Below are 56,699 nucleotides of genomic sequence, written 5' to 3' on the forward strand. Positions count from 1 at the left end.
CCAGCAAGAACGCCTCCGAGTCGACCAAGGGTCTGCTCTGATCGTCGAATCGGCAGCCGGGATGACCGACTGCCAAACCCATGGAGACCACGCAGTGTGGTCTCCACCCCGCAAAAGAACCGCACCACCTCACCAGGAGTGAACCATGAGCACCGGAAAAGCTGACGGCGATACCCAGCGCCTGATCAAACTKCAGACCCAAGCCTCCGAGAACAGCCTCGCACTGGCCGAAAACGCCGTCGAGAACAACAAGCGGCAAGCCAAGGCCAACTGCATCCAGGCCGCTTCCGAAATGGAAGCCAAGGCCAGCAAGAACGCCTCCGAGTCGNCTCGCACTGGCCGAAAACGCCGTCGAGAACAACAAGCGGCAAGCCAAGGCCAACTGCATCCAGGCCGCTTCCGAAATGGAAGCCAAGGCCAGCAAGAACGCCTCCGAGTCGACCAAGGGYCTGCTCTGATGCGTTGCCGCCAGGGTCAGGCACGGGCTCACCCCCGTGCACGACCCCGGCGCCATCCCGCACACCGGACAACGATTTCCACAAGTTCATGGGCACCCTCATCTTGCGCTTCGGTGCTGTCGTTACCTTGGCTTGCGTGGCATTCGCCATGCAGATCAGTGCCGCCGAGCCCGTCAGTCATCCTCAAATGAGTGCCTTCGCACTTGCACCCGATTCAACCGCGCGTCCGCACCCGAACGCGAGCACATCCACGGAACCCACTCCATGAATCCGAAACTTGATCGCAAGGCGTTTGTCGCGTGCCTCATCGATTTGGTCCAGGCCGCCACTGAGCGGAACTTCTTCGACGACGCAATTTCAGTGCTGGGCGGTGCGCGAACCCTGCGACCGAAAGTGATGGAGCTCGACTGGTTCGAGGGCCGGATCGCGTTCAAGCGCAAGCAGTACCGCGAATGCATCCAGGTGCTCCGCAACATCGAGGGGAGCAAAACCCACGGGTACCTTGCCAAAGCCATGATCGCCGCGTGCCAGTACTACCTGGGTGACCAGGGTTGGGAGGCCGGCGCGAACGAAGTGCTGCGAGATGCCCCGCCCGACGCAATCGCCATCGTGAGAGTACTGCCCGGCATGGAAGGCACGGAAGACAAACCCGTCGAGGAAGCGACGCCCTACCTGTCATCGCTGCCTGAATTGTTTCAATCGGGCTTCATGCACTTCCGCGCGTGACCCCACATCTCGAGCCCGCACGCCGAAGCATCCGTTCAACCTCAGCACATCGAACGCCATGACCACCTCCGCCATCGCCCCCATCTCCGCCATCGACATCCTGGAACAGGCATCGGTCCGACCGGCACCGACGCAGGCCATGGCCGAGAAGTTCACCGACCTGATGCGCCGCAACACGGAACCATCTCCGATCGAGTCGGCGGAGAAATCGACCATGGTCGAAGTGCTCATGAAACAGGACGAGCAGATGCGCCGGGTTCAGCACGAATCGTATGACATGGCCCAGGCCAAGATGGATGGGATGTCCGACGACGATCTCGCCGCGTGGCGGGTCGACTTCACGCTTCGGCTCGCTTCAGCGCAGTTCCAGTTCAATGCCCTGGTGCAAGTCGCCCAGAGCACCAAGAACGGCCTGCAAACACTGATGCGCAACCAGTAAGCCGATCATGAGACACCTGCCTCTCCTCAAGTCGCACGCCCGCCTCCGATGGCTGGCGCCTCTGGCCCTCATGCTCCTGCTGAGCGCCTGCAAGACCGATCTCTACACCAAGCAGACCGAGTCCGACGCCAACGAGATGGTCTCCGCGCTGCTGGAGAGCGGCGTCCCGACACAGAAGGCGAGCCTGGACGCCGGCAAGACATGGAACGTGCAGGTCGACCAGGAGCACGTGGTGCGCTCGCTCGCCGTGCTGCGAGCGGCCGGGCTGCCGCGCGAGCGGCACGTCAACCTCGGCGAGATGTTCAAGAAGGACGGACTGATCTCCACGCCCACCGAAGAGCGCGTGCGGTTCATCTACGGCGTGGCGCAGCAACTGGAATCCACGTTGTCGCAGATCGACGGCGTGGTGACGGCGCGCGTTCACATCGTGCTGCCGAACAACGACCCGTTGGCGCCGATGGTCAAGCCGGCGAGCGCCTCGGTGTTCCTGAAGTACCGGCAGCAGGTCAACCTCGCGGGCCTGACGCCCAGCATCAAGAACATGGTCGCGCGCAGTGTCGAGGGCCTCTCGTACGAGAACGTGACGGTCACCCTGGTGCCCGGCATGGCACCGGCGGCGACCATGGAAGACACAGGCTCGAACGTGGGCCTGTGGGTGGCACTGGCAGCCGTTCTGCTGCTGGGGCTGGGGGCTGGAGGCGGATGGATTGCCTGGAAGCGCCCGCATTGGCTGCCGGAAGCGGTGCGGCGCAAGCTGCCCGGCGCCGCGTCGGCCGCATCCTCTGAGCCCGCCGTGCCGGCAGTGACCGGCGAGGGCCTGGGACAAGCGAGGAGCTCCGCGTGAACGAAGCCCGTCAACTCGCGGACCTGGCCTGGTCGATGCAGCGTCGCATGGAAACGCTCGCCGACAACGTCGACCCGAGCTGGCATAACACCCTGGGCCTGACGCCCTGGATGTCGGTTGCCGGCCTCGGCACCGGCAGCATTGTCCTGTCGCGTGCGCTCGCCCGCCGCTGCTTCGACCCGCTGCCGCCGCTGACGGCACTGTCGGAGGCTGCGGGGTCGCTCGCACTGCTGGACCGGCAACAACTGCTGTCCCGGTTGTGCGCGCTGGCCCTGCTCGGCCGGCCTGGCGTGCTGCGCTGCTGTGTCGAACGCCAGGCCCGCACGGCCCTGCAGCGCGAACTGGGTCCCGCCTATGCCGCACTGAATGCGCGAGGGAACGGTGCCTCGTCGGTACGTCCTGAAGTGGCGGCGTGGTCTCCCTTGGCCTGGGCGTGGGTCGGCTACCGGGAACTGGTGCGCGAACGCGCCTGGCCGCACCGCAGCCTCCGCCGGATGGCCCGTCTCGCCCTGCCCGCCTCGCACGAGGACGAACCGCCGCGGCGGCTGGTGCCGGCCGCGATCTCACCACCCGCGCAACGCCTCGACGCGCTGGATGCGCTGTACCAGGGAGCTTTGCCATGCTGACTTGGTTTGATCCCGACTGCACGGGCCTGAATGCCACGAACGGCATCGTGCGGGCCCACGAAGTTGCCACAGTGATGGCCACCGAAGAACTCCTGGCCCTGGCCCGCAAGGAACGCGATGCGATCCTGGCCGCCGCGGCCGAAGAAGCACTCATGATCGTCGACAAGGCACAACGCCGTGCCGAAAACATCGTGTCCGAGGCGCAACGGCAGGCCTCCCACCTGATGGAAGACGCATCGACCCAGTTTCGCGGTGAGCTCGAGCGCGGCCATGCCGAGGGCCAGCAACTGGCAGCCACCGAATGGCACCAACGCCACGCCGAGTTGCTCGCCGCGCAGACCGGAGGCCGGAATGCACCCGAGCGCAAGCTTGCCGAACTGGTGGCCCTCGCGGCCGAGCGCGTTGTCCACGCCGAACCGCGCGAAGCGCTCTTCCGGCGCTCCCTGGAAACGGTTCAGTCGCTGCTGCAGCGTACCGGCACGGTGACCTTGCGTGTCAACGATACCGACCTCGGCCCGGCCCGCTCCGCGGTGGCCAGTTGGCCATCGGCCTCGCAGCGGAACGGCCTCGTGGTCGAAGTCCAATCCGACACGGCCTTGTCTCCCGGCAGTTGCTTCTTCGAATCGGAGATCGGCACGCTCGACGCCAGCCTGGACATCCAGCTCGCCGGCCTTCGTGGTGCACTCGATCGTGCGGTGAGCCTGATCCTGGACGACCCCGAGTCGGACGAGAACTACGGCGAACCGTCCGAAGACTTCGCGGCCGACGATCATGAACACACCGGCCAGACACTCGAGGAATCCCATGGGTGAATCGCTCCGAATCACACGCCTGATGCAGCAGGAGCTGTCCTCCGCGCCGCTGGTCCGGCGCCGCGGCAAGGTCGTTGAAGTGGTCGGCACCCTGATGCGGGTGACCGGCCTAGACGCGAAGCTGGGTGAGCTGTGCCAGGTCCTGGACGATCAAGGCGGCTTGCTGCAGGCCGCCGAAGTGGTGGGTTTCGCGGGCGGACAGAGCATTCTTTCGCCGTTCGGCTCGATCCTCGGGGTGCGCGGCGGCTCTGCGGTCGTGGGCCTGGGCGAAGTGCTGTCGGTCCCGGTGGGGCCGGCACTGCTCGGCCGGGTGATCGACAGCCTGGGCCAGCCCATCGACGGCAAAGGGCCCATCCATTGCGCCGAGACACGGCCGGTGTTCGCCTTGCCGCCTACGCCGATGGAGCGGGAGATGATCGAACACCCCCTGTCCACCGGCGTCAAGGTCATCGACGGGCTCATCACGCTCGGCGAGGGCCAGCGCATGGGCATCTTCGCACCTGCCGGCGTCGGCAAGAGCACGTTGATGGGCATGCTGGCACGTGGCACCGCGTGCGACATCAGCGTCATCGCGCTGATCGGCGAACGTGGCCGCGAAGTGCGAGAGTTCGTGGAACTCATCCTCGGCGAACACGGCATGGCCCGGTCCGTCGTCGTCTGTGCCACCTCCGACCGTTCGTCGATCGAGCGCGCCAAGGCGGCCCACGTGGCCACTGCCGTGGCCGAGTACTACCGCGACCAGGGCCTCAAGGTGTTGCTGATGATGGACTCGCTGACCCGCTTCGCACGCGCGCAGCGGGAGATCGGCCTGGCCGCGGGCGAGCCTCCGGCGCGGCGCGGCTTTCCGCCGTCGGTGTTCGCCGAGATCCCGCGGCTGCTCGAGCGCGCCGGCATGGGTGCCCGCGGCTCCATCACGGCGCTGTACACCGTGCTGGCGGAAGACGAAAGCGGCGGGGACCCGATCGCGGAAGAAGTGCGAGGGATTCTCGACGGGCACATGATCCTGTCCCGCAAGATCGCGGCGCGCAACCAGTACCCGGCCATCGACGTGCTCGGCAGCCTGAGCCGCGTGATGTCGCAGATCGTTCCCAAGGCGCATCAACAGGCCAACGGCAAGCTCCGACAGCTGATGGCCAAGTACGACGAAATCGAACCGCTGGTCCAGATGGGTGAGTACAAGCCCGGCAACGACCCGCTGGCGGACGAGGCCATGGACAAGCTGGAGTCCATCCGCGGGTTCCTGAACCAGGCCACCTCCGACCTCTGGGACTACGACAACACGATCGACGCGCTGGCACAGCTCACGGATTGATCCAGGTGCGGTGCCCCCGAGACGCAAAGCGCAGCGCGCTTTGCCGGCCGGGTGCGGTGGAGCGGCTGGCCGTTTGCCTTGGTTCGCTCAGCGTGCGGTTTCGATGCGCACGGCGTTCAGGCCATCGGACAAGCTGAACTCGAAGCTGCCGCCGGCCGGCAGGTTCGCACCGGACAGCGTGGCTGTGCCGCCTTGCAGGTCTTGCGCCAGTGTCGTCCGCGTCTCGCCCACGTGGGTGACCGTCAAGTACTTGTACGAGGCTGCATCCCAGGTCAGGCGCAGCACGCCGCCCTGTTCGGTGACCTGCACCTGCGGCTTGACCGACGCAGCAACCTTCTCACGGGCTGCCGACACGCCGTTGGCAGGCTTCACTGCGTTCTGCAGCAGCGCCTTGCCATCCTTCAGCACCGAGATGCCGTAGATCGCCCCAGGATGCGGAATGGTGAAGCCGAAGTGCTGCTCTGCCTGTGCATGATCCAGCTGGCGCGGGGAGAACGGGTAGTCGACCGTGCCCTGGGCGCTGATGATGCGCAGCGTGTAGATCCCGCCTTCAGGAAGGCGGGGCTCGCCACGCAGCGACTTCAAGGGCGTCAGCTCGATCTTGTCGCCGTTGATCTTGCCGCTGACCAGCAACAGTTCCTGCGGACCGGTCGCTTCCGCCGAGGCTGAGGCCGCGATCACCATCTTGTCGGCCGGTGTCAGGTAGATCTGCATCCTGCGGTAGTTGTAGTCGGAGAACGAGTCACCACCGCAATAGCTCATCATGTCGTGCAGGTCCGTTCTTCGAGCATCGATGTACGCACCCGTCGAAGCGTCGTAGCCCCAGATGTAGCGACCGGCGGCACCCAACTGCCCATTGGCGTAGGGATACTGCGGGTCGGGATTCCCGGCATTGCCGCAGGGCGCATGAGGCAGGCTGAAGTTGTGGCCGAGTTCGTGCGCCAGCGTCTGGCGCACCACGCCCAGGTTGCTGGGCATGTCGAACCCCACCGAAGCCGGGCCTGGCATGTAGCCCAGGCCGGCCAGGCCGTAGCTGCGCTTGGGAATGAATCCGTAGTAGAAAGTTCGGCTCGATGCACCCTCGAGCATGTGCAGGTCGTAGAGTTCGGCCAGCACGTTGCTGAATATCTGGTTCCAGGCCGACTCGTCCGTGGGCATCGCAGTGGCAGTCTTGGAGACATACGTCGCACGGGTTTGCACTGTGACGCTGGCCGCCGGCATGCGGGCCTGGACGTAGCTGCCGGCACCGTTCGCGATCTGGCCCACGGTGCTGCCGATTTGCACCGGCATGACGAGCAGGGTAACCGCCGCGCCACCGCCCACGCGCGGGTTGATGGTCGACGTCTGGCCGTTGCTCAGCTTGGCGGTCAGGCGCAGGCCTTGCGTGACGAGCGCGGCGGGAATGACGGCGGTGTAGGCGTTCGTCGACGAAGGCGCATCCGGCACGGCCGTGGGCAGCGCGTTGGCCGGCACGCTCATCGCAATCGACTGCACGAGTTGGCCGGTGGATGTCTCGACCTGGAGCGTTGCGGTGGGTTGGGTCTCGTTCGTGTTGGTGGTGGTCGCGTTCACGCGCACCAGCGCCGATTTGCCCGACACCAGCACCAGCGCACTGTCAGTGCTCGGGAACACATGCGACTGCGCCACATCGATCCGTGCGATGCGCGCGGTAGAGGGCGAGCCCGGAGCAGGTGTCGACGTCGCGCCATCCTCCACCACATGGCAGGCCTTGACGGTACCCGGGGCCGGGTCGGCCCCGAAGAACGCACTTGAACAGGTCCCTTGATTGGTCACCGTGGCCAGGACGAACTTGCCGTTGGCGCCGTACATCACCGTCCTTGTTCCGGAGACGCTGAACGGGTTGTTCTCCGTCGCGACCTGCGTGCCGCTCACGTCGGCATAGCAGGCCTTGACGACACCCGGGACAGGGTCACTGCCGAAGAATGCACTCGAGCAGGTTCCCTGATTGGTCAGGGTGCCCAGCACGTACTTGCTGTTGGCGCCGTACAGCACCGTCTTGCTGCCGGAGTAGCTCAGCGACTGGCCCTCCGTAGCGATCCGAGGCCAGCCCAGATCCGCATGGCAGGCCTTGATGGCGCCCGGAGCAGGGTCGCCCCCGAAAAATGCATTCGAGCAGGCGCCCGGACTGGTCAACGTGGCCAGGTAGTACTTGCCGTCGGCGCCGTACATGACCGTCTTGCCTCCGGAGAAGTTGAGCGGAAGGTTCTCCGTCGCGATCTGCGGCCAGCCCAGATCCGCGTAGCAGGCCTTGGCGATCCCCGGGGCGGGGTCACTCCCGAAGAATGCGTTCGAACACGTGCCCTGGCTGGTCACGTTGGCAACGAGGTACTTGCCATCGGCGCCATACATCACCGACTTGGTTCCGGAGAAGCTGAACGACCTGTTTTCCATCGCGATCTGCGGCCCGTTCACAACCATCGCCGCAGCAACGGCTTGTGGCACGGCCGCAGCGGGCGGGGCGCCATCGGCCGTGGTGTTCCGTGTCGCGGAGTCGGCCTGCACGGGCGTTGCCTTGTCCGCGCCGCCGCAGGCGGCCAGGGCCACCAGGGCGCTCAGCACGGTCAACCGGCGCAGGTAGCGAGACAGCGTTGCAGCGCTGCACGTCAAGGTGACAACAAGAGCCTTCGATGCCAGTTCTTTCACGGTATCTTTCTCCAAGCCGAATGCGGCGTAGTCGTTGAAGTTGTCGATACTGCAAAGAGCGGTGGAGCACCAGAACAAGCTCGCTCACCTGATGGCAAGACCGCCTGATGTGAACGCGATAGGAGCGGGTCACGGCACTTGATCGTGGTGGGTGGATGCTAGTCGCCCGTTCCCGGCCGATCATGATCAATCGATGACCATGTGCAGTCACGTGTAGCCACGTGTAGTCATGTGTAAGGTCGGTAGACACCGCCGCGATGTGACGCGGCAAATACAGATGAGTCGAGCGAGGGCAAGGACTGCCCTTCAAGCCTGATTCATGCCAAGCGGCGGCCTCAACAGGGCGCGGGGCGGCTCAGAACAGGTTCACAACCGCCGACGCACGAGGCAACGGCTCGACCAACGATGGCGCGCTCGGCCCGGCAAACGCCAGCTCGAGGGCCTGACGTGCCCGCCCGGCCATGCAGCAACGCGCTGCCCAACAGACAACAGGATCACGCCCGCATGAAGAACCCATAGCCGAGATCGGCCGTGTGGGACGGCGAAATGGTTGACGTGGCGGTTGCTTCGGACTCGAACTGATCCAAGCCTGTGCCTGGGAGCTCGGCATCCCGGAGGCATTGCGCAAACCGCCGACCTTTCGCGCAGGCATCGTCGCGCAACAGGACTTCGTTCACCTTGATTTCCCAATCGGCGTCGCCCGCCAGGTACTGGCACGATGCGATCCAGGCCTTGGCCAGGCTCCAATGGGTCGGGCTCGACTCCAGGTCCCCCAACAGCTGGATGGCCTCCCGGTAGTCACCGCGCTTGGCCGCCAGCCTGCCTTCGAGCAAGGTGAGGTCGTGCATCTCGGGTTTCAGGGCCCGAATGCCTGCAATCACCGCAGCGCCATCATCGAGCAGATGCTCCACGATCGCATGTTCGGCCAGCGTCTTCCACCCATTCAGAAAAGCGGCCTGGTCCAGGCGGCGAAGCATTGTCTGGAAGCTCATTTCGTGTCCATTGGCATAGTCAGGCTTGTTCTTCTGGCAACAAGGGCGGATACCCTGCAGCGCAGGCTGAACCATCGAGTTGGGCAGCGACTGTCCCCGAGGCCACCGGCCTCAGGGACCCGCCGCGTGCTCAATGCTTGAGGAAGTCCTGCATCCGAAGAGCGCCCAGCGTGCGCGACGATTCCTTGTCGAGCTTGCCTTCGGCGAGGTCGCTCACGAGGTTGGCCATTCGATCCGAGATGGGAGCGTCGGCCGGCAGCTTGATCTTGTGGAGGGCCAGCAGCTTGCTCCCCTCTTCGGTCAGGTGCACCTTGGCGTCGGGGCCGGTGCCCTTGGTCGTGGTCACGGGGCCGTTCGCCGCGTGTTCTTTGGCGACCCGCGCGATCTTGGCGTCACGCACGCGGCTTAAAATTGATCCGAGCGACATAGTAGTTACTTTCGATAAGTCAGGGGTTGAGGAACCGGGCTGTGACTCGGCCACCTGGAAGCGCAGTGACGTTGACAACGACCTGGCGCACTCACCATAAGTGGCCTGCCGTGACCGGGCCACCGCGCGTGCGAAACGTTCACTGGGTGGGCGAAACGGCGGCCAGGGAACAGCCCGTGCCGGACGCCCACAAACGGAAACGCCCCGAGCGAATCGGGGCGTCCTGCGACATGTCGTGGAAGCGACACCACCCGTCGATGACGGCGCTCCGGCATGTCGGCATGGCGAGGCCCCTCCCGGGGCCCGTTCGATCAGCCCGCGTAGTCCTTCCAACCACGCTGCTTGGCACCTTCGACCTGGGCTTCCTTCGGCGCGATGACGTCGTAAGGGGTGTTCCCGATCGTGTTGTTCTCGAGATGGATCTTGGCCTGCTTCGCATCGCTGCGAACGATGGCCTCCTTGCCATTGTCGAACGTGGAGTTGGTCACCGTGATGTCGATCGGGAACTCCTTGCCGCCGTTCGTGCGAACGGCCTTCCCGAACCCGTCGGCGGTGAAGTTGTTGATCTTCAACGACCCGCCGGCGTTGAGCTGGAAGATCTTGTCGTTGGCGTTGAATGCGCCCCCGCCGTTGACCTCCACCTTGCCCGGTCCCTTCAGTGTGAAGGCGTCTTCGCCCACATCTCGCCAGACCACGTTGTTGAGGGTCGCGTCACCCTTGGCATGGATGCCATCGGCGCCCGAGAGTTGAACGTTCTTGATCTTCGCGCCAGGTTCCAGCAGGAAGACCGGCTTCTGGCCCTCGCCCTGTCCGCCGTCTCCCAACGCGGCGCCCGCCTTGAAGTGCATGCCCTTGCCGTCGAACTCCTCGCCGGCCTTGACGACGATGGTCTGGTTGACGACCGTCTCACCCTTGAGCGGAGGAAGCTTGCCGCCCTCGAGTTTCGGAACCTCGCCGCCGCTCGTCGGCGAACTCGGTGCCGGCGCCGTGGTGGGTTTGGTCGTCTCCGGCGCGGGGGCGTTCGAGCTCGGCTTGTTGCCGCTCGGCTCCGTGCCGCTCGGCTGCGAGCCGCTCGGCTGCGGGCCGCTCGGCTGCGAGCCGCTCGGTTGCGGGCCGCTCGGCTGCGGGCCGCTCGGCTGCGGGCCGCTCGGTTGCGGGCCGCTCGGCTGCGAGCCGCTCGGCTGCGAGCCGCTCGGTTGCGAGCCGCTCGGCTTCGTGCTGTTCGGTGACGTGTTCTCCTCGTCCGAATCGTCCTTCTTGCCGAGGAACTTCGAGAGCAGCGCCTCGACCAGTTGCTTGATGAGATCGGCGATCTGGGACATACCGCCCTGCTGACCCTTGGTGCCTTCCGTACCTTCCGTACCTTCCGTACCTTCCGTACCTTCCGCGCCTTCGGTGCCTTCGGTGCCTTCCTTACCTTCCGCGCCTTCGGCACCCTTGCCAGCAACCAGCTCTTCCAGCTTGCTGGTATCCCCCGTCAGCAGCGCTTCGACGAGTTGCTTGATCAGCGCCTTCAGATCCTCTTCCGACAGACCTTTGCCCTTGCCGCCGCCAGCGCCTTCCGCCGGCTTCGTCTCCTCCTGCTTGCCCACGCCACCCGACAACAGCGCCTGGACCAGTTGCTTGGCGATCTCCGCGATCATCTGTTGCATCGGATCTTTGCCACCGGCCTCTCCGGTCTCTCCCGTATTGCCGGTCTCGCCGGTCTCTCCGGTCTTGCCAGTCTCACCGGTCTCGCCCAGCTTGTCGAGCTTGCTGGTATCGCCCGACAGCACGGCTTCGAGCAGTTGCTTGAGGATCTCGCCGACCAGCTGCTGCGACAGCCCGCCTGCCTCACCGCTGCCGCCTGCCTCACCGCTGCCGCCGGTCTTTCCGCCGCCGGCGGTCTTGCCCATTTCATCGAGCTTGCCCGCGTCCCCCGACATCAGGGCCTCCACAAACAGCTTGGCGATTTCACCGATGAGCTGTTGCATCATGTCTTCGGAACCGCCACCCTTCNTCGAGCTTGCCCGCGTCCCCCGACATCAGGGCCTCCACAAACAGCTTGGCGATTTCACCGATGAGCTGTTGCATCATGTCTTCGGAACCGCCACCCTTCTTCGATCCGTCCGTCGCGCCGGTCTTGCCCGGCATCAGGGAATCGAGGAGCTGCTGGGTGAACTGGCTCGCGAAATCCTGCGACGCCGATTTGGACCCGCCGCCCTCCGTGCCCATCTCGTCGAGCGTGTCCTGACCGTCCGGGGACAGCATGTCGGCCAGTTGYTCGGCCAGGCCGCTCGCCTTGCTGTCCTCACCACCCTTGCCCATCAGCTGGCTGATCAGCTTGAGCAATTGGAGGAACTGCTGGAGGATGCCCTCGATGCCGTTGCCACCCTTGCCCTTGCTCTTGCCGGCACCCTCGGCRCCGCCCGCACATTCAGTGCCCTGCGGTTCATCCACCTTGTTCTGGCCATTCTTCTCCTGCGAGATGGCCTCCTTGATCTGCTGCATCACGGCCATCACGAGNGCCCGCACATTCAGTGCCCTGCGGTTCATCCACCTTGTTCTGGCCATTCTTCTCCTGCGAGATGGCCTCCTTGATCTGCTGCATCACGGCCATCACGAGAAGCGCCACCAGTTGCTGCTGCAACTGCGACTGATCCGTGGCTTGCCCGACCCGATCGTTGTTGATCGGCGGACGAACGGTGTGGTTGTGACTGATCTTGGTCGACATACTGGGCTCCAAATTGTTAGTGGGAAAAGATGAGGGAACTGCGCACAACGCCGTCGGATCGGATGCCCCGGCGGCGATGCATGTGACCTTAGGTGCCTCCCGCCCGGCCGGAGGCAAGGTGCGCGAAGCAACGTGTCATCGCGCGAATCTGTTCCCGGACCCCGCGCCCGCCACTTCCATTCGCGCGAGCCGTTCGGCCAGCATCGGCGGCTTGGGTTTCAGGGGGAAGGACGGCGAGAAGAATCCCGGCGAAATGGCACGGGAGAAGCGCCGACGACCGGTCACCCCGCGAGGGACGATCCGGTCGTCGCAGAACCGCAGGACGATGCGGCCGCAGGGCAAGGTCCGCCCGGGCCGCAACCGGGGAACGGCGCCATCCCTGGTGCCCGAGCGGAAGGTCAGTCGAGATACCCGACCTTCTTGCCGCCGACGACCTCCATCGCCTTCGGACCGCGGGCGTCGTAGTTGACGTTGTCGAGGTTCACATTGTTCAGGGTGATCTTGGCGTTCGGGCTGTCGGTGCGGAACAACTCGTCACCATTCTTGTAGTTCGAGTTCTTGATCGACACATCCAGCGCGAAGGTCGTGCCCCCGTTCTGCGCCACGCCGCGCCCGAAGTTCTCGGCCGTGAATCCCTCGATGGACAAGGATCCGCCGGCATTGACCTGGAAGATCTTGTCGTGCGCATTGAAGGCACCGCCACCGATGACCTTCACGTCACCGGCCCCCTTCTTCGTCATCGCATCCTCGCCCACGTCGCGCCACCAGACGTCCTTGAGCGTGGCGTCCCCCATCACGTGCACGCCGTCAGCCCCCGAGAGCTGGACGTTCGTGAGCTTCGCGCCAGGCTCCAGGATGAAGACCGGCTTCTGCGTTTCGCTCGTGCCGCCATCGCCCAGCGCAGGACCGGCCTTGAAGTGCATGCCCTTGCCGTCGAACTCCTTGCCGGCCTTGACGACGATGGTCTCGTTGACGACCGTCTCGCCCTTCATCGGTGGCAGCTTGCCCGCCTTGATCGGACCGGTCTCGTTGCCCACGCCATCGGGCACGCTCGGTGCCGGCGACGGCGCCGTCGTGGGTTTGGCCGTCTCCGGCGCGGGACTGTTGGGGTTCGGCTTGTTGCCGGTCGGCTGGGTACTGGTCGGCTGGGTGCCGGTCGGCTGCGTGCTGTTCGGTGACGTGTTCTCTTCGTCCGAATCGTCCTTCTTGCCGAGGAACTTCGAGAGCAACGCCTCGACCAGTTGCTTGATGAGATCGGCGATCTGGGACATACCGCCCTGCTGACCCTTGGTGCCCTCCGTGCCTTCCGTGCCTTCCGTGCCTTCCGTGCCTTCCGTGCCTTCCGCACCCTTGCCACCAGCCAGCTCTTCCAGCTTGCTGGTATCCCCCGTCAGCAGCGCTTCGACGAGTTGCTTGACCAGCGCCTTCAGATCCTCTTCCGACAGACCTTTGCCCTTGCCGCCGCCAGCGCCTTCCGTCGGTTTCGTCTCCTCCTGCTTGCCCACACCACCCGACAACAGCGCCTGGACCAGTTGCTTGGCGATCTCCGCGATCATCTGTTGCATCGGATCCTTGCCACCGGCCTCTCCGGTCTCTCCCGTATTGCCGGTCTCACCGGTCTCACCGGTCTCGCCCAGCTTGTCGAGCTTGCTGGTATCGCCCGACAGCACGGCTTCGAGCAGTTGCTTGAGGATCTCGCCGACCAACTGCTGCGACAGGCCGCCTGCCTCACCGCTGCCGCCGGTCTTTCCGCCGCCGGCGGTCTTGCCCATTTCGTCGAGCTTGCCCGCGTCCCCCGACATCAGGGCCTCCACAAACAGCTTGGCGATTTCACCGATGAGCTGTTGCATCATGTCTTCGGAACCGCCACCCTTCTCTCGCGAAATCCTGCGACGCCGATTTGGACCCGCCGCCCTCCGTGCCCATCTCGTCGAGCGTGTCCTGACCGTCCGGGGACAGCATGTCGGCCAGTTGYTCGGCCAGGCCGCTCGCCTTGCTGTCCTCACCACCCTTGCCCATCAGCTGGCTGATCAGCTTGAGCAATTGGAGGAACTGCTGGAGGATGCCCTCGATGCCGTTGCCACCCTTGCCCTTGCTCTTGCCGGCACCCTCGGCGCCGCCCGCACATTCAGTGCCCTGCGGTTCATCCACCTTGTTCTGGCCATTCTTCTCCTGCGAGATGGCCTCCTTGATCTGCTGCATCACGGCCATCACGAGCAGCGCCACCAGTTGCTGCTGCAACTGCGACTGATCCGTGGCTTGCCCGACCCGATCGTTGTTGATTGGCGGACGGACGGTGTGGTTGTGACTGATCTTGGTCGACATGATGGGATTCGAATGAAGTGGTAGAGAAAGAAGAGGAAGAGGAAGAGGAATGAAGCTTGGCCAGGCGTCAGTGGCCTTGCGCGCTCTTGGCCATGCGCTCGAAGCGAGCGGCCAAGGGCTTCAGCGACAGTTCCGGACGCACTTGCGAGAAAAACACGGCAATGAGCACCACGAGCATCAACATCGCCGTGGCACCCTTGATCGGCTGGCCCAGGCTGTTGGGTTCTAGCTTCTCGGCCGCCTTGCCCAGCAGGCCGATGCCCAGGTCGATCAGGACCAGTGTCACTAGCACCGGCCCCGCAATCTTCAGCGTGGTTTCAGCCAGGCTGGTGACCTCGCCGGGGAGGAACCGTTCCATCAGTTGCAACCAGTCCGGCATCGTGCCCAGCAACGGCCACCACTGGAATGAATCGAACAGCAGCCCCACGAAAACCATCATGCCGCCCAGCATGTAGAAGCCGCTGATCGCCAGCTGCGCCAGCAGGTTGCCCACCGGCGTGCTCTGCTGGCCGGTGAGCGGGTTGGTCTGCTGCACGTTGTTGAACCCGGCCTGGTTGTCGATGAGCATGCCCACCCCTTCGGCAATCCAGAAGATCGTCGACATGGCAAAGCCGATCAGCATCCCGACCATGGCTTCCTTGAGCACCATCGACATCAGTTGCATGACGTTCAGGTTCGCGGCCAGATCCACCGGCTGTCCATACGCAACGAACACCCCGAAGGAAACGGCCATTCCGTTGCGCACCGCGCCGGTGATCAGTTGGTCGTTGGTGGCAGGCAGCACCAGCATCGCGGCGTAAATGCGAACGGTGCACACCGCCACCAGCGCCAGCAGGGCCTTGGCGTTCAGGGCGAGTTCGTAGAGCGCTGCGGCTCCATCGTTCATCTGGAAGTCCATCGTCAAGCTCCTGCCTCGGCGCACCGGGCGGCGGCAGTCGCCCGGGAGCGGGCCAGCATGCGCGCCACCGCGGTTTCCTCGGCCTCTTCGTCCTGGCTGTCTTCCTGGGCGCGCTCGCGATCGGCGATGGCATCCTGCAGGCGCTGCTCGGTACGCTCGAGTTGTTCCTTGCCGCGCTTGAGGGCCGAATCGCATTCGGCGACGTGTTGCTGCGCCGCCTCGACCCGGCCCTCCGCCCGCTGGGTTTCCTTGACGGCTTCGGTGGTGCGCTGCGCCGCCTCGGCCAGCAACAACTGCAGCGTGACCACGTCGCTGCCGTGAAAGCCGTGGGACTGCGCGGTGGTGAACGCCAGGTTGTCACGCACGCCATGCTCGGCATCGCGCTGCGCCGTTTCCTGCGCACGAACCTCCTCGAGCGCCTCGCGCGCCTGCTGAAGGCTCAGCTTGCTTTCACGAAGTGCTTCCTCGTACTGCTCGACCCGCCGCGCTTTCAGGCGCACGAGGGTGCGCAGGCCTTTGATCACGCTCATCTGCGCTCCATGCGGTTGCTGCCCGGACGAAGGCCTGTCCGAAACTCCTGCGCAGCCTAAAGCGCCACGGCCGCAGGGCCGCCCCCTCGACGCGAAGTTCCGTGCGACCCCGCGAAGCCACCCGCGCCGCCCGACCACTTCGCGCTACGGGGTACGCACTTCGCATGGACGCGATGGTGGTCGCCGGTTCGCCACTAGATTGCGGCAAGGCCCGAACAGTGCCGTGAACCAGGCCATCCACAAGGGGCGTGACCGATGTCCGAGAAAACCGAAGAGCCAACAGACCAGAAGCTGGAGAAGGCACGCAAGAAGGGCGAAAGCCCGAAGAGCCAGGACATCGTCGCGGCGATGGTGCTGATCGTCTCGCTGCTGGTGCTGACAGGCGCCGGCGAATCGATGAACGATCGCGTGTCGAACGTGGTGACGCTGGCACTGCGCCGCGGCATGCAGGCCAGCACCAACCAGGAGGTGTACGCGGTGGTGACCGAGATGGTGATGAACGGCATGTACGCCGCACTGCCGCTGGTATGCGCCACCGTACTGGTGGCCGTGCTAGCGCTGTTCGCCCAGATCGGCCTGAACATCACGTTCGAGCCCATCACACCCAAGTTCGACAAGCTGAACCCGGCTTCCGGTCTGAAGAAGATCTTCTCGGTTCGCTCGCTGATCGAACTGGCGAAGTCGATCGTCAAGGCCGTGGCGCTCGGCTGCGTGATCTGGTCCCTCGTGAGCGGGTTGATCCCGTTGCTGGTGGGTTCGGCCTACCTCACGCCGCACGGCACCGGCATGGTGGCCTGGCACGCCATGCTCAAGTTGCTCGCGGGCGCCTGCGTGGTTTTCGTCGTCGTGGGCCCGGTCGACTTCGGTTTGCAGCGATGGCAGTTCATGCGCGACCAGCGCATGAGCAAGGACGACATCAAGCGGGAACACAAGGAAAGCGAAGGTGACCCGCACCTCAAGGGACACCTCAAGTCCATGCAGCAGGAAATGGTCATGAACGCGCCGGAGAAACGGGTGCCGGGTGCCACGGTGGTGGTCACCAATCCGACGCACTACGCCGTGGCGCTGCGTTACAACGAGGCCGAATCGCCGGTCCCGGTGATCGTGGCCAAGGGCATGGACGAAGCCGCCGCCGTCATCCGCGAACTGGCCAAGACGCACCGGGTTCCCATCATCGGCAACCCGCCACTCGCCCGGGCACTGCACAAGCTGCCGCTCGACCAGCCGATCCCCGAGGAACTCTTCGACGCGGTGGCGGTAGTGCTGCGCTGGGTCGGGGAACTCGATCAACTCGGCGGCAAGCACTGACCCCCCCTGCCCTCCGTCGACATTCACCCAAACGGGCCTCCATCATGAAATTCCGAATGAATCCCTCGCTCGCCAACGACGTGACGATGGCGTTCTTCATCGTCGGCGTGATCGCGTTGATGATCCTGCCGCTGCCCACGCCGTTGATCGACGCGCTGCTGGCGGTGAACCTGAGCATCAGCGTGCTGCTGCTGATGACGACGCTGTTCATTCCGGACGCGGTCTCGCTGTCGACGTTTCCCTCGCTGCTCCTGTTCACCACGCTGTTCCGGCTCGCGCTGAACATCGCGTCGACCAAGGCGATCTTGCTGCACGCCGACGCCGGCCACCTGATCGAGAGCTTCGGACAGCTCGTCGTCGGCGGCAACCTGGTCGTGGGCATCGTGGTGTTCATGGTGATCACGATCGTGCAGTTCATCGTGATCGCCAAGGGCTCGGAACGCGTGGCCGAAGTGGGAGCGCGCTTCACCCTGGACGCGCTGCCCGGCAAGCAGATGAGCATCGACGCCGACCTGCGTGCAGGCCTGCTGACGGCCGACGAGGCCAAGCGCAAGCGCGCACACCTGGCCATGGAGAGCCAGATGCACGGGGGCATGGACGGCGCGATGAAGTTCGTCAAGGGCGACTCCATCGCGGGCCTGATCATCACGCTCGTCAACATCCTCGCCGGCATCGTGGTGGGCGTGATGTACCACGGCATGACAGCCGGCGAGGCCGCCAACCGGTTCGCGGTGCTGTCCATCGGCGACGCCATGGTGTCGCAGATCCCCGCGCTCTTCATCTGCATGGCCGCGGGCATCATCACCACGCGCGTTGCCGACGAGCAGAAGAAGACGCCGACCTCGCTGGGCCAGGACATGGGCGAGCAACTGACGCGCAATCCGCGCGCCATGTACCTGGCGGCCGGACTGACACTGGGCTTCGCCGCGGTGCCGGGTTTTCCGGCCGTGCCCTTCGCCTTGCTCGCCGCGCTGCTCGCCGGCGGAGGCCACATGCTGGCGAAGCGCCGGGCGACCGGCGGCGGCTCCTCGCTGTCCAAGCCGCTGCCCGCGCTGCTGCGCGAAGGCAGCAAGGGCGATGCACCGTCGATCCTGCAGAAACCACCGGAAGCGGCCAAGCCGCTGTCGATCCGCCTGTCGTCGGAGCTCGGTGCCCTCGTCCACGCAGACCGGCTGAACGGCGCACTGGACAAGGAGCGGCAGGTACTGCAGGCCAAGCTGGGCTTGCCCTTCCCCGGCGCGGCCATGTGGGTCACGAGCGATCTCCAGGGCCTGCGCTACGAGGTTCTCATCAACGACGTGCCGGCGGCCGAACCCGTGCTCCCCGGCCGCCTGCTGATGCTCACGGATCCCGCATCGCCGCTCGCCGCCGGCGCGCAGCGCCACGGACCGGCACTGGGTTCCACCGAGTCGCTCTGGGTGCCGCCTGAAGCGGTGCCTGAACCCAAGCGCGACGGCGTGTGCCTGGATGTGGAACAAGTGATCGCCCGCGAAGTGTTCAACGTGCTCCAGCGCCACGCGCACTTGTTCATGGGCGTGCAAGAGGTGCAGTGGGTGATCGAACGCACCACGGTGGACTACCCGGGCCTGGTCGCCGAGGTCCAGAAGATCATGCCATTGCAGCGCATGGCCGAGGTGCTGCGGCGCCTGCTGGAAGAGCAAGTGCCGATCCGGAACATCCGCAGCATCTTCGAAAGCCTGATCACGTGGGGACCGAAGGAGAAGGACCTGCTCCTGCTCACGGAATACGTGCGCTCCGACCTCGGGCGCTTCCTCGCGTACGAGGCCTCCGGGGGCCAGCGCCACCTGTCGGCGATCCTGCTGGACCCTGCCATCGAGCAGGCCATCCGCGGCTGCATCAAGCCCACGCCCGCCGGCAACTACCTGGCCATGTCGCCGGAAGACGCCCGCGACCTCACTGGCCGCATCGCCAAGGTGGCGGGCGAGAAGAACCAGGCAGGCGTCGCGCTCGTCACCTCGATGGACATCCGCCGCTACGTCAAGAAGATGATCGAGGGCCGGCTCGAATGGCTGCGCGTCTACTCGTTCCAGGAATTGGGCAGCCAGATTGAACTGCGGCCGATCGGCCGGGTCTCGTGAACGGGCCCCGTCGCCTCGATCGACCGGGCGACCGCGGACCGCAGGTCCGCACGCCCGACCGCCCCGCCAACCAGGGCCTCGGCGCCCACGACCGGTTCCGGCGCAACCTCGGCCTGCCACGCACCGAACCGTCACCTCGAGAGGCCCCGGCGGGCGAGGCGCTCATGGAGGTCCTCGCCGCGATGCCCGTCCCGGCGTTCAATCCCACCTTGCCATGGAACGACCTGCTGTCGCAGGACGATGCCCCCACGAGGGACTCGGCCTCGGAGGAGCCGGCCGAGCCGCCGGACGATTCACAGCCTCCCGAAGCGGGGTCCGACGACCTCCCGCCGCCGTCGATCCCGATCCCGCTTCCGGCCAGGTTTTTCACGGTCCCGGCCCCGCCGGCGGGCGAACCGGCGCACGATCGCGACCGCGACCAGGAAACGGCCCGGGGCGGCATCGGCGCCGTGAGCGCGATCAAGCGGGCCGACGGCACACCGGCCTGGCTGCTGGAGGCCGCCCGGCAGGTCGAATGGTTGTGTGCGAGAGCCGATCCGGCGTTCCAGACGTGGTCGGTCACGGTGCCCATGGACCCGAAGGTTCTGCCCGACAGCGAACTGGCGCTCAGCCTTTCGCCTTATGCGATGACGCTTCGGTTCCGAACCGTCTCGGAGCACTCGGCAACCCTAATCTCACGTCATCGCAGCCAGTTGCAGGCCCTGCTCGAGCAACTGCCTTCCATGCCGCACAACATCGACATCGATCTGGAGTGACACCGTGAATCGCGCGGCCCCTACAACAGCAAAGTCTCCGGAGCCCGTTGCGGCCCGGCTGGACACCCTGAGCCCCGCACAGGGACGGTTGGCGCGCATGGCCTTCGACCGCCGCTTCCCGGTCTGGATCGACGCCTTGCTCGGCGCCTCTGGCACCCGCATCGCATACGGCGAGCAACCTGCGGGCGTGGCGATCACCCTGACCAACGACCAGGGCCTGCTCGAGTTGTGTGGGGACGCCGCGGCATGGCCCGCGCTGGAGATGGTGGCCCGCCTGTCCGACCAGGCGCTGGTCCGTGGCGTCGCCGAAGCGATCCTGGCGGCGCCGTTGTCGGCACTCGACAAGGCGATACCGGGCCTGTCGGTGCAACGCCTGGGCATGCGCTCGCCCGGCGGCCGCCACATCGAACTGCGCCACGGCGATGTCCGCGTGGGGCTGACCTCCCTGGACGAAGGCATGGCCAGCCACCTGGCGCACACGATGCGGCGTGCCGTCAGGGCCAACCCGGGGCACTTTCGCCGGCTGCGCATCCCCGCCAGCCTGAGCCTGTTCGTGCGCGACCTGACCCTCGCCAACCTGAATTCACTCGCACCGGGCGACATCGTCGTCGCGGGCGAATCGCACGCGGGTGCCAAGCACCTGCGTTCCCGTTTGTCGTTTGGATTGGGAATCACCATGCAAGCCACCACGACGGTCGACATCGACGCCTCGACTGCCACGCTGACCGAACAACCCCGCCTCATCGAAGACGACACCGACGCCGCGCAGCCCGCCCTGGACGGCATCGCCGACCTCAGCGTCCCCGTCGCGTTCGAGATCGACTCGGCCCGGGTGAGCCTCGATGAACTGGCCGCCTTCGGCGAAGGTTCCGTGATCGAACTCGACGTGCCGGTGCGCGAGGCGACCGTCCGTCTCGTCTGCTTCGGCCAGGTGGTGGGTACGGGACAACTGGTGGTCGTGGGCGAGCGCCTCGGTGTCCGCATCGGCCGCATGGGCCTGCGCCCGGCCGGCGGACGGGGAGCCTGATCATGCTGGGGACCTCCGGCCTCGATCCCATCTCGCTGTTCCTCGGCCTGGTCACCTTGGCCGTGCTGCCGTTCGCAGCGATGGTGGTCACGTCCTACACCAAGGTGGTGGTGGTGCTCGGCCTGCTGCGAAACGCGCTGGGGGTGCAGCAGGTGCCGCCCAACATGGTGCTCAACGGCATCGCGATCATCATCTCGGTGTACGTCATGGCGCCGGTCGTGATGGAAGCGACCGAGCGCATGCAGACCTCGCCCCTGAGCACCGAGGCATCGACCGCGCAGCAGATGCTGGCGGCCGCTGGTGCTGCACGCGAACCGTTCCGCCAGTTCCTCATCAAGCATGCGCAACCCGCCGAAAAAGCCTTCTTCGTGAAGTCTGCCCAGGCGATCTGGCCGCCCGAGCGCTCCAAGAGCCTGCACCAGGATGACCTGATGGTGCTCGCGCCCGCCTTCTTGCTGACCGAGCTGACGGAGGCGTTTCGCATCGGGTTCCTGCTCTACCTCGCTTTCGTGATCGTGGACCTCGTGATCGCCAACGTGCTGCTGGCGATGGGGTTGTCCCAGGTCTCCCCGACCACCATCGCGGTTCCGTTCAAGTTGCTGCTGTTTGTCGTGCTCGATGGCTGGTCGCAGGTGATGCACGGCCTGGTGCTGACCTACCGATGATCTGACGCAGGGAAACGGCCCCATGACTTCTTACGACGCTGTTCTTCAACTGGCTTCCGAGGCGCTGATGCTCTGCCTCTTGCTGTCGCTGCCGGCCGTGGCGGTCTCGGCCATCGTGGGCCTGCTGGTCTCGCTCGTCCAGGCCGTGACGTCACTGCAGGATTCCGCCATCTCGCAGGGCGTGAAACTGCTGTGCGTGACTCTCACCGTGGCAATGACCGCCCCTTGGGTGGGCAGCAGCGTGTTGCGCTTCTCGGAACGCCTGATCGCGGCGATGTTCGCATCATGACCCAGGATTTCAAGGCACAGCAAGCGCGCCAGATGCTTCGGCGCCGCACCCAGCACGCGAATGAACTCGCGCGTGCGCAGCAGGCGGACAACGCTGCCAACGGCGCCCAGCAGGGCAAGTTCGGCGACTATGTCTTCAAGGCGATTCAACGCCCGAACGCATCGCCGCTGAACCGCACGACCCAGCTCCCCGGCCAGCGGCCCGCAGGCTCGGCCGACGCCAACGAGAAAGAGGTGCCCGAAGAGCCCGGTGGCGAAGCCGAATCCGCCAAGGACAAGAACAATCCGAACGGCCCCAATGTGGCGGCGGTCGACCCCGACCGGGAACGCCGGCGCCAGCCTGAACACCGGGGAGACGCCGACGGCGGATCCCACGGCGGCTCCGGCCAGCAGAGTGGCAGCGGCACGGGTGGGGGAAGCGGCGACAACGCCGGCAACGGCGGCGGTTCGGGCACAGGGTCCGGCCATGGCGGCGGTGGCTCTGGTAGTAGCGGCGGCGGCTCCCCTGGCGGCGGCGGCAGCGGCAGCAGCGGCGGTGGGCGTGGTGATGGTGGCAGTGGCAATCGGCAGGCCCCGGCCGGCATGTTGCGTTCGCCCTCCGGTCCGCTGGCCATGCGTTCGGCATCGGCGACGTTGTCCAGCGTGAAGCCCCTGCTCAAGCTGGTGGTCGAGGCCGGCACGCCGCAAGACCGGCAGCAAGCGCTGGCCCATGCGCTGGCGGTGCTCAACAGCTACCGCACCGAACCCGGCGAACCGAGCGTGGAGGCCCTGCAGCTTGAGATCATGGCCGTCTACCTCGAAGCCACGCAAAACCCCGAGGTCCCGATCACGCGCGCCGAGGTGAAGGAAATCCTGACGCGCCAGGACTCGATCTCCAGCACTGAACAGAGATCCGATCCGAAGCTCCGCAACCGCAATGCACTGATGCCGTTGAAACTGCTGATTAGCGACCTGCCGCGCACCGACGCACAGCGCGCGATGGCCGTCGACCGCATGCGCGGCGGGCACCATTGGCTCGGCCCCACCCCAGGCAACACCCCATGAGTCACGAACAATTCCAAGGCCTCGTCACTGCCCTGTGCGAAACGATCGATCTGCCGGACCCGCAATCGGTGCTCGACCGTGGATGGGTCGAGGTCGAGGGCTTCGAGGTCCTGCTCTCGCACTACGAGCAGGATCCGGCGGCGATGTACCTCAACTTCCACTTCGGCATCGTCACGGCAGGCCGCACCCTGACGGTGTTCCGCCTCCTGCTCGAGGCGAACCTCACGGTCTATGCGCAGGACCAGGCCCAGCTGGGGGTCAACCCGGAGACCGGTGGCATCATCCTCATCGTGCGCGTGCCGATGACACCGGAGATCGATGGTGCCTGGCTGGCCGAGACCATGGGGCACTACACCGAGCACGGCCGCCACTGGAACGACAACATCCTGGCATCCAACGATGACGCGTTCAATGGCATCTGCGCCGGGGACTACTTCTGGCTCAAGGTGTGAGAGACCGGTGCCGCGGGCGCTCGCGGCACCGATGCCGTCGCGCTCCCGTCACTCGCCCACGGTCAGCGTGACACCGAGGCTTCGTCCGGGCTGCAATGGCACATACGTCTGCGAAGCAAACGTCCCGTAGAGCTTGCGGTCAAAGACGTTCTGGATGAACACGCCGAACGTCCACGAGCCGGTCTTGCGCGTCCAGGAAAGGTCCGTCCGCGCGCCGCCCGGCAGCCGCATCGGCGCCGAGAGGCCTTCCGCATCCGGCGCGGTGGCCCAGATCGGGGAGAAGGCGCGGAACGCGAGGCCCACGCTCGATGCCGGCGCCACGGTTTCGGGCAGGTGATAGCGCGCCAGCAGGTTGAGGGTCCGGGATGAAATGCCAACCCCCGGGACGGAAGACAGCTGTGTCGCGGGTACCGTGACGCCGGTGGCCACGTCCCGCACACGAACGAGGGCCAGCCCGAGATTCATTTCCAGGGCCGGAACCACGTGGCCGTTCATCTCGATTTCAAGACCGCGCACGTCGCGCCCCGGGTGCTCGAAGAGTCCGCCCCACTCGGCGGAAGATGCCCGCACGTTCAAGAGCTGCAAGCGGAAGGCCTCCAGCGTCAACGCCAACCGGTCATCGAGCAAGTCGAACTTCACGCCGGCCTGCACTTGGCGCATCCGCGTTTCGTGCGCCTCGCTGCCATCGAAGAGCAGGACGGGTTCGTTCGACCCGGCGTTCCAGGCCACCGTCGATTGCCAGCCGCCATAGACCGCGGTGAACGGAGTCAACTGATAGGCGAGGCCCGCATCCCAGTTCAATGCCTTGGGCCAGGAGGTGGTCGAGTCCTCGGCCTCGCCAGCGACGACTCGCTCCGACTGGCGGCTCTGCTGCACCTTGACCCCGGCACCCCAGTTCCCCCAGGAAAGCTGGTCCTGGAGCAGCAGGCCACGGCGCAAGGCATGACGCTCCGCGCCGGGTTTCAGCGCCAGGCCATCCCAGATGGGCATCTCGGGCAGCACCGTCAGGCCGGGCTGGAAGGTCGCGGGATCGATCCGCCAGGTCGCGGTACCGTATCGCTCCGCGGATCGCGAGCGCCCCACGTCGACCGCCAGCAACAACTGATGCTTCACGGCGCCCGTGGCCACGTCGCCGATCACCCCGGTCTGCAGACCGGAGAACCTGCTCGACTCGCGTCGCAGCGACAGCAACACCATGGACCCGGACGCGAACGAATGCCTGCGTGTGTCACGACGCACGGTTTCCCGCCTCACCTTCAGCAAGGTGCGCCACTTGGGCGCAAAGGACCACGACAGGTCCAGCTCGATGTCCCCGGCGTTCGACCGCGTCCAGTCATCGCTCGACACGGCAGAGACCTCGTCGCCGAGCCCTGTGGCATGGAGTGTGTCGGGCGACAGGAAAACGCGGCTTGTCGCCGCCGGCACATCGCGGCGCCGGTCGCCCTGCACGGTCAGCGTGGCCTGGAGATCGCGCCCGCGATAGCTCACCGTGCCGAGCAAGCCGCGGCTGTGTTGCCCGTCGTAGCCGCCCTCGGTGTGTCCCGACCGGGTTCCATGTCCGACCAGGCGCCAATGCGTCTCGGGGGCGAGTGGTGCGCCGAGGTCGAAACTCGAGCGCAGCGTGCCGTTGTCGCGGGAGGACAGACCGAGCGCCACGGTGTTGCGATGATCGGGGCCGGCCTGCTTGCGGATCAGGTTGATCGTGCCGCCACGGCCCCAGCTGTCGGCGGCACCACCGATCACACCGCTGGGCCCCTTGAGCACCTCGATGCGCTCCAGGGTTTCGCTGTCGAGCGGCAGTTCGTCGCGGAGCGTGCGCATGCCGGATATCAGGTACAGGGCCGGAAAGCCCCGGATCGTCAACGACGGCATCATGTCAGACGTGACATCGTGGATCTCTCCCGTCACGCCCGGGATGTAGATCAACCCGTCGGTACTCGTTTGCGCATTCTGCAAGTCCAGGGCCTCTCGTGTCACGACAGACACCGACTGCGGCAACCTCGACAACACCGTCTCCGTACGCGTCGCCGTCGAGGCGCTCACCGCCAGCAGCCCGGTGTCGGGCGGGTCGTCGGCCGACGCACTCACCTGCACGGTCGGCAAGGTCGCGGACTCACCCGTCGCAGACAGCGACGGCTCCCGCACCGTCACCGTGCCGTCCGTCTTGATGTCGATCGACAGGTCGGTGTCGTGCAAGGCCCGCTCGAGCGCCTCCCGGAGCGAGAGGCGCCCCTGGATCGGTCCGGCCGAGCGCGTGCTGACCAACTCCGGCTTGAACGACACGATCACCCCGCCAAGCCGTCCGATCTCGATCAGTGCGGTGCTCAAGAGCCCGGCCGGGACATCGAACTCCAGCTCGCGCGGCGCAACTGCGGCTTGCGACGCAGGCAGGCACAGCAAGACCATCGCGGCCATGGCGATCGCGGCAGCCGCCGATCGCGAGGTCAGTGTTCGGGTGCGCATGTCCTGGTGGTTTCCAGCTCTCGGACAGTGCGCACGCCGTCAACTCGCGAAGGCCAGGGTGACGCCGAAACTGCGTCCGGGCTGCAACGGAATGAACCCTTGCGTCGAGTAGGTTCCGTAGAGCTTGCGGTCAAAGAGGTTCTGTACCGCCAGGCCGAGCGCCCAGGATCCGGACTTGCGTGTCCAGGACAGGTCTGTCCGGGCGCCACCTGGCAGGCGCAACGGCGACGCCGTGCCCTCCGCATTCGGGGCGACGGACCGGAGCGAGGAGAAGGCGTGCAGCGCAAGGCCCACGGAGGATGCCGGCAGCATGGTTTCGGGCAGGCGATAGCGGGCCAGCAGGTTCACGGTACGGCTGGGAATGCCGGCCTGGCGGGTCGGCACGAGGGTGCCGTTGGCCGCGTCCCGTGCATGCGTGAGTGCCAGCCCGAAACTCACCTCGAGCTGTGTGAGCACATGGCCCTTCATCTCGACTTCAAGACCGCGCACATCGCGTCCCGCGTGCTCGAAGTAGCCGCCCAGATCGTGCGAATAGTCCACGGCGTCCAGTTGCTGCAAGCGGAATGCCTCCAGCGTCAGCGCCAGGCGATCCCCGAGCAGGTCGAACTTCACGCCGGCCTGGACCTGGCGCATCTTCGGGATGCTCGGCGCGGTGCCATCGAACAGCGGCATCGGATGGGCAGACCAGTAGTCCCACGCCACGGCCGATTGCCAACCGCCATAGACCGCCGTGAACGGGGTGAGCTGATAGGCCAGGCCCGCATCCCAGTTCAAGGCCTTCGGCCAGGTGAATGTCGCCCCGTCGCTCGAGATCTCCTCGCGTGCCGACACGCGGCTCTGCTGCATGGCCAGCCGCGCGCTCCAGTCGCCCCAGGAGAGCTGGTCCTGGAGCAACAGGCCACGGCGCAGGACACGCGTCACGCACAAGGGTTGCAGCGCAAAGCGGTCCCCCTCGTCGGGCACGTCGGACAGCGCCGTCTGCCCGGGTTGGAACGTGGCCGGATCGAGGGCCCAGGTCGCGGATCCCTGGCTCATGGCGGTCCGCGAGCGCTCCACGTCGACGGCCAGCATCAACTGGTGCGCCACGGGCCCCGTGGCCACATCGCCGATCACCCCGGCCTGCAGACCGGACGAACGGATCGAAGTGTGCTGCAGCGACAGGGCCGCCGCCGGGGCGGTCTCGTCCTCCGTGAACACATGCCGGCGCACGTCACCGCGAATGCCTTCCCGTCGCACCTTCAAAGTGGAACGCCATTTGGGTGAGAAGCGCCACGCCAGGTCCAGCTCGATGTCCCCGGCATCCGACAGCGTCCGGTCCTCGCTCGACAGGACATGCGCCTCGCCGCCAACCCCGACGGGTGCTCCTGTCTCGGGCGACAGGAACACCCGGCTTGCCCCCGAAGGCACATCGCGCCGCCGGTCGCCGTGCACGGTCAGCGTGGCCTGCAGATCACGCCCGCGATGGCTCACCGTGCCGAGCAAGCCGCGGCTGTGTGGCCCGTCGTAGCCGCCCTCGGTGTGGCCCGACCGGGTTCCATACCCGATCAGCCGCCAATGCGTGTCGAGGTCGAGCGGCGCGCCGAGGTCGAAACTCGAGCGCAGCGTACCGTTGTCGCGGGAGGACAGGCCGAGCGCCACGGTGTTGAGATGATCGGGCCCGGCCCGCTTGCGGACCAGGTTGATCGTCCCTCCCCGGCCTCCGAATTCGGCACTGCCGCCGACCACGCCGCTGGGGCCCTTGAGAATCTCGATGCGCTCCAGGGTCTCGGTGTCGAACGGCCGGTCGTTGCGGTACGTGCGCATGCCGGACAGCAGGTGCTGGGCAGGAAAGCCCCGGATCGCCAACTTCGGCATCATGGCGGCGGAGGTCTCGCGGATCTGCGCCGTCACCCCCGGAACGTTGAGCAGCGCTTCGGTATTCGTCTGCGCGTTCTGCAGGTCCAGCGCGTCTCGCGTCACGACGGACACCGCCAGCGGCAATCTCGACAACGCGGTCTCCGTGCGTGTCGGCGTCGTCACGCTCGCCGCCAGGAACCCGGCGTCCGACTCGGCCTCGGGCTCGTGCGAAGCGCGCACCACCACGGCGGACAGGGCGCCCCCGTCGACCGGTGCCCGCTCACCGGTTGTCACCGGCCCCGCCTCCCCCCTTGCCGATGGCGGCGGCGCAAGCACCGTCACCGCGCCGTCCGGCTTGATGTCCGCCGACAGATTGGTGTTGCGCAAGGCCTGTATGAGCACGTCCTGGAGCGAGAAACGCCCCTGGATCGAACGGGCCGAACGCGTGCTGACCAGCTCCGGCCTGAACGACACGATCACGCCGCTGCGCCGCCCGATCTCGATCAGCGTGGCACTCAAGTACCCGGCAGGGATGTCGAAGTCCAGTTCGTGCTGCGGCACGGCCGCTTGCGACGCAGGCAGGTGCAGCAAGGCCATCGCCGCGGCGATCCCTGCAGTTGTCCATCGGAAAGCTGGTAGTCGGGCTCGCATGTCGTTGTTGTTGTTCATGGCGAGAGGGCAACGCACTCCCGCGAAGTTCCCGGCCGGAGTGTCCGACAAGATGGCCCGTCCCTGGGACCTGGAAGCGGCAAGAGTTGCGGAATACTGAAACAAAATCTTACCGATCCCACCCCTCACCACAGTCGTCGTCTCGTTGCCTCACCCCCCGAAGGCCAGGAAGACGCCGACACTGCGTCCGGGCTGCAACGGCATGTACCCCTCGGTGGAAAGCGTGCCATAGAGCTTGCGATCAAAGAGGTTCTGGACGGTCGCGCCGAACGTCCACGAGCCGGTCCGGCGCGTCCATGACAGGTCCGTCCGGGCGCCTCCCGGCAACCGCAACGGCACCACCAGGCCTTCCGCATCCGGCGCGATGGCCCAGATCGAGGAAAAGGCGCGGAACGTGAGGCCCACACTCGATCCCGGCGCCAGGGCTTCTGGCAGGTGATAGCGGGCCATCACGTTGAAGGACCGGGCCGGAACACCGGTAGCCGGGATGGTGGACAGTTGTGTCGCGGGCACGAGAATACCGGTGACCGTATCGCGTGCACGCATCAAGGCCAGCCCGAGACTCATCTCGAGGTCCGGAGCCGCCCACCCCTTCATCTCGATTTCAAGTCCGCGCACCTCGCGTCCCGGGTGCGTGAAGAATCCGGACATCTCGCCGGAATAGGTTGCCTGGTTCAACTGCTGCAGGCGGAAGGCCTCCAGCGTCAGCGCCAGGCGATCATCGAGCAGGTCGAACTTCATGCCGGCCTGCACTTGGCGCATCCGCGGCAAGGGCGCCACGCTGCCGTCGGAGCGCTCCCGTGAACCCGCGGCCCAATAGTCGCTCGCCACGGCCGATTGCCAACCGCCATAGACCGATGCGAACGGGTTCAACTGGTAGGCCAGGCCCACATCCCAGTTCAAGGCCGTGGGCCACGTGTACCAGGTGTCCTCGGAACCAAAGACCACCACGCGTTCCGACATGCGGCTCTGCTGCACGGCCAGCCTCGCACGCCAGTCCCCCAGGGCGAGCTGATCCTGGAGCAGCAGGCCACGGCGCGAGACACGGCTTGCTGCCAAGGGTTTCATTGCAACAAGATCGCCAGCGTCGGGCGTTCCGGACAGCCGCGTCTGCCCTGGTTCGAACGTTGAATCGACATTCCAGGAAGCATATCCATCGTCCCAGAGCGATCGGGAGCGCTCCACATCGACCGCCAGCAACAACTGGTGCTTCACGGGGCCCGTGGCCACATCGCCGGTCACCCCGGTCTGCAGGCCGGAGAATCGGCCCGACGCACGCTGCAGGTTCATGATCACCGACCGGGACGGATCGTAGGGCCAGTACACGTGCCGGCGCACGTCAAGGCGCACTGTTTCCCGCCGCACCTTCAGCAAGGTGCGCCACTTGGGCGCAAAAGACCACGACAGGTCCAGCTCGATGTCCCCGGCGGTCGACAGCGTCCTGTCTCCGCTCGACACGCCCAGGACCTCGCCGCCGACCCCCACGGCATCGTTCGTATCGGGAGTCCGCAAGATGCGGCTCGACGGGGCCGGCACGTCGCGCCGGCGGTCGCCCTGCACGGTCAGCGTGGCCTGGAGTTCACGCCCGCGATGGCTCACCGTGCCGAGCAAGCCGCGGCTGTGCTGTGCGTCGTAGCCACCCTCGGTGTGTCCGGACCGGCTTCCATGCCCGACCAGGCGCCAATGCGTCTCGGGGGCGAGCGGCGCGCCGAGGTCGAAACTCGAGCGGAGCGTCCCGTTGTCGCGGGAGGACAGGGCGAGCGCCGCAGTGTCGCGATGACCGGGCCCGGCTTGCTTGCGGATCAGATTGATCGTCCCTCCCCGGCCTCCGAAGTCGCCACCGATCACGCCGCTGGGGCCCTTGAGAACCTCGATGCGCTCCAGCGTTTCGCTGTCGAGGGGCCATTCCGCCCGGATCGTGGTCATGCCGGAGACCAGGTGCAGGGCCGGAAAGCCCCGGATCAGCAACGACGGGTTCATGCCAAGGGAGACATCACCGATCTGCCCCGTCACCCCCGGAACGTGGAGCAGCGCCTCGGTGCTCGTCTGCACGTTGAGCAGGTCCAGCGCGTCTCGTGTCACGATGGACACCGCCTGCGGCAAACTCGACAACGCGGTCTCCGTGCGTGTCGCGGTCGAGGCGGCCACCGCCATCAGCCCGGTCTCGGGCGGCGCGTCGACCGACGCGTGCACCTGCACGGCCGGCAGGGTCGCGGACTCATCCGTCGCCGTCTCCGGTGGCGACGACGGCTGCACCGTCACCGTGCCGTCCGTCTTGATGTCAACCGACAGATCGGTGTCCAGCAAGGCCCGCTCGAGCACCTCCCGGAGCGAGAAACGCCCCTGGATCGGACCGGTCGACCGCGCGGCGACCAGCTCCGGCCTGAACGACACGATCACGCCGCTGCGCCGCCCGATCTCGATCAGCGTCGCACCCAGGTACCCGGCCGGGATGTCAAAGTCCAGTTCGTGTTGTGGAACCGCCGCTTGCGACATAGGCATGTGCAGCAAGACCATCGCGGCCATGGCAATCCTTGCAGTCGTCAGGCGAAGTGCTGGTGTTCGGGCCCGCATGTCATTGCTGTTCGTTGGCCAGGGCGGCCAACACAGTTCTCCTTCGAAATTCTTGGGGGCGAGTGTCGAACAAGACAGCCTGAACGTCGTGTCCAGAAGCGGCAAGATTCGAGGAATACTGAAACCAAAATTGAAGTTCGTACGGCACGACGAATCCTCGAAATCCGCCAACTGCCCGGCCTCAGCCTCTTGCGAGCGCGAAATGCCCCAAGGGGGTCCTTTACGTTTGCGAACCATTGACTTCAAGCCCATTTGCGACGATCGTGTGATGCTGGCGATTCGGGGCCCGCGGCCCTGCACGTCCCAGGACGCCAGGCCAGCGCCGGCGCTTCAGATAAAGTCACGCATGTTTCGCCTCCGGCTCTCACTCGCTTTCGCCGCGCTCGTCGCCTTGGTCTGTATCCAGGCAGCCTTCGTCTACGTGGGATCCAACCGGGTACACGGCTACACGCAGCACAGCCGGCTCGCCAGCGACATCCTGTCCGAGCTGCTCGATCTGTCGGCCAACAAGCAGCGCCTGCGTGTCTGGGCATCCCAGCAACTGATGAGCGCCGACGCGTCGGTTGAAGTGCGCGACCGCCTGCTGACGCAAATGCAGGCCAGCACGGAGATCCTCAAGGACCTGGCGGCGCGCGACCTCGACGTGTGGAACGAACTCGCCTCCCGGGACGGCACCGGGGTGCCGCCCGAAGTGCAGCAACTGGTGGACGTCGCAGCGCTGCTGGACGACAACATCGCCGCCGTCCAGTCCCGGCTGGTGCAACTGGCCCCGCTCGCGCGCAACGCCGAGTTCAGCTCGGTCTGGGAGGAGCTCAATCAGGTATTCGACACGGCGCGGGGCCGCGATCTGCGCGAACTCGTCAACGGGGCCATCGAGCGCCAGCGCCGGGCCGTTCCGATCGCACGCGCGGCCACCGAAGGCGGGCTGAAGGTGCTGCGCCAGCAAGCCGTGGGCATGGTGCTGGTCACGCTCGTCGCAGCCGTGGTGCTGGCCGTTCACCTGGGCCGGCAACTGCAACGGCCGCTCGACCGCCTGCTGGCCGGCATCCAGGCGCTGCAGGCGGGGACGCTGGGCCACCGCGTGGCCGCCGGCTCCCGGGACGAGTTCGATCGTGTCGCCGAACACTTCAACGCGATGGCCGCCGAACTGCAACAGCACCGCGGCGATGCGGACGCCGCGCGGCGCCGGCTCGAGGACGCCGTGCTGGCGCGAACCAGCGAACTGAGTTCGGCCCACGACGCGCTGCAGCGCATCGACGGGCGCCGCCGCCAACTCTTTGCCGACCTGAGCCACGAACTCCGCACACCCGCCACGGCCATCCGTGGCGAAGCCGAGATCGCGCTGCGTGGTGTCGACAAGCCGGTGGACGAATACAAGCAGACCTTGTCGCGCATCGTCGGCGGGGTGAAGCAGTTGGCCGGTGTCATCGACGACCTGTTGCTCATCGCCAAGGCCGAGGCGGAGCAATTGGCGATGCGATTCGACGTGGTGGACCTGCCGGCCCTGCTGGGCGACACGGCGGAGCAGGCCGAAGCGCTCGGCACGTTGCACGGCGTCAGCGTGCACCTCGAAGCACCGGCGGATGCCGCCGGGCGATCCATCACCGTGCACGCCGATGCCGACCGCTTGCGCCAGGCGGTGATGATCGCGCTCGACAACGCGGTGCGCTACTCCCGGCGTGGCGGTGCGGTGCGCCTCGGTTGGCAGGCCCAGCAGGACAACAAGGTCGACATCATGGTGGTGGACGACGGCATCGGCATCGACCCCGAGGACATGCCCCTGGTGTTCCAGCGCTTCGCGCGGGGCCGCCGGGCCCGCGCGCATCGGGCCGATGGCACCGGCATCGGCCTGTCGATCGCCCAGGCGATCGTCCGGGCGCATCACGGAGAGATCCACATCGAAAGCCCGCACCAAAGCGGCACCACGGTGCGCATCGAACTGCCCTGCCTTCGCCCGGAAAGCGCCACATGAACCTGCTGGTGGTGGAAGACGATCCGCGGGTCGCCGATTTCCTGATGCGCGGCCTGCGGGCCGAGGGCTATGGCGTGCAGCTCGCCCGCACCGGACCGCAGGGGCTGGAACTCACCCGCACCGGCGAACCGGACCTCCTGATCCTGGACCTGATGCTGCCCGGCCTGAACGGGTTGGAACTGTGCCAGACGCTGCGCGCCGAGGGTTGCCAGGTGCCCATGCTGATGCTCACGGCCATGAACAACATCGAGGACAAGGTGAACGGCCTGCGCCTGGGGGCCGACGACTACCTCACGAAGCCGTTCGCCTTCGAGGAACTGCTGGCGCGCATCGAGGCGCTGTTGCGCCGCGGCCGCGAACAGCGCCCGCGCGCCAGCAAGCTGCAGGTGGCGGACCTGCTGCTGGACCGTGAGCGCATGGAGGCCAGCCGGGCAGGCAAGCCGATCGCATTGACCGCCAAGGAACTCGCCTTCCTGGAGCTGCTGATGAGCGCGCCAGGACGCCTGTACAGCCGGGAACGGATCCTCTCGAACGTCTGGGGCACGAGCGAGGACCCGCTGACCAATGTGGTCGACGTCTATGTGCGCCGCCTGCGCGCGAAGATCGACGAAGGCCACCCTGTCGCGCTGCTCAAGACCGTGCGGGGGCTGGGCTACCGGCTCGACGCCGGCGAAGGCTGACTCCCGCGGCCTCCTCGTTCATCCTGCGTTCATCTTCCCGTCAGGCGTTCTTCACCGTCAGGCAAGGGCCCTGTTCACGGCCCCTTCGGAGAATGAGGTCATGCATCGCGCTGCGGTGCTGCACTACCAACCCGGTGCCATTCATTCTCTCTACGGACCACGTCATGAACATGCTTCGCACTGCACTCCTTCCCATCGCCACCGTGATCGCCGCCGGCCTGTCGGCCCCGGCCTTCGCACAGGCCCCGGCATCGGCCTCCTGCACGGCGGTCAGCGAACAACAAGTCGCCGCCCTGTTCGACCGCTGGAACGACTCCTTGCGCACGCTGAACCCGGACAAGGTCGTCGCCAACTATGCCAACGACGGCGTCTTGCTGGCCACCGTGTCGGACACGCCGCGCATGAACCCGGCGCAGATCCGCGACTACTTCGTGAAGTTCCTCAAGGGCGAGCCGCAAGGCAAGATCGACTCCCGCACGGTCAAGATCGGCTGCAACGTGGCGCAGGACATCGGCACGTACACCTTCAAGTTCAAGGACGGCAAGTCGGTGCACGCACGCTACACGTACGTCTATGAGTGGACGAACGGCAACTGGCTGATCGCGCACCACCACTCGTCGGCCATGCCGGAAGGCGGCAAGGGCAAGTAACCCGGCCGGCAGCACGAGGGCGGGCAAGAAACGCCCTGCCCGCCCTCGCAATGCCTCCTCGACGCGGCGCGTCAGGCGCCGCCCGCCAGCACCACGTCCAGACCCAGCTTCCGCCAGGCCGCCACCATGGCCTTCGGCGCCGCCGCCGGCACCACGAGCGTGGACGCCTCGGCGAGCGGAGCCACCACGTGGGCCGATGCCACGCCGAGCTTCTCCGACGACGCGAGCACCACCGTCTCCGCCGATGCGGCCATCAGCGCCCGCTTGATGCCGGCCTCCTCGGCGTCTCCGGTGCTGAGCCCGGCCCGGACATCCACGCCGGTCACCCCCAGGAAAAACGTGTCGGCGTGCACGCGGGCAATGCCCTCCATCGCCACCGACCCCACGTTGACGACCGAGTGCCTGAACAGGCGGCCGCCGATCATCACTACCTCGACGCCGGGATGGGCGACCAGCTCGATCGCAACCGACGGACTGTGGGTGACGACGGTGGCACGCAGGTCGGGCGCCAGCGCGCGCGCCAGCTGCACGGCCGTGGTGCCGCCGTCGATGAACACCACCTGGCCCGGCTTCACGAGGCGGGCCGCCGCCCGGCCGATGGCCGCCTTGTCGCCGGGCACCACCGACTGCCGTGCGGCGAAGTCCGCCAGCGCTGCCGACACGGGCAGCGCCCCGCCGTGCACCCGCTGCAGCAGGCCCTGGGCCGCCAGTTCCCGGAGGTCGCGGCGGATGGTGTCTTCGGAGACGGCGAGTTCGGCGCTGAGGTCCTTCGCCACGAGGCGGCCGTCGCGCTTCAGCACGGCGATGAGGTGTTGCTGGCGTTGGCGGGTGAGCATCGGCCGAGCTTATCAGTCCGGCAGGGTTGATTGCACGTTTGCCATTGTTTTTGCACGAATCTGCACGTATGCTGCCGCCCATGGACATCCACCAACGCCTGCGCATCCACGACGTCCGCGTCCTCTCCGACGACTGGTACGTCCTGAAGAAAACCCGCTTCGACTGGCAGCGCCGCGACGGCGCCTGGCAGACGATGAACCGCGAGACGTACGACCGAGGCAACGGCGCCGTGCTGCTGCCGTACCACCGTGCACGGCGCACCGTGGTGCTCACGCGGCAGTTCCGCTACCCCGCCTACGTCAACGGCCACCACGACCTGCTGATCGAGGCGCCCGCCGGCCTGCTCGACCAACAGTCCCCCGAGGTGCGCATCCGCGCCGAGGTGGAGGAAGAGACCGGCTACCGCCTGCACGAGGTGCACAAGGTGTTCGAGGCGTTCATGAGCCCCGGCTCGGTGACCGAGAAGCTGCACTTCTTCGTCGCCGAGGTGGCCGACCACATGCGGGTGGGTGCAGGCGGTGGCGTGCCCGGCGAAGGCGAGGACATCGAGGTGATCGAACCCGGCATCGGCGAGGCCCTCGCGATGGTGGCCGACGGCCGCATCGCCGACGGCAAGACCATCATGCTGCTGCAATACGCCGCGCTGCACCTGTTCGGCCCCCCATGAGCGTGTCAACAGCGCGCTACGAGGTGCCGGTCCTCGAGTGAGACGCGGCCTGCACCGTGTCACACTCGGTGCCCATGAGAACCGTCTTCGAGGCCGCCAATGCGGTCGAGGCGCACATGGTGCGCGACCTGCTGAAGCAGGAGGGCATCGTGGCCCACATCCATGGCGAGCACCTGCAAGGGGCCATGGGCGAGTTGCCGGCGGCCGGGCTCGTGCGCCTGGTGGTGGACGAAGCCGACTACCCGCGCGGCCGCGCCGTGATCGAACAGTGGGAAGCGGCCCAACCGCTGGACGCGCCGCTTCGCCCCGTGCCGGCGCGGTCGCGGCTGCTGATCGGCATCGGCATCGGGCTCGTGGGCGGCGCGGTGTTGTCGTGGACCTTCTTCCACTCCGCCGTGTCGGCCGGTGGCATCGACAACAACGGCGACGGCACGCCCGACGAGCGCTGGTTCTACACCGCGGCCGGCACCCCGCTGCGCAGCGAGACTGACCGCAACTTCGACGGCCGCGTCGACGTGGTCACCCGGTTCGATCGCAACGGTCTGCCCGAATCCGCCGAGACGGATGACAACTTCGACGGCGTGTTCGAGGGCCGTTTCACGTACCGCCGCGGCAACGTCGACACCAGCGAGATGGACACCGACGGTGACGGTTTCTTCGACCTGCGCACCCGCTTCGAGCACGGCGTGATGCAGGCCACCGAGTACCTCGACCCGGCCACCGGACGCCCCCTGCGCATCGAATACTTCCGCGCGGGCAAGCTGCTGCGTGCCGAGGTCGACACCGACAAAGACGGCGAACTCGACACCGAGCAGGAGTACGGGCCGCTCGCCGAACTGCGCAACGTGCGCCGGCTGCCGCCTCCTGCCCGTTGACTGGGCGCGGGGCACTGATAGAGTCTGGAGCCCATCGCCCGAGGACTTCTCCATGGCCCTGCCGGTCAAGCCCTACCTGCAGCACGTGTCACTCCATCCCGAGGCCGGCTTCGACCTCGACGCCTACCCGTACACGATCCCGGCCGTGCGTGAACTCGACCGCATCGACTTCCACCCCGACGTCACCTTCTTCGTGGGTGAAAACGGCGCGGGCAAATCCACCGTGCTGGAAGCCATCGCGCTCGCCCTGGGCCACTCGCCGGAAGGCGGCACCCGCAACATGCGGATCGCCACCACCGACTCGGTGTCCGACCTGCACGAGTCCCTTCGCCTGGCGCGCGGCTTCCGCCAACCGCGCGACCAATTCTTCCTGCGCGCCGAGAGCTTCTTCAACGTGGCCACCTACGTCGACGAGACGGGCTACCTCGGTGGGTACGACAACCGGTCGCTGCACGAGCGGTCGCACGGCGAAGCGTTCATGGCGCTGCTGACGCACAAGTTCCGCGGCCAGGGCCTGTACCTGCTCGACGAACCCGAGGCCGCGCTGTCGCCCAACCGCCAGCTGGCCGCACTGTCGGCCATCCACCAGCTGGTGCAGGACCAGTCGCAGTTCATCATCGCCACCCATTCGCCCATCCTGCTCTCCTACCCGAATGCCCGCATCCTGCTGTTCGACGGCACGGGCATCACGGAAGTGGCGTACGAAGAAACGGAACACTACGCCGTCACCCGCGACTTCCTGAACCATTACCCGCGCCGGCTCGAGCAACTGCTTGCCGACGACTGACGACCGGAGACCCCGCCATGCCCGTCGAGATCACCAAGGAGGCCCGCCAGCAGGCCATCGTGTCCATCGAACGCTACTTCCAGGAGAACATGGAGGAGCGCATCGGTAACATCGCCGCGGGCGCCCTGCTGGGGTTCTTCCTCGAGGAAGTCGGCCCCACCATCTACAACCAGGCGGTGGCCGACGTGCAGGAACGCCTGCAGCAGCGCATCGCCGAGGTGGACATCGAGGTGCACGAAGACGAGTTCGGCTACTGGCAGAAGCGGCCGGCGCGCAGCAAGCGCACGTGAGGCTCGCTCCCTGGATCTGGCCCCTCGCGGCACTCGCGTGCGCAGGCCTCGCCTGGGCGGGCCATGTGCCCCACGTGGTGCCGTTGTGGCACGTGGCGGTGAGCCTGGTGTGCGTGGGGCTCTACGCCGTCGACAAACGCGCCGCCCGCGCCGGGCAACGGCGCGTGCCTGAAGCCGCGCTGCTGGCCTGGGGTCTCGTGGGCGGCTGGCCCGGCGCCCTCGCGGCGCAGCGCCTGTTCCGCCACAAGACCGCCAAGGCCTCGTTCCAGACGGCGTTCTGGCTGACGGTGGCCGTGCACGTGGCGGTGACCGCCGCAGTGCTCACGCGACCGGGCTAGCCCAGGCTTCAAGCACCGCGCTGCGCACCGCGTCCACCACGTCGGGCGACTGGGGCCGCAGCGGGGCCGCCCAGCAGAGCCACGTGTGGCCACGCCAACCGTTCCACAGGGCGAGTTCACCGGCCCGTTCGGCCTGCAACGCCTGGTCGAGGCGCACGATGCCGGCGCCGGCGCCACTCGCCACGAGGCTGCGCACCACCCCTTCGGCGTTGGCCATGGCCCCCTCCCGGTACTCGCGGCCGGCGGACGCGAACAGCGCGTCGAGGTGCGTGCGCAGCACACAGCTGGTGGGGGTGCCCACCCACGGCAGCGCCAGCAGGTCGTCGCGCGACGGGTTCGGGTTCGCCCGCGCCATGGCCGCCGGCAAGGCCACGACAAGGTCGATCCCGCCCAGGCGGCGCAGCTCCAGCCCATCGATGTGCTCGTGGTCGGTCATCACGTAGGCGCAGTCGAGTTCACCCCGCTGCAACTGCCGCAGGGAGTCGACGGACAGCCCCTGGTGCAATTGCAGCGTGATGTGCGGATGGCGTTCGGCCAGGGTCACCAGGGCCTGCCCGAGGCGCAGCGCCACGGGATCGCTGACCGTGCCGAACCGCACCACCCCTTTTGCGGCACCCCGCAGTTGTTCGGCGGCCGACCGCATGCGGCCGGCCGACGCCAGCGTGCGTTCCGCCTCCTCGAGCAGGCGGGCGCCGGCTTCGGTCAGCACCATGCCGCGCGGGGTGCGGTCGAACAGCTTGACACCGAGCTCGTCCTCGAGGGCCTTGATCTGGGCGCTCACGGCTGGCGGGCTCGTGAACACCCGCTCGGCCGCCCGGGTGAGGCTGCGTTCCTGGGCAATCGCCACGAAGGTCTTGAGTTGGTAGAGCTCCATGGTGGCCATTGTCGCCAGCGGCGGCCGCCCTGTCCGTTCGGAAATCCTGAGCCCCTGATCCAAACAGACGAATGGCCCGCACGCGGCGCCGGGCCGAGACTGAAACCCTGTTCCCGATGCCCGGAGGCCCGCCATGTCCACCCTCTCCCGTCCCCTCGGTGCCGCCGCCCTGCTGGCGGCAACGTTTTCCTGGGGCAGCCTGTTCCTCGTGGGCAAGCCGGTGCTGGGTCAGGTCGACCCCGTGTGGTTCACGCTGGCGCGCTACACCATCGCGACGCTGGGTTTTGCCGCCTTGCTACTGGTGCGCGGGGCGTTCCCCTGGGACAAGCTGCGCACGCACGGCTGGCGGCTCGCCGGCCTCGGCATCGTCGGCTACGGCACCTTCGGCGTTCTCGTGCTCACGGGCCTCGCCCACTCCCAACCATCCCATGGCGCGGTGGTGATGGCCACCATGCCCATCACCACGCAGCTGGTGCGCTGGGTGTTCGACGGCGTTCGCCCGGGGCGGGCCTCGCTCGCCGGCACGGTGCTCGCGTTGGCAGGCGTCGTGACGGTCTCGGGTGTGCTCGCGGGTCCGCCTGGCGCCGAGTCCACACTGGCGGGCGACCTCACCGCCTTCGCCGGCACCCTCGGGTGGATCGCCTACACCCGGGGCAGCGCCCGCTTCGGCACGTTCGGCGTGCTCGAGTTCAGCGCCCTCACGGCCATCGCATCCTGGCCGCTGCTGCTGTTGGCCACACTGGCCGCCACCGCACTGCACTGGGCCACCGTGCCCACCTGGGACGCGCTCGGCTCGTCGTGGCATGCGTTGCTGTACATCGGCGTGGCACCCACGATCCTCGGGGTGCTGGCCTTCAACGCCGGCGTCAAGGCGCTCGGCGTCGTCACCGGCACCGCCTTCCTCAACTTCGTGCCGGTGTCGGCGGTGCTGATCGGCGCGGCCCTCGGCGCGCGGCCCGCCGCCCACGAACTCGTGGGCGTGGCGATGGTGGTGGTGGCGCTGGGGGTGCACACCCTGTCGCTGCGCCAACCGGCGTCTCCGGTGGGCCCGCTGAGGCGCTGTGCGGCCTGAGCGCGCAGCTGACATGCGGGTTCAGGCAGGTGGGTGAATTGCCGGCCGGCGACAAAGTGCAGGAAGCGCCATGGCGTGCTCAACCCACGGGTGCCATGGTGCGCTCTGCCGCGATGAACCGGTCGAGCACCTTGCGCGACTGGACGCCGCCCGAATCGATGTTGAGCATGAGCAGCTTGCGGTCCGGCCAGCGCAGCAAGTTGGCCTGCTGACGCTCCAGCACCGCCTGGTCTTCCGCGAAGGCGCGCCTCCTTGGTGGGATCGGTATCGGCATCAGTCGCGGGATGCAATTTCTTCGAGCGTCAACAACGCCATGCCGGTTGTCATCGGGGCGTAGTAAGTGCGGTGCAGCTCCCTGACCTGCGCGCCCATGGCGCCGCGCATGACCAGCCACATGATGACTTCGCAGCCTTCCGCGCCAGCATCCAGGATGAGCTGCTCGTGGCTGAGCCGAGCCAGCGCCTGCGGGTCGTGCGAGATCGTGTCGAGCCACCACTGGTCCCACGCCGGGTTGAGATGGCCGAAGCGCTCGCCGTTGAGCTGGTGCGACAGGCCGCCCGTGCCCAGCACGACCACGCGCAGGTCCTCGGCATAGCTGTCGATGGCGCGGCGCAAAGCCTGGCCCAGCTTGTAGCAGCGCTGGGCGGTAGGTAGCGGATGCTGCACGACGTTGACGAACAGCGGCACGACCGCCACGGGCCATGCCGGCGCAGCATCCCACAGCAGCGGCATGGCCGTGAGGAAGCCGTGGTCCAGCGCCATCTCCTGGCACAGGGTCATGTCGAACTCCTGCGCCAGCAGGGACTGCGCCAGGTGCGCGGAAAACGCCGGATCGCCTCTGAACTGCGGCAGCGGACGCGGGCCGTAGCCCTCGTCGGCCACGGCGTAGGAATCGGCCACGCCCAGCGCAAAGGTTGGGTAGCGGTCGAGCAGGAATTCGGTGCCATGGTCGTTGTAGACCACGATCACCACATCGGCCCGGATCTCCTCGGCCAGCCAGCGCTTGACGGGCTCGAAGCCGTCGAACAGCGGCGCCCATTCGGGCGTGGCCTGCTTGCCCTGGTCGTGAGCGCGACCGATGGAGGGTACATGCGAAGAGCCGATGCCCGCGACAAGACGCGCCATCACACCGCTCCCGGCACGTTGCGCGTGCGCATGAATTCCTCATAGCTTTCGCCACGCATCTGCGCGCCGACGGCATAGAGCCCCACACCCAGCGTGACCGCCAGCTTGAGGAAGAAGAAGAGATTGCCGCCCATGCGCGTGAGCGCCAGCCAGTCACGCCGGTGGACGGCATCGCGGTGCGCCTGGCTCACGCCCCGGGCCCGCATGTAAGCGTCCGGATCGGCCAGGAATTCCGCCCGTGCCTCGGGCTTGCGCAGCCCGGCACACATGCAGTTGAAGGCATAGCCCTGGCGTGACAGCGCCAGGTCGAACAGGTACGTGCCCGGTATGCGCGCGGCATCCACGTCGGCGGCGTGGGGTTGACTGGGTTTCACGAGGGCTCCTTGAGTTCGCATGGGACACGAAGACCGGTCCATTCATTGATCGCGGTAAAGCGCGAAACGGGCGACGCGGCGGGCAATGCGCCAGCCTTCGTCGGTCAGCTCGAAGCTGTCTTCGAACTGTCCCAAGGCCTGCCGCGCGGTGGCAGGCCGGCCCATCGGACCGGCTTCGTCGGCACGGCTGCCGCTCCACACCAGCACCTGGGTCACCGCGCTGGCGCGCGCGTCACCGCCCAGCGTCAGGCGGATGCCGCAGATGAGATGCGCGGTCAGGCGCTCGGCGGGCCGCTCGCGGTAGGACGCCTCGATGGCCGCGCGGCCTTGCAACGGCGCGGCGCCGGGGCGCACCAGTACCGCGTCGGGCGTGAACAGCGCGGCCAGACCGGCATGGTCCTGGGCATCGGTGCGTGCCGCTGCGTCCATGACGAGGTCGCGGCACGCTTTTTCGACCAGCAATTGCAGTTGGGGCGACGTGGATTCGTTCATGGGAAGGGTCAGGTTCAGCGCATGTTGAACACGCCGGCCCGGATGTCGCCGGCCACCTGGCGTGCCTTGTCCGGTTGCAAGGCCAGCGGATCGCGCAGCAGGAACACGCCCAGCGCGGGCACCAGCACCAGGGCACCTACCATGTTCCACACGAACATGAAGGCCAGCAGGATGCCCATGTCGGCCTGGAACTTGATGGGCGAGAAAGCCCAGGTGCCCACCGCGAGGGCCAGCGTGATGCCCGTGAGCATCACCACCTTGCCGGTGAACCTGAGTGCGTGGCGATAGGCCTGCACCAGGCTTTCGCCTTCGCGCATGCGGGTCAGCATCACGCTCAGCACGTACAGCGCGTAGTCGACGCCAATGCCCACGCCCAGGGCGATCACCGGCAGCGTGGCCACCTTCACCCCCATGCCCAGCGCCACCATCAAGGCCTCGCCCAGCACCGAGGTCAGCATCAGTGGCAACACCGCCACGATCACCGCACGCCACGACCGGAAGGTGACCCAGCACAGCGCGATGACGGCGGCGTAGACCCAGAACAGCATCTCGCGCATGGCGTCCTTCACCACGATGTTGGTGGCCGCGTCGATGCCCGCACTGCCGGCGGCCAGCATGAAGCGAACGCCCGGATCGCGCGACGGGTCGGCCGCATCCTCGGCGATGAATTTCTCCACCTCCTGCACCACGTGGGTCAGCGTCTGGGCCTTGTGGTCCTTCAGGTAAACGAACAGCGACAGGAAGGAGCAGCCCTGGTTGAACAGCTCGCGCGGTGCGCGAGTCTGCACGCCGCCCAGCGCTGCCTCGTTGGGCACCAGCTCGAACCACTTGAGGTTGCCTTCGTTGTAACCCACCGAGGCCCACTTCGACAGTCCGGCCATCGACTTGGTCGACTCCACGCCGGGCAGCTGCTCCAGGCGCCAGGCCAGGTCGTCAACCTTGGCGAGCGTGGCATAGCGCGTGCATTGCTCTTCAGGCGTGTCCACCATGACGGTGAAGATGTCGGCGCTGGCCGCGTAGTGCTCGACCAGGTAGGCGTTGTCACGGTTGTAGCGGGAGTCGGCCCGCAGTTCCGGCGCACCCGGGTCCAGGTCGCCGATCTGCAGGCGCAGGCTCACGGCATAGCCCCCGGCGGCCAGCAGCACCGACACGGCAATGGCCACCAGCGCCGGGCCGCGGCGGGCGAACTGCTCCAGCCAGCCCCATTGCCGAGCGTCCGTGGCCTCGGCGGCCAGGCTGCGCCGGGCCGCGCTGGCGCTCACGCCCAGGTAGCTCAGGAGGATCGGCAGCAGCACGAGGTTGGTGAAGATCAGCACCGCCACGCCGATGCTGGCGATGGCGGCCAGGTCCTGGATGACCTTGATCTGGATGATGGCCAGCACGGCAAACCCGACCGCGTCGCACAGCAGGGCGGTGAGCCCGGCCATGAAAAGACGGCGGAAGGTGTAGCGCGCAGCCACCAGCCGGTGCGTGCCCCGCCCGATGTCTTGCATGATGCCGTTCATCTTCTGCGCGCCGTGGCTCATGCCGATGGCAAACACCAGGAAGGGCACCAGCACCGAGTAAGGATCGAGTTCGTAGCCCAGCGCGGCCAGCAGCCCGAACTGCCAGGCCACGGCGATCAGCGAGCAGGCCACCACCAGCGCAGTGCTGCGCAGGCAGCGCGTGTAGGCAAACACCACCGTGGCGGTGATCAGCAGCGCCAGGCCGAAGAACACCAGCATGCTGCGCAAGCCGTCGATCAGGTCGCTCGTGACCTTGGCGAACCCGGTGATGTGCAGGCGGATGCCGTCGCGTTCGTACTTGGCACGCATCGCCTCGACCTGCCTGCCGAACTCGCCGTAGTCCAGCGCCTGGCCGGTCTGCGGATCGGTGCCTTGCAGCGGCACCAGGATGATGCTCGACTTGAAGTCGTTGGCCACCAGTTGGCCGATCTCGCCGGAACGCTCGATGTTCACGCGCAACTGCGCGAGGCTGCGGGCCGAGCCGTCGTAGCCATCGGGGATGACGGTGCCGCCCTCCAGCCCGTCCTCGGTCACCGCGACCCAGCGGGTGGCCGAAGTCCAGAGCGACTTCATGAAGGCGCGCTCCACGCCGGGCATCAGGAAGACTTCGTCGTTGATCTTCTGCAGCACCTGCATGTAGTGCACGTCGAGCACCGTGCCCTCCGTGTTCTCCACGCCAATGCGCACGACGTTGGTCTGCCCGCCGAGGTTGGCCCGGTTGGCCAGGTAGCTGGCCACATACGGATGCTGGGTGGGAATGGTCTTGTCGAAGCTCGCGTTCAGGCGCAGGCCGGTGGCCAGCCAGCCGAGCACCACGGTGACGAAGAGGCACACCAGCACCACCGCCAGGCGGTGGTTGAAGAACATGCGCTCCGCGCGGGTTCCGGACTGGCGGTCGAAGTCTTCCAGCCTGGCGATCACGGGCTGCAGGTCGTTCGTCGGGTTCATGGTCGTCTCACGGTGAGGAAGGGAGCACGCGCAGGCCACGCAGGCCGGCCACGATCAACCCGGCATCGCTGGCGGCTTCCGCGAGCCCGGCAGCGGGCATCGCGACCGAGGCCTGGCGGCTGAAGGTCATTCCGTCGTCCCGGCTGGCGAGCACTTGGCCGTCCTGGCTGAGCAGCGCCAGGCTGCGGTCGGCGCGGGCCACGCCCGCGCTGATGCCCTCCGTGACGCCGGTGCGAACCTGCGCCCAGGTCTGGCCCTGGTCGGCGCTGCGGTAGGCGTTGCCGCGCAGCCCGTAGGCCACGACGGCTCCCGTCGGGCTCGCGAGCAGGCCGAAGTAGCTGCCCTTGTAAGGCGTCTGCAGCCGCTGGAAGCTTGCGCCACCGTCGTCCGAGCGCATCAGCAAGCCCTGCTCCCCGGCGATGAACAGGCGGCCGCCCACCTGCCGGATGGCATAGAGGTGAACGCCCTGGCGCTGCGCCAGCGCCTTGTGCATGGGGCGCCATCGCCTGCCACCGTCGTCCGTGGCGAAGACCATGTCGTAGGCGCCCACGGCGATCGCGCGCTGCCCGTCCAGGCAGACCACGTCGAAGAAGGGCTTGTCCGGACCGTCCTCGAGCAACTGCTGCGCACTGCGCTGTTCCGCCTCGTCAGGCGCGGACCGGGCCGCCTGCAGTGCCAGCTGCGCGGCCTGCACGCCATCGAGCTGGCGGGCCCAGGTCTGCCCGCCATCGCTGGTGCGCAACACCACCCCCAGGTGACCGACCGCCCAGCCCTGCTGCGCGTCGGCAAAGCAGAGGCCGGCGAGCGTGGCCCGCACCGGCACCTGGGCTTGCCGCCAGGCCCTGCCGTTGTCGTCGGACAGGAGCACCGTTCCGCGCTCGCCCACCGCCACCAGCCGGCTGCCGGCGCGCGCCACCGCCAGCATGACCGCCTGCAGCGCCTTCGGCGTGACGAGCGCCGGGCGGCGCAAGGCACTGGGCAAGTCGGGCGGTGCCGCCCCGGCAGCGCCGGCCTGCAGGACCGCGCCGCACAGCCAGGCACGCAGCAGCCAGGCTCCCGCACGCGCGGCCGAGGGCATGCGTGGCATCAGCGCGCTCCTTCGCTGGCCAGCGTTTCCGGCGAGAAGAAGGAGGCTGGAATCGCCGGCAGTTGCTTGTAGTTGGCCGGCAGCTCGTTGGGTGCCATGTTGATGTAGTAGGCACCGGTCTGCAGGTCGTAGCCACCCCACATCGTGTTGCCGACCACCGCAGGCACGTCGGCCAGGTAGACGGCCAGGGTGTAGTTGGTGCGCCAGAGCTGGCCCTTCGCATCCCAGCCGTCGAAGATCATGATCTGCCAGGTGTCTTCGTCGAAGTAGTACTTGCGCTTGCTGACCACATGGCGCTGGCCGGCCTTGAGCGTGGCCTCGACCTCCCACACGCGATGCAGTTCCCAGCGCACCTGGTCGGGGTTGAGGTGGTTGGCGCCCAGCAGTTCGTCCACCTTGACCTGGGCGGCCATCGTGTTGTTGTAGGGGATGTACATCTCGCGCTTGCCCACCAGCTTGAGCTCGTGCTTGTCGAGGGGGCCGAACAGGTTGAAGGCCTCGTCGGTCAGGCCGATGCCCGATGTCACCGCATCCGGCGTGTCGTAGGCCACCGAAGGCGCCTTGCGCACGCGGCGTTGGCCCACCAGGTACTGCCACAGGTTGCGCGGCTGCCTGGCAGGGTCGGCCGACTCATGCACCAGGATCGCCTCGCCGGCCTTGGAGCCGGGGCCCGTGGTGACGAACTTGCCCAGCAGGTAGTAGCCCTGGAATTTCTCGAGGCTGCCGTCCTGGTCGTAGTAGGGGAAACTCCAGGTCTGGTTGCCTGCGGAAGGCATGGAGCGCTTGCCATCGGCCGTGGCCATGAAGACGCGGACCGTCGACGTCACGTTGTTGCCCACCCAGGCCAGCCGGTGGTTCCAGAGCGCCTCGTTGCCGTCCTTGGCCAGCGGGAACGGAATGCCGCCGTAGGCCCCCTGCACGCCCTGCCCGCCGTCCTGCAGCTTGGCCCGCGTGGCGTTCCTGGCCGTGTTGTCATAGACCCGCTGGGGTGCAACGGCGGTGCGGTGGGTCGGGTACACATCCACCCGGTAGCTCGGATACTTCTGCAGCAGGGCCTTGACCCCATCGGACAGTTTGTCGGCATGAGCCGCCATGTTGCCGGCCGTGATGATGAGCACCGGCTTCTCGGCAGGGAACGGGTTGGGCCGCGGCTCGCCGCTCTTGTAGCCGGCGGGCAACCGGGTGACGGTGCCCGTCCACGCAGGGATGCTGCCGTCCTTGTTGCCGGCGCGCTCGGCGCCCAGCGGTGTCAGGGTGGTGTTCAGCTTCGCGGCCTCCTCGGCCGACACGGCCGCCCAGGCGCTGTGCGACACCAGGGTCATGCTGGCAAGAAGTGCGCAGGACAGTACGGTACTTTTCATTTGAATGGACTCCTGGGAAAGGTGGGACACACGTCAGAAGGTGCGCTGCACACTCATCGAGATGTAGTCGCGGTCCTTGAGGCTCTGGCCAAAGGACAGTTGGCGCGGCGTCGCGGAGCCCGGCACCATCGTCTGCGTGAAGGTGGCCGCCGAGCCCAGGTAATGCGTGTAGTTGGTCAGGAAGGTCCAGACCTGCTGGTACTTGGCCTGCAAGCCGAGACTGATGTCGCCCGCCTTGGAGACGCCACCGGCGAAGTTGCCGACCGCCGATGAGCGTCCGCCGAAGTTGTAGCCCAGGCTGATCGGCACCGTCAGGTCCAGCTGGGGCATCACCTGGAAGTAGGTCGGCGCGAAGATGCCGCGCACCGCATAGGCATCGCGCGTGGTGTTCGGGTCGACGCCGCCGCCGGCCAGCACGTTGCGCGACGGGCCATGCGTGACGCTCAGGGTCCGGTTCCAGGCCAGTTCGCCCAGCAAGGCCCCGCCGCCCCACCAGGCCGAGGGCTGCAGCACGTAGACGCCCGACAGGTTCGCGTGCGCGGTTCGCCCCACCGCGTAGCAGGTCTCGTCGCCCGAGTTGCTGCACGACCCGCCTGCCACCACCACCGGACTCACGTTGAGCGGCGCATTGGTGCGAATCGACACCTCGGCCGCCCAGTTGAGCTGGCCCAGCGAGGACGTGACGCTGGCACCGAAGGTCTTGATGCCTTCGGCATAGGCTGTGTTGACGCGGCTGTTGAGCACGTCGAAGATCGGAACCGTGGGGCCCTTGTCGTGGTAGCGCGCGGCATAGAGGCCGAACTCATAGTCGCTGCCCGCGGGCGCCCAGCGGATCTGCACACCGCCCTGGCCGCTGTTCCTGGGCGTGAGGTCGAACTGCGCGTCGTGGCCCAGCACCTGGGACCCGAGATAGGTCACGCCGGTGCCGATGTAGTCCTGATTGGAGAAGTAGCTGCCTACCTCCGGAATGCGGCTGGGACGCCACTTGAATTGATAGTACCCACCGACGGACAGGCCCGGGCGCAGCTGAACGGAGGTCGACACCTGCTCCACCGGCCGCAGCACCTCCTTGTACTGCCAGCCCGGCACCGAGAGGATCTTGGCCACGTCGGACGGTCCCTGCGCATTGGCAATGCCGTTCTGGCCAAAGAAGAGGCTCTCGCCGTATTGAATGCTGTGCTTGCCCAGCCGCACGGTGCCTGACATGCCCGCCCCCAGGTCGCCCCGCAGGAAGCCAAAGGCATCCAGCACCTGGCTCTCGGAGCCATGCCGCCGGGCAGTGACCGGAAGAAAGGCATTGCTGGCCTGGCCCGGATCGTTGTTGGCGGGCACCTGGCCATCGTTGTCGTTGGCCCTGCGATAGACGTTGTCGTAGAAGCTGCTGCCGCTCAAGCGAAAGCCGCCCCACTTGTTCGTGACGTCGAACTCCCCGAGCAGGTCGACGCGGTTGGAGATCAGGCCCCGGCGGAAGTTGCGATCGCCATCGTCCTCATTGATCGTTCCGGCGTCGACTGCCGGATCGAACCCGGACAACGCCGCCGAGGGATTCTTCAGGCGATAGCCCATGCTGTACTTGGCCGTCAGGTCCAGGCGGATCTGTGTGTCCGGGTCGGATGACTCGATGTCGAAGGCGTGCGCGGCTGGCAGCGCGAGGGCCGCCGCTACCGCCAGGAATTTGTGGTGATGTTGCATTTCCCTCTCCGTTGTCGTGTGGTTGCGCGGCGCCCCGAAACGGCCGCAGGGATCGAGGGGTTCAGAGGTAGGTGGAGGCCATGCCGCCGTCCACCGGCACCGTGGCACCGCTGACCCAGCGCGCGGCATCCGAGCAGAGGAAGGCGATCACGGGCGCGACCTCGTCGGCCAGCGCCGGGCGCTTGATGCGGTGCGCATCGCGCTGCACGCGCTCGGCCCCCAGCATCGCGGCGAAGTCGCCCAGGATGGGTGTCATGACGGGCCCGGGCGCCACGCAGTTCATGCGGATGCCCCGGTCCAGGAACCAGCGCTGCGACTGCAGCGTGCTCCAGACGATCAAGGCCTCCTTGAAGTACTGATAGCAGGTGTCGTGGGCGACCGGGTTCTGCGCCAGCCAAGCCAGGCCCGCGTCGAAGCTCTCGCACGCGGCCAACGCCTTGTGCATCGCGGCCCGCTGCGGCCACTCATGGCCCAGGATGGAAGCGACGTTCACCACGGAGCCCCCTGCCGGCATGCGCCCGAGCACGCGCTGCGTGAGATGGCGCAGCCCCAGGTAGTTCACGCGCGCCACCGTGGCGCCATCTGCCGTGCCGGGCACACCGGCCACGTTGCACAGATGGTCGATGCGCACGGGCAACTGCGCCACCGCCGCGTCGATGGTGGCCACCTCGGACAGGTCGGCCTGAACGAAGGCGTCGAGCGTCAAGGCCGGAGGATGGCGGTCGATGCCGATCACCTTCGCCCCCTGCGAACGCAGGCAACGCGCGGTTTCGGCGCCAATTCCGGAACTGCTGCCGGTGACCACCACGACCTGATTCTGGAAGTTCATGCTTCGTCTCCTGGTGCGGACTCGATGGGTTTGTTGCCTGGGGGCCCTCAGATCGGATAGGCCGGCGGGGTGTCCTTGATCGTGAGCCACTGCCAGCTGGAGAAGGCCTCCCAGTCGGCAGGACCGCCATGCGAGTTGCCGTTGCCTGCGATGCCGGGACCGCCGAACGGATTGGTCCCGTCGTCGTTGATGGTCTGGTCGTTGATGTGAACCATCCCCGCACGCAGCCGCTGGCCCAGCGCCATGGCACGGCCCACCGACGGGGAGATCACCGCCGCCGCCAGCCCGCCTTCGCCGTGGTTGGCCAGGGCCACGGCCTCTTCGTCGGTGTCGAAGCTCACCAGGTTGAGCACCGGGCCGAACACCTCCTGATCGAAGCACGGCATGCCCGGCCGCACGTTGCCCAGCACGGTCGGCGCATAGAACAGCCCGTCATGCGTGCCGCCAGCCAGCAGGATCGCCCCCGCATCGACGCTGCGCCGCACCAGGTCGTGCACCCGGTCCCGCTGGCGCGCGTCGATCAACGGCCCCAGCGCGACCCGGCCGGTGGCGCCATCGCCCACCGGCAGGCGACCGGCCTTGGCGACCAGCCGGCCGGCGAGGGCCTGTGCAATGGACGACTGCACCAGCACGCGGTTGGACGCCATGCAGATCTGGCCCTGGTGCAGCCACGCGCCCCATGCGGCATTGCTGGCCGCCAGGTCGAGGTCAGCGTCATCGAGCACGACCAGTGCATTGCTGCCGCCGAGTTCGAGCGACACCTTCTTCAGAAGGCCGCCGGCCAGCGCACCGATGCGGCGCCCCACCGCGGTGGAACCGGTGAACGAAATCATGTTGACGTGCGGGTCGGTCACCAGTGCCTCGCCAGCGGTGGCATCGCCGGGCAGGACATGCAGCACGCCCGAAGGCAATCCGGCCTCCTCCAGCACGCGCGCGATCATCAGACCGCCGCTCACCGGCGTGCGGACATCGGGCTTGACCAGCACCGCATTGCCGATTGCCAAGGCGGGGGCGATCACGCGCATCGTCAGCACCAGCGGGAAGTTGAAGGGCGAGATCACGCCGATGACCCCCATCGGCACGCGCCGGGCGACGCTCAGGCGGCCCGGCACGGTCGGCAAGACCTGCCCTTGCGGCTGGTTCGGCATGGCGGCCGCGATGCGGCAGAAGGCCGCGGCCTCCCGCACTTCATGCTGGCCCTTGTGCAGCGTGCCGCCGGTTTCGCGAGCGACGTACAGCGCGAGTTCGTCGGCGTGCTTGTCGAACAGGTCGGCTGCGCGCAGCAACACGGCGGCGCGTTCGCGCGGCGCGGTGGCCGCCCAGGCGCCCTGGCCGGCAGCGGCGGCCACGGCCGCAGCCGCCACCTCGGCAGGCCCGGCCTTCCCTGCGCGATACAGCAGCGCGCCGGTGGCAGGCTCGATCACGTCGGTGTGGACCAGCGCCTCCCGCCATCCGTCGCTGTGGATGTGCGGGCGTTCCAGGACGAGACTCAGGAGGGCGTTGGTGGTCATGGCAATGGTGGCAATGGGTGGGTTGGAACGCAGAGGGTCGTGTCCAAAGTGCCTGGCGCCGCGGCCTCAGCAGCAGCCTTCAGCGCCAGGCGGCTTCATGCGCTGGTAGCGGCCGTGTACCGGGTCCTGGTCCAGGCCCAGCAGGCGGATCGCGTTCTGCTTGAGCACCAGCGGGCGCACTTCGGGTTTGATGGCCAGGGTGTCGAAGTCCTTGATCCAGCGATCCGGCGTGAGCACCGGATAGTCGGAACCGAACAGCACCTTGTGCTTGAGCAAGGTATTCGCGTACTGCACCAGCTGCGGCGGAAAGTACTTCGGCGACCAGCCCGACAGGTCGATGTACACGTTCGGCTTGTGCGTAGCCACCGCCAGCGCGTTGTCCTGCCAGGGAAAGGACGGGTGGGCGATGACGATCGGCAACTGCGGAAAGTCGACCGCCACGTCGTCGAGCAGCATCGGGTCCGAGTACTTCAGGCGAATGCCGCCGCCGCCCGGCAGTCCCGCGCCCACGCCGGTCTGGCCGCTGTGGAAGATGGCCGGCAGACCCGCCTCGGCAATGGCGCCGTAGACCTCGTAGGCTTGCCGGTCGTTGGGATAGAAGCCCTGCGCCGACGGATGGAACTTGAAGCCCCGGACGCCGAAGTCCTTGATCAGCCGCCGTGCCTCGCGCGCGCCCATCTTCCCGCGCATCGGATCGATGCTCGCAAACGGAATCAGCGCATCCGGATGCCGCGCCGCTTCCTCCGCCACCTCCTCGTTGCTGATGCGGAGTTGGCCGGTCTCCCGCTCGGTGTCGACGGTGAAGATCACCGCGAGCATTCGGCGTTCGCGGTAGTACGCGGCCGTCTCGGCGATGGTGGGCCGGGGCATCGGTCGCTTGAAGTAGGCATCCATCGCGGCGTCGATGGCCATGGCCACTTCATCCGGCGGGTTGCGGGTGGAAACAGTTGCATGCGTGTGCATGTCGATGGCCACCAGGCCATCGAGAAAGGGCGTCGTGTTCATGCCGCACCGTTCTCGTGGGTGACCACCAGCGCGTCGAGTGCGATCACGCCCTTGCCCGCCGCATAGACCACCAGCGGGTTGATGTCCACCTCGGAGATGTGGGGGTGCGCGAGCATGAACTGCCCCAGCGCCGCAACCACGTCCGCCACCGCGTCCAGGTCCACCGGCGGCGTACCCCGAAAGCCCGTCAGCAGCTTGGCTGCCTTGAGCCTGTGCAGTCGCTCGACGATGGCGGCGGCTGACAGGTCAGGGGCCAGCAGTTGCACGTCACCCAGCGCCTCGACCCAGATGCCCCCCAGGCCCACCATCAGGATGGGCCCCCACTGCGCATCACGCGTGGCACCCACCACCAGTTCCAGCCCGCGGTCGCCCATGGCTTCGACCAACACGCCGTCGAGCACCAAGCCGGCATCCGCAGCCGCCACGTTGTCGTGCAGCTGCTGCCACGCCGCATGCACGGCTGCCTCGTCGCGGATGCCCAGCAGCACGCCGCCGACCTCGCTCTTGTGCGCCAGGGTGGCGGCCTGCGCCTTCATCACCACCGGATAGCCGATGCGGTCGGCAATGCGCACGGCCTCGCCGGGCGTCGTGGCCAGCGCGCCTTCGGGCGTGCGGATGCCCATGGCACGCAGCACCTGCTTGCCCACCCATTCGGCCTGTGTTCCTGTGCCCAGCACGGGAAGGGCCTGCGATGCGGGCGCCGTCTGGCCGGATGACACCACCGCCATCGCCCGGTCCCGGCCGAAACGGGTGAGGCTGGCCAGGGCGCGCAATGCACGTTCGGGCGAGCGCATGACGACGGTGCCGCTGCGGCGCGCCAGCGCGATGAACGCCGGGTCCAGCGCGACATCCTCGTTCTGCATCACGAAGATGGCGGGCTTGCTGCTGTCGGCCGTGCCATCCAGGAAGGACTGCAGCCAGCGCACCGACGCCTGCGGCTCGGGCATCGGCAGCGACACCACCACGCTGCCCACCGCCGGGTCGGCCAGCACGGCCGCGGTGCCCAGGCCGATGAGCTCGGGCCGCCAGCCCGCCAGCGTGCCCAGGTCGAGCGGATTGCGCGGCGGCGTGTAGGCCGGCAAGTGCGAGCGCAGCACCTCGACCTGTTCTGGCGCCAGCGGCGGCAGTGCCAACCCGAGCGGCTCCACATAGTCCTGCGTGATGCCGCAGAGCGCGCCGGAGGCCGTCACCAGGCCCAGGCCGCCGGTGGGCGCCTGCGGAAAGCGCAGCAGCAACTGCCCCAGGTCGATGACCTCTTCCAGGCTGTCGGCCACCAGCACACCCGCATGCGACACCGCCAGGCGCATGGCCGCGTGGTTACCGGCGAGTGCACCGGTATGCGACGCGGCGGAGGCCTGCGATTGCTCGCTGCGGCCGGGGTGCAGCAGCACCACGGCCTTGCCCTTGGCACGCGCGCTGCGCGCAGCAGCCAGGAAACCGGGCGCCGAGCGGATCTGCTCGGCATACACCACCACGGCACCCGTGTGCGGATCGTCGGCAAAAAACGAGATCATCTCGGCCAGGCCGACCTGCGCCTCGTTGCCGGTGGTCATCATGTAGGAGATGGGAACGCCGCGCGCCTGCAGGGAAGCCGCGATGTGCGCACCGATGCCCCCACTTTGCGCCGCCACCGCCACGGCCGGCCCGGCCGCCGGATCCAGGCGCGGCGGCAGCACCAGCTCGACCATCATCACGTAGAACGCGTCCACGTAGTTGAAGTAGCCCACGGTGTTGGGGCCCATCAGCGTCATGCCGCCGGCACGCGCCACCTCGGCCATCTCGCGCTGTTGCGCCCGCCCCGCCTCGCCCATCTCGGCAAAGCCGGACGCAAAGCAGACGGCTGCACGCACGCGGCGGGCCACGCAGCCGCGCAGGGCCTCCAGGACGGCCTCCGCCGGCAGCATCAGGATGGCCAGGTCCAGCGACTCGGGCAGTTGCGCCACGTCGGTGAACACCTCGCGCCCGTCGATGTGGCCGCCACTGCGGCCGACCAGGTACACATCGCCCGGGAAGCCGCCGCGCACCAGGTTGCCCAGCACCACCTGCCCGGCCGAACCGGGCTTGCCAGACATGCCGATGATGGCCACCGAGCGTGGCCGGAACAGGGGATGCAGGCCTTCGCGCGCGGCGTCGCCGTCGGGACCTGGGGGATGATGTGCGGGCGTGTTCAAGTGAATGTCCTGGCTTTTTTGCTTGCAATGCAACGAAGGTCGCGCTGGGCCGGGTCAGCCCGGCAGCACCTTGCCGGCACGCTTTTGCAGGAAGGCCTCGACGCGCTCCCTGGCTTCGGGCTCGGACTGGGTGATGGTGGCGATGAGGGCCTCGGTCATCAGGCCATGCACCATGGGCTGCTCGGCGATCAGCGGCAGCGCATGCATGATCGCGAAGTTGGACATGGGCGCATTCGAGGCCATGCGCAGGGCCAGCTCACGCGCCTTGGCCAGCCCCTGGCCGTCGGCCACCAGGTGGTGCGCCAGGCCGAGCTGCAGCCCTTCGGCGGCGTTGTACACATGGCCTGTGAGCATCATCTCGGTGACACGCGAAAAACCGATGAGCTTGGTGACGCGCACCGAGCCGCCACCGCCCAGGAAGATGCCGCGCTGCCCCTCGGGCAGGCCGAAGTAGGCGCTGTCCTCAGCCACCCGCACATGCGCCACCGAAGCCAGTTCGAGGCCGCCGCCGACCACGGCGCCGTGCATCACGCACACCACGGGGCGCTTGCCGAACTGGATCTTGTCGAAGGCCTCGTACCAGACGCGCGAATGCATGACGCCTTCGGCCGGTGACAACGCCACGAGCTCCGACAGGTCGAGCCCCGCGCTGAAGTGCTCGCCGTTGCCATGGAGCACCACGGCTTTCACGCTCGCGGGCAGCGCCTCGAAGGCCGCGTTCAGCTCGCCGATGACCTTCAGGCTCAGCGCATTGCGCTTGGCGGGGCGATTGAGCGTCAGCACGGCAATGGGACCTTCGATCGCCACCTGGACCTGGCGCGATGCGTCATCGATGATTTCGGGATTCAGTGTCACGTTGTGATCTCGTTCAGGAAGCTGGATGCATTTGATAGCCAGGCTATTCATTTACCTGGCTAACTATTTGCCATGGATAATGCATCAATCGACAAGTCAGCACGCACAGGGAAAACCTTGATGTCAACCGCGAAATCAGTTCAGGCGAAAGCCACGAAGAAACCAGCAGCCCTGAAAGCCAAGCCCGTGCCGCACGACCTCCAGAGCGATTCGCTGGGCTATGCACTGCGCAGGGCGCAGGTGCGGGCCTACGACGTCTTTCACTCGATGCTCGGTACGCTGGACCTGTCTCCCGCCCGCATCACCGCGCTGTCGCTCATTGCGATGGAAGACGGCATCAACCAGGCCGCGCTGGCGCAGCGCCTGTTCATCACCGGCCCGAGCGTGCTCAAGATCGTGGATTCACTGGAAGCGGCCCACCTCATCAGCCGGGTCGATTGCGCGGACGACCGCAGGCGCTATGCGTTGAAAGTCACGCCCGCCGGCGAGGAGAAGCTCACGGAGATGCGTGGCGCCTTGCAGCGCTATGAAGCGGAGATCGCCAGCAAGCTCAGCACGCAGGAGCGCCAGCAATTGCTGCAGCTGCTCGACAAGGTCGCAACGCCGGGCTGATCCGGCCCGTCAATGCACCGGCGCCTGCAGCAACCATGCCGCCAGGGCCAACGACACGCGCGCGGGCGCCTCCATGGTGGTCATGTGGCCGGCCTCCTCCACCACCGCCAGGCGCGAACCGGGGATCAACTCATGCATCTGCTCGTGGCGCCACAGGGGGCTCCAGGCATCCTGCCGCCCGCAAAGCAGCAACACGGGGCAATCCACATCCTTGAGCACGGGCCGGGCGTCTGGGCGGGCCAGCAGCGCCTCGATCTGCGCTTCGAAGATGGCCGGGGTCTTGCGCCCGATCATGTCGAGCACCGCATCGAACAGCGGCGTGTTCCTGCGCGACGGATGCACCATGCCCTGCGCCCACTGGCGCCCCATGGCACGCATGCCCTCCTGCTGCGCCAGCTTCAGCAGCGCCATGCGCTGCGCGCGTTCCACGGCCCCGGCTTCCCCGGGCGCCAGCGGGTCCATGCCCGTGTCGAGCAAGGCCAGCCGCTCGATGCGGTGCGGCGCCAGGCGCATCATTTCCAGTGCCACGCGCCCCCCCATGGAGTGGCCCGCCAGCGAGAAACGGGGCGCTTTCGTGTGCGCGAGAACCTGTTGCGCCATCGCCGTGATCGACGACAGCAAGCCGAACGATGCCACCTCGCAACGCACTTGCGTCAAGTCCCGGCATTGCGCATTCCAGACTGCCTCGTCGCAGAGCAATCCCGGCAGAAAAACCAACACGGGCGCATTCATTCCCACCCTTTCATCGGCCTGAATCGGCACGTCGATTGAAAGACCGGCCGTGCCGCTGCACATGCCGGGTTCATGGGAGCCAAGCTTGCGTCAGACCCGGCGGCAAGTCGAATGACTTGGCCGCCTCCAGGTATGCGTTTCAGCTATCGCTCGATGCCTCGCGCATCGCGGCCAGCACCGCTGCAAGGTCCGACGACGGGTCATCGCTCTCGCGCAGCGCAACGCCGATGGAGCGCATGGTCTGCGGCAGCGCGACCGGCACCAGGCACACCAGGCCAGCCAGCGCATCGGCCCGCGCCTGGCGCAGCGAGGTGAGCGCCAGGCGATCGGTCGTGCCCACCATGGCGCGCGCGAGCGTCGTGTTGTTGGTCTGCAGGGTTTGTCCGGGCCCCGGCAAGCCCTGCGCAGCAAA

At 67.1% G+C, this 56,699-nt stretch carries 52 protein-coding genes and 2 pseudogenes (1 of these 54 running past the window's edge); 26 read left to right on the top strand and 28 right to left on the bottom strand.

Going from position 1 to position 56,699, the window contains the following annotated elements; translation table 11 throughout:
- Positions 1-145: 145 nt before the first annotated feature.
- From ASC87_RS33195 to sctN, 7 genes are all read left to right on the top strand, one after another.
- Positions 146-328, top strand: a 183-nt coding sequence (locus tag ASC87_RS33195; protein ID WP_235582158.1) for a hypothetical protein, incomplete at its 3' end; no start/stop codon positions are given.
- A gap of 394 nt (positions 329-722) precedes the next feature.
- Entirely contained in the window at positions 723-1,184 is a 462-nt protein-coding gene (locus tag ASC87_RS12670; RefSeq protein ID WP_056661926.1) for an HrpB1 family type III secretion system apparatus protein, read from the top strand.
- 58 nt (positions 1,185-1,242) lie between these two features.
- Positions 1,243-1,623 carry a hypothetical protein gene (locus ASC87_RS12675; protein ID WP_056661928.1) on the top strand — a complete coding sequence of 127 codons (381 nt, stop codon included), beginning with the start codon at positions 1,243-1,245 and terminating at the stop codon, positions 1,621-1,623.
- 7 nt (positions 1,624-1,630) lie between these two features.
- Entirely contained in the window at positions 1,631-2,467 is an 837-nt protein-coding gene (gene sctJ / locus ASC87_RS12680; protein WP_056661931.1) for a type III secretion system inner membrane ring lipoprotein SctJ, read from the top strand.
- Entirely contained in the window at positions 2,464-3,093 is a 630-nt protein-coding gene (locus ASC87_RS12685) for a type III secretion protein HrpB4 (protein WP_056661933.1), read from the top strand. The genes sctJ and ASC87_RS12685 overlap by 4 nt, the downstream gene beginning before the upstream one ends.
- Positions 3,087-3,905: a type III secretion system stator protein SctL gene (gene sctL, locus ASC87_RS12690; protein ID WP_056661936.1), complete on the top strand. Its 819-nt coding sequence runs from the start codon at positions 3,087-3,089 to the stop codon at positions 3,903-3,905. The genes ASC87_RS12685 and sctL overlap by 7 nt, the downstream gene beginning before the upstream one ends.
- Complete coding sequence (gene sctN / locus ASC87_RS12695) at positions 3,898-5,217, top strand: type III secretion system ATPase SctN (protein WP_157604007.1); 1,320 nt, start codon at positions 3,898-3,900, stop codon at positions 5,215-5,217. The genes sctL and sctN overlap by 8 nt, the downstream gene beginning before the upstream one ends.
- An 87-nt stretch (positions 5,218-5,304) precedes the next feature.
- On the opposite strand, the gene ASC87_RS12700 is transcribed toward sctN, so the two are convergent.
- The 4 genes and pseudogenes from ASC87_RS12700 to ASC87_RS33760 all read right to left on the bottom strand — a co-directional run.
- Positions 5,305-7,881, bottom strand: coding sequence for a M66 family metalloprotease (locus ASC87_RS12700; protein WP_157604008.1), 2,577 nt, complete (start codon positions 7,879-7,881; stop codon positions 5,305-5,307).
- A 494-nt stretch (positions 7,882-8,375) separates the two neighbouring features.
- A complete protein-coding gene (locus ASC87_RS12705; RefSeq protein ID WP_162255155.1) occupies positions 8,376-8,873 on the bottom strand; it encodes an HrpB1 family type III secretion system apparatus protein in 498 nt (165 codons plus the stop codon).
- A gap of 130 nt (positions 8,874-9,003) precedes the next feature.
- The gene (locus ASC87_RS12710) at positions 9,004-9,219 is read right to left on the bottom strand and encodes a hypothetical protein (protein ID WP_157604009.1); all 216 of its coding nucleotides are present in this window, start codon (positions 9,217-9,219) and stop codon (positions 9,004-9,006) included.
- A 392-nt stretch (positions 9,220-9,611) separates the two neighbouring features.
- Positions 9,612-10,214 (bottom strand): annotated as a pseudogene (locus ASC87_RS33760) (pectate lyase); the annotation flags it as partial.
- On the opposite strand from ASC87_RS33760, the gene ASC87_RS33765 reads away from it, so the two are divergent.
- Positions 10,143-10,529, top strand: a complete 387-nt coding sequence (locus ASC87_RS33765) for a pentapeptide repeat-containing protein (RefSeq protein WP_369820761.1) — start codon at positions 10,143-10,145, stop codon at positions 10,527-10,529. The pseudogene ASC87_RS33760 and the gene ASC87_RS33765 sit on opposite strands and share 72 nt — an antisense overlap.
- 1,882 nt (positions 10,530-12,411) lie before the next feature.
- Here ASC87_RS33765 and ASC87_RS12725 read toward each other — a convergent pair.
- The 4 genes from ASC87_RS12725 to ASC87_RS12740 form a co-directional block, all read right to left on the bottom strand.
- Positions 12,412-13,863 (bottom strand): pectate lyase, encoded by a 1,452-nt coding sequence (locus ASC87_RS12725; protein ID WP_157604013.1) that lies wholly within the window; start codon positions 13,861-13,863, stop codon positions 12,412-12,414.
- On the bottom strand, positions 13,844-14,338 hold the full coding sequence (locus tag ASC87_RS33200; RefSeq protein ID WP_056661960.1) for a hypothetical protein: 495 nt from the start codon (positions 14,336-14,338) through the stop codon (positions 13,844-13,846). The genes ASC87_RS12725 and ASC87_RS33200 overlap by 20 nt, the downstream gene beginning before the upstream one ends.
- A 67-nt stretch (positions 14,339-14,405) precedes the next feature.
- The gene (sctT, locus tag ASC87_RS33205) at positions 14,406-15,236 is read right to left on the bottom strand and encodes a type III secretion system export apparatus subunit SctT (RefSeq protein ID WP_056661963.1); all 831 of its coding nucleotides are present in this window, start codon (positions 15,234-15,236) and stop codon (positions 14,406-14,408) included.
- 2 nt (positions 15,237-15,238) lie between these two features.
- A complete protein-coding gene (locus ASC87_RS12740) occupies positions 15,239-15,766 on the bottom strand; it encodes a hypothetical protein (RefSeq protein ID WP_056661966.1) in 528 nt (175 codons plus the stop codon).
- Positions 15,767-16,021: 255 nt separating this feature from the next.
- Between ASC87_RS12740 and sctU the strand changes: the two genes are divergently transcribed.
- The 8 genes from sctU (at position 16,022) to ASC87_RS12780 (ending at position 23,404) form a co-directional block, all read left to right on the top strand.
- Positions 16,022-17,074 (top strand): type III secretion system export apparatus subunit SctU, encoded by a 1,053-nt coding sequence (gene sctU, locus ASC87_RS12745; protein ID WP_056661968.1) that lies wholly within the window; start codon positions 16,022-16,024, stop codon positions 17,072-17,074.
- Between the two features lie 56 nt (positions 17,075-17,130).
- Entirely contained in the window at positions 17,131-19,173 is a 2,043-nt protein-coding gene (sctV, locus tag ASC87_RS12750; RefSeq protein WP_235582159.1) for a type III secretion system export apparatus subunit SctV, read from the top strand.
- A 164-nt stretch (positions 19,174-19,337) separates the two neighbouring features.
- Positions 19,338-19,928: a type III secretion HpaP family protein gene (locus ASC87_RS12755; protein WP_157604014.1), complete on the top strand. Its 591-nt coding sequence runs from the start codon at positions 19,338-19,340 to the stop codon at positions 19,926-19,928.
- Positions 19,929-20,025: 97 nt separating this feature from the next.
- Positions 20,026-20,955 (top strand): FliM/FliN family flagellar motor switch protein, encoded by a 930-nt coding sequence (locus ASC87_RS12760; RefSeq protein ID WP_056661977.1) that lies wholly within the window; start codon positions 20,026-20,028, stop codon positions 20,953-20,955.
- A gap of 2 nt (positions 20,956-20,957) precedes the next feature.
- A complete protein-coding gene (gene sctR, locus ASC87_RS12765) occupies positions 20,958-21,620 on the top strand; it encodes a type III secretion system export apparatus subunit SctR (protein ID WP_056661980.1) in 663 nt (220 codons plus the stop codon).
- Between the two features lie 22 nt (positions 21,621-21,642).
- Positions 21,643-21,909, top strand: a complete 267-nt coding sequence (gene sctS / locus ASC87_RS12770) for a type III secretion system export apparatus subunit SctS (protein ID WP_056661983.1) — start codon at positions 21,643-21,645, stop codon at positions 21,907-21,909.
- Positions 21,846-22,952 carry a hypothetical protein gene (locus ASC87_RS12775; protein ID WP_157604015.1) on the top strand — a complete coding sequence of 369 codons (1,107 nt, stop codon included), beginning with the start codon at positions 21,846-21,848 and terminating at the stop codon, positions 22,950-22,952. The genes sctS and ASC87_RS12775 overlap by 64 nt, the downstream gene beginning before the upstream one ends.
- Positions 22,949-23,404 carry a hypothetical protein gene (locus ASC87_RS12780; protein WP_056661989.1) on the top strand — a complete coding sequence of 152 codons (456 nt, stop codon included), beginning with the start codon at positions 22,949-22,951 and terminating at the stop codon, positions 23,402-23,404. The genes ASC87_RS12775 and ASC87_RS12780 overlap by 4 nt, the downstream gene beginning before the upstream one ends.
- A 48-nt stretch (positions 23,405-23,452) precedes the next feature.
- Here ASC87_RS12780 and ASC87_RS12785 read toward each other — a convergent pair whose 3' ends face one another.
- The 3 genes from ASC87_RS12785 to ASC87_RS12795 all read right to left on the bottom strand — a co-directional run bounded on the left by ASC87_RS12785 (position 23,453) and on the right by ASC87_RS12795 (position 30,898).
- The gene (locus ASC87_RS12785) at positions 23,453-25,819 is read right to left on the bottom strand and encodes a TonB-dependent receptor domain-containing protein (RefSeq protein WP_162255156.1); all 2,367 of its coding nucleotides are present in this window, start codon (positions 25,817-25,819) and stop codon (positions 23,453-23,455) included.
- Between the two features lie 87 nt (positions 25,820-25,906).
- Positions 25,907-28,372 (bottom strand): TonB-dependent receptor domain-containing protein, encoded by a 2,466-nt coding sequence (locus ASC87_RS12790; RefSeq protein ID WP_157604016.1) that lies wholly within the window; start codon positions 28,370-28,372, stop codon positions 25,907-25,909.
- 150 nt (positions 28,373-28,522) lie between these two features.
- Positions 28,523-30,898: a TonB-dependent receptor domain-containing protein gene (locus ASC87_RS12795; protein WP_056661998.1), complete on the bottom strand. Its 2,376-nt coding sequence runs from the start codon at positions 30,896-30,898 to the stop codon at positions 28,523-28,525.
- A 394-nt stretch (positions 30,899-31,292) separates the two neighbouring features.
- Between ASC87_RS12795 and ASC87_RS12800 the strand changes: the two genes are divergently transcribed.
- The 3 genes from ASC87_RS12800 to ASC87_RS12810 all read left to right on the top strand — a co-directional run bounded on the left by ASC87_RS12800 (position 31,293) and on the right by ASC87_RS12810 (position 34,248).
- Positions 31,293-32,918, top strand: coding sequence for a HAMP domain-containing sensor histidine kinase (locus tag ASC87_RS12800; RefSeq protein WP_056662002.1), 1,626 nt, complete (start codon positions 31,293-31,295; stop codon positions 32,916-32,918).
- The gene (locus ASC87_RS12805) at positions 32,915-33,598 is read left to right on the top strand and encodes a response regulator transcription factor (RefSeq protein ID WP_056662004.1); all 684 of its coding nucleotides are present in this window, start codon (positions 32,915-32,917) and stop codon (positions 33,596-33,598) included. Before ASC87_RS12800 ends, ASC87_RS12805 begins: the two co-directional genes overlap by 4 nt.
- 164 nt (positions 33,599-33,762) lie before the next feature.
- Positions 33,763-34,248 (top strand): SgcJ/EcaC family oxidoreductase, encoded by a 486-nt coding sequence (locus ASC87_RS12810; protein ID WP_056662007.1) that lies wholly within the window; start codon positions 33,763-33,765, stop codon positions 34,246-34,248.
- 71 nt (positions 34,249-34,319) lie between these two features.
- Here the strand turns inward: ASC87_RS12810 and ASC87_RS12815 are convergent, their stop codons facing one another.
- Complete coding sequence (locus ASC87_RS12815; RefSeq protein ID WP_056662009.1) at positions 34,320-35,084, bottom strand: DeoR/GlpR family DNA-binding transcription regulator; 765 nt, start codon at positions 35,082-35,084, stop codon at positions 34,320-34,322.
- Between the two features lie 80 nt (positions 35,085-35,164).
- On the opposite strand from ASC87_RS12815, the gene ASC87_RS12820 reads away from it, so the two are divergent.
- From ASC87_RS12820 to ASC87_RS12840, 5 genes are all read left to right on the top strand, one after another.
- Positions 35,165-35,752 (top strand): NUDIX domain-containing protein, encoded by a 588-nt coding sequence (locus tag ASC87_RS12820; protein ID WP_056662090.1) that lies wholly within the window; start codon positions 35,165-35,167, stop codon positions 35,750-35,752.
- A gap of 74 nt (positions 35,753-35,826) precedes the next feature.
- Positions 35,827-36,627, top strand: a complete 801-nt coding sequence (locus ASC87_RS12825) for a DUF2007 domain-containing protein (protein WP_056662012.1) — start codon at positions 35,827-35,829, stop codon at positions 36,625-36,627.
- 52 nt (positions 36,628-36,679) lie between these two features.
- Positions 36,680-37,414 carry an AAA family ATPase gene (locus tag ASC87_RS12830; protein ID WP_056662017.1) on the top strand — a complete coding sequence of 245 codons (735 nt, stop codon included), beginning with the start codon at positions 36,680-36,682 and terminating at the stop codon, positions 37,412-37,414.
- 17 nt (positions 37,415-37,431) lie between these two features.
- Complete coding sequence (locus tag ASC87_RS12835; protein ID WP_056662020.1) at positions 37,432-37,704, top strand: DUF2164 domain-containing protein; 273 nt, start codon at positions 37,432-37,434, stop codon at positions 37,702-37,704.
- On the top strand, positions 37,701-38,042 hold the full coding sequence (locus ASC87_RS12840) for a DUF1294 domain-containing protein (protein WP_235582160.1): 342 nt from the start codon (positions 37,701-37,703) through the stop codon (positions 38,040-38,042). The genes ASC87_RS12835 and ASC87_RS12840 overlap by 4 nt, the downstream gene beginning before the upstream one ends.
- Here ASC87_RS12840 and ASC87_RS12845 read toward each other — a convergent pair.
- Positions 38,026-38,916: a LysR family transcriptional regulator gene (locus ASC87_RS12845; protein ID WP_056662097.1), complete on the bottom strand. Its 891-nt coding sequence runs from the start codon at positions 38,914-38,916 to the stop codon at positions 38,026-38,028. The genes ASC87_RS12840 and ASC87_RS12845 overlap by 17 nt on opposite strands.
- A 133-nt stretch (positions 38,917-39,049) precedes the next feature.
- Between ASC87_RS12845 and ASC87_RS12850 the strand changes: the two genes are divergently transcribed.
- Positions 39,050-39,988, top strand: a complete 939-nt coding sequence (locus ASC87_RS12850) for a DMT family transporter (protein WP_056662024.1) — start codon at positions 39,050-39,052, stop codon at positions 39,986-39,988.
- A 79-nt stretch (positions 39,989-40,067) separates the two neighbouring features.
- Here ASC87_RS12850 and ASC87_RS30720 read toward each other — a convergent pair.
- From ASC87_RS30720 to ASC87_RS12910, 13 genes and pseudogenes are all read right to left on the bottom strand, one after another.
- Positions 40,068-40,235, bottom strand: a pseudogene (locus ASC87_RS30720) (aromatic ring-hydroxylating dioxygenase subunit alpha); the annotation flags it as partial.
- Between the two features lie 26 nt (positions 40,236-40,261).
- Positions 40,262-41,113 carry a class III extradiol dioxygenase family protein gene (locus ASC87_RS12855; RefSeq protein ID WP_056662100.1) on the bottom strand — a complete coding sequence of 284 codons (852 nt, stop codon included), beginning with the start codon at positions 41,111-41,113 and terminating at the stop codon, positions 40,262-40,264.
- Complete coding sequence (locus tag ASC87_RS12860; protein ID WP_200954352.1) at positions 41,113-41,487, bottom strand: protocatechuate 3,4-dioxygenase; 375 nt, start codon at positions 41,485-41,487, stop codon at positions 41,113-41,115. Before ASC87_RS12860 ends, ASC87_RS12855 begins: the two co-directional genes overlap by 1 nt.
- A 42-nt stretch (positions 41,488-41,529) precedes the next feature.
- Complete coding sequence (locus tag ASC87_RS12865; RefSeq protein ID WP_056662027.1) at positions 41,530-41,979, bottom strand: nuclear transport factor 2 family protein; 450 nt, start codon at positions 41,977-41,979, stop codon at positions 41,530-41,532.
- A 14-nt stretch (positions 41,980-41,993) separates the two neighbouring features.
- Entirely contained in the window at positions 41,994-44,432 is a 2,439-nt protein-coding gene (locus ASC87_RS12870) for an RND family transporter (RefSeq protein WP_056662030.1), read from the bottom strand.
- Positions 44,433-44,439: 7 nt separating this feature from the next.
- The gene (locus ASC87_RS12875) at positions 44,440-45,519 is read right to left on the bottom strand and encodes a YCF48-related protein (protein WP_056662033.1); all 1,080 of its coding nucleotides are present in this window, start codon (positions 45,517-45,519) and stop codon (positions 44,440-44,442) included.
- Positions 45,519-46,880 (bottom strand): DUF1329 domain-containing protein, encoded by a 1,362-nt coding sequence (locus ASC87_RS12880; protein ID WP_157604017.1) that lies wholly within the window; start codon positions 46,878-46,880, stop codon positions 45,519-45,521. The genes ASC87_RS12875 and ASC87_RS12880 overlap by 1 nt, the downstream gene beginning before the upstream one ends.
- 33 nt (positions 46,881-46,913) lie before the next feature.
- On the bottom strand, positions 46,914-48,572 hold the full coding sequence (locus ASC87_RS12885; protein ID WP_056662035.1) for a DUF1302 domain-containing protein: 1,659 nt from the start codon (positions 48,570-48,572) through the stop codon (positions 46,914-46,916).
- Between the two features lie 61 nt (positions 48,573-48,633).
- Positions 48,634-49,401, bottom strand: a complete 768-nt coding sequence (locus tag ASC87_RS12890) for a coniferyl-alcohol dehydrogenase (RefSeq protein ID WP_056662038.1) — start codon at positions 49,399-49,401, stop codon at positions 48,634-48,636.
- A 47-nt stretch (positions 49,402-49,448) separates the two neighbouring features.
- On the bottom strand, positions 49,449-50,912 hold the full coding sequence (locus ASC87_RS12895; RefSeq protein ID WP_056662041.1) for a benzaldehyde dehydrogenase: 1,464 nt from the start codon (positions 50,910-50,912) through the stop codon (positions 49,449-49,451).
- Positions 50,913-50,978: 66 nt separating this feature from the next.
- Positions 50,979-51,917 carry an amidohydrolase family protein gene (locus tag ASC87_RS12900; RefSeq protein WP_056662044.1) on the bottom strand — a complete coding sequence of 313 codons (939 nt, stop codon included), beginning with the start codon at positions 51,915-51,917 and terminating at the stop codon, positions 50,979-50,981.
- Positions 51,914-54,088 (bottom strand): acetate--CoA ligase family protein, encoded by a 2,175-nt coding sequence (locus ASC87_RS12905; RefSeq protein ID WP_056662047.1) that lies wholly within the window; start codon positions 54,086-54,088, stop codon positions 51,914-51,916. The genes ASC87_RS12900 and ASC87_RS12905 overlap by 4 nt, the downstream gene beginning before the upstream one ends.
- Positions 54,089-54,142: 54 nt before the next feature.
- Positions 54,143-54,943: a crotonase/enoyl-CoA hydratase family protein gene (locus tag ASC87_RS12910; RefSeq protein WP_369820757.1), complete on the bottom strand. Its 801-nt coding sequence runs from the start codon at positions 54,941-54,943 to the stop codon at positions 54,143-54,145.
- Positions 54,944-55,063: 120 nt separating this feature from the next.
- Between ASC87_RS12910 and ASC87_RS12915 the strand changes: the two genes are divergently transcribed.
- Positions 55,064-55,555 (top strand): MarR family winged helix-turn-helix transcriptional regulator, encoded by a 492-nt coding sequence (locus tag ASC87_RS12915; RefSeq protein WP_162255157.1) that lies wholly within the window; start codon positions 55,064-55,066, stop codon positions 55,553-55,555.
- Between the two features lie 9 nt (positions 55,556-55,564).
- Here ASC87_RS12915 and ASC87_RS12920 read toward each other — a convergent pair whose 3' ends face one another.
- Both ASC87_RS12920 and ASC87_RS12925 read right to left on the bottom strand, forming a co-directional pair.
- On the bottom strand, positions 55,565-56,287 hold the full coding sequence (locus ASC87_RS12920; protein WP_056662053.1) for an alpha/beta fold hydrolase: 723 nt from the start codon (positions 56,285-56,287) through the stop codon (positions 55,565-55,567).
- A gap of 139 nt (positions 56,288-56,426) precedes the next feature.
- On the bottom strand, positions 56,427-56,699 hold the final stretch of the coding sequence (locus ASC87_RS12925; RefSeq protein WP_056662057.1) for a LysR family transcriptional regulator. The gene runs 999 nt beyond the window's last position; the window shows 273 of its 1,272 coding nt (coding positions 1,000-1,272); the start codon falls outside the window, past its right edge; the stop codon is at positions 56,427-56,429.

It is taken from the genome of Rhizobacter sp. Root1221 (genome assembly GCF_001425785.1).
In the GTDB taxonomy this organism is placed as follows: Bacteria; Pseudomonadota; Gammaproteobacteria; order Burkholderiales; family Burkholderiaceae_C; genus Rhizobacter.

Excerpts from the sequence above, each read along its gene's own strand:
- ASC87_RS12670 (WP_056661926.1), top strand. The coding sequence starts at position 723 with ATGAATCCGAAACTTGATCGCAAGGCGTTTGTCGCGTGCCTCATCGAT.
- ASC87_RS12675 (WP_056661928.1), top strand. The coding sequence starts at position 1,243 with ATGACCACCTCCGCCATCGCCCCCATCTCCGCCATCGACATCCTGGAA.
- sctJ (WP_056661931.1), top strand. The coding sequence starts at position 1,631 with ATGAGACACCTGCCTCTCCTCAAGTCGCACGCCCGCCTCCGATGGCTG.
- sctL (WP_056661936.1), top strand. The coding sequence starts at position 3,087 with ATGCTGACTTGGTTTGATCCCGACTGCACGGGCCTGAATGCCACGAAC.
- sctN (WP_157604007.1), top strand. The coding sequence starts at position 3,898 with ATGGGTGAATCGCTCCGAATCACACGCCTGATGCAGCAGGAGCTGTCC.
- ASC87_RS12705 (WP_162255155.1), bottom strand. The coding sequence starts at position 8,873 with ATGAGCTTCCAGACAATGCTTCGCCGCCTGGACCAGGCCGCTTTTCTG.
- ASC87_RS12725 (WP_157604013.1), bottom strand. The coding sequence starts at position 13,863 with ATGCAACAGCTCATCGGTGAAATCGCCAAGCTGTTTGTGGAGGCCCTG.
- sctT (WP_056661963.1), bottom strand. The coding sequence starts at position 15,236 with ATGGACTTCCAGATGAACGATGGAGCCGCAGCGCTCTACGAACTCGCC.
- ASC87_RS12740 (WP_056661966.1), bottom strand. The coding sequence starts at position 15,766 with ATGAGCGTGATCAAAGGCCTGCGCACCCTCGTGCGCCTGAAAGCGCGG.
- sctU (WP_056661968.1), top strand. The coding sequence starts at position 16,022 with ATGTCCGAGAAAACCGAAGAGCCAACAGACCAGAAGCTGGAGAAGGCA.
- sctV (WP_235582159.1), top strand. The coding sequence starts at position 17,131 with ATGAATCCCTCGCTCGCCAACGACGTGACGATGGCGTTCTTCATCGTC.
- ASC87_RS12755 (WP_157604014.1), top strand. The coding sequence starts at position 19,338 with ATGGAGGTCCTCGCCGCGATGCCCGTCCCGGCGTTCAATCCCACCTTG.
- ASC87_RS12760 (WP_056661977.1), top strand. The coding sequence starts at position 20,026 with ATGGCCTTCGACCGCCGCTTCCCGGTCTGGATCGACGCCTTGCTCGGC.
- sctR (WP_056661980.1), top strand. The coding sequence starts at position 20,958 with ATGCTGGGGACCTCCGGCCTCGATCCCATCTCGCTGTTCCTCGGCCTG.
- sctS (WP_056661983.1), top strand. The coding sequence starts at position 21,643 with ATGACTTCTTACGACGCTGTTCTTCAACTGGCTTCCGAGGCGCTGATG.
- ASC87_RS12780 (WP_056661989.1), top strand. The coding sequence starts at position 22,949 with ATGAGTCACGAACAATTCCAAGGCCTCGTCACTGCCCTGTGCGAAACG.
- ASC87_RS12785 (WP_162255156.1), bottom strand. The coding sequence starts at position 25,819 with ATGGCCGCGATGGTCTTGCTGTGCCTGCCTGCGTCGCAAGCCGCAGTT.
- ASC87_RS12790 (WP_157604016.1), bottom strand. The coding sequence starts at position 28,372 with ATGAACAACAACAACGACATGCGAGCCCGACTACCAGCTTTCCGATGG.
- ASC87_RS12795 (WP_056661998.1), bottom strand. The coding sequence starts at position 30,898 with ATGGCCGCGATGGTCTTGCTGCACATGCCTATGTCGCAAGCGGCGGTT.
- ASC87_RS12800 (WP_056662002.1), top strand. The coding sequence starts at position 31,293 with ATGTTTCGCCTCCGGCTCTCACTCGCTTTCGCCGCGCTCGTCGCCTTG.
- ASC87_RS12805 (WP_056662004.1), top strand. The coding sequence starts at position 32,915 with ATGAACCTGCTGGTGGTGGAAGACGATCCGCGGGTCGCCGATTTCCTG.
- ASC87_RS12810 (WP_056662007.1), top strand. The coding sequence starts at position 33,763 with ATGAACATGCTTCGCACTGCACTCCTTCCCATCGCCACCGTGATCGCC.
- ASC87_RS12815 (WP_056662009.1), bottom strand. The coding sequence starts at position 35,084 with ATGCTCACCCGCCAACGCCAGCAACACCTCATCGCCGTGCTGAAGCGC.
- ASC87_RS12820 (WP_056662090.1), top strand. The coding sequence starts at position 35,165 with ATGGACATCCACCAACGCCTGCGCATCCACGACGTCCGCGTCCTCTCC.
- ASC87_RS12825 (WP_056662012.1), top strand. The coding sequence starts at position 35,827 with ATGAGAACCGTCTTCGAGGCCGCCAATGCGGTCGAGGCGCACATGGTG.
- ASC87_RS12830 (WP_056662017.1), top strand. The coding sequence starts at position 36,680 with ATGGCCCTGCCGGTCAAGCCCTACCTGCAGCACGTGTCACTCCATCCC.
- ASC87_RS12835 (WP_056662020.1), top strand. The coding sequence starts at position 37,432 with ATGCCCGTCGAGATCACCAAGGAGGCCCGCCAGCAGGCCATCGTGTCC.
- ASC87_RS12845 (WP_056662097.1), bottom strand. The coding sequence starts at position 38,916 with ATGGAGCTCTACCAACTCAAGACCTTCGTGGCGATTGCCCAGGAACGC.
- ASC87_RS12850 (WP_056662024.1), top strand. The coding sequence starts at position 39,050 with ATGTCCACCCTCTCCCGTCCCCTCGGTGCCGCCGCCCTGCTGGCGGCA.
- ASC87_RS12855 (WP_056662100.1), bottom strand. The coding sequence starts at position 41,113 with ATGGCGCGTCTTGTCGCGGGCATCGGCTCTTCGCATGTACCCTCCATC.
- ASC87_RS12865 (WP_056662027.1), bottom strand. The coding sequence starts at position 41,979 with ATGAACGAATCCACGTCGCCCCAACTGCAATTGCTGGTCGAAAAAGCG.
- ASC87_RS12870 (WP_056662030.1), bottom strand. The coding sequence starts at position 44,432 with ATGAACCCGACGAACGACCTGCAGCCCGTGATCGCCAGGCTGGAAGAC.
- ASC87_RS12875 (WP_056662033.1), bottom strand. The coding sequence starts at position 45,519 with ATGCCACGCATGCCCTCGGCCGCGCGTGCGGGAGCCTGGCTGCTGCGT.
- ASC87_RS12880 (WP_157604017.1), bottom strand. The coding sequence starts at position 46,880 with ATGAAAAGTACCGTACTGTCCTGCGCACTTCTTGCCAGCATGACCCTG.
- ASC87_RS12885 (WP_056662035.1), bottom strand. The coding sequence starts at position 48,572 with ATGCAACATCACCACAAATTCCTGGCGGTAGCGGCGGCCCTCGCGCTG.
- ASC87_RS12890 (WP_056662038.1), bottom strand. The coding sequence starts at position 49,401 with ATGAACTTCCAGAATCAGGTCGTGGTGGTCACCGGCAGCAGTTCCGGA.
- ASC87_RS12895 (WP_056662041.1), bottom strand. The coding sequence starts at position 50,912 with ATGACCACCAACGCCCTCCTGAGTCTCGTCCTGGAACGCCCGCACATC.
- ASC87_RS12900 (WP_056662044.1), bottom strand. The coding sequence starts at position 51,917 with ATGAACACGACGCCCTTTCTCGATGGCCTGGTGGCCATCGACATGCAC.
- ASC87_RS12915 (WP_162255157.1), top strand. The coding sequence starts at position 55,064 with ATGTCAACCGCGAAATCAGTTCAGGCGAAAGCCACGAAGAAACCAGCA.
- ASC87_RS12920 (WP_056662053.1), bottom strand. The coding sequence starts at position 56,287 with ATGAATGCGCCCGTGTTGGTTTTTCTGCCGGGATTGCTCTGCGACGAG.